We start from the raw sequence: 57,487 nt of genomic DNA on the forward strand, positions 1-57,487 counted from the left end.
AGCTACCTGTCGCGCTGGCATTTCCATCACCATCGGTATCTCCCCAATAATTATAGGGTTCAGCAATTAAATTATTCAGTTCAATTCGAGGATAATGACTATTACCCACTAATGGCACTAATGTTTGAATATCAGCAAAGGTTTTGGCTTCGCTGGGTAATGTTATGGGAGTGTTAAAGCTTGAATTATCTATCTTTGCATTAGGATATAAATCAGTATTTGCACCCGGAGCAATATACAAGCTGCCATCTGGGAATTTTATACCGAGCAAACCTTCGTCACTCATTGCCTTGGTTACACCACCATCCATACTTAAATAAGGTGCACTCCCCTGTATAATGTTAGTGGTCGTTGCCGATAGCGCAATAGCTTTTGTTGAGACCATTAAGCCCAATAATGCTGTTGATGTTCGTTTTGTTAATTGTTCAAAAGATGTGACTTTTCGTTCCATCATTACTATTACCCATTTCCATATATAAGCCTTATTCAGCTTAATTTATTTTTATGTAATCAAATTAATTTGCCAGATAAATTTTGATAGTTTACCCACCTTTTTTATGAATAGTCCTGTAAAAATCATGCTATAAACACCTGAAATATACAAAGGGCACTACATCACGAAAGGAGCAAAGTAAATTATAAACAAAAATTAACATTGCTTGAAAGCAAAAAAACACGTTTTGTTAAGATTTATTAAGATGAAAGTTAAATGTGATAACTATCGCATAAGCCAAAATTTACGAAACCTATTTTTGCTTAAATAAACAGGATTGCAGAAAATATGAAACGCACTTTAATGGCGGTATAGCATAATCAGCAAATATCCGAATTTTAAAAAATTAAATAAAACAAAAAGTTAAGCAATTTAAGTAAAAACATCTTATGAGTTTTAAGTGGATTATTTAATGATAAAGTGTAAACAACATAGTGCTTTCCTAAAGATAAAAATATAATTATTATGCAGATTAAATTCTTAACCAACCTCAAAAATAGTTAAATTTCTATGAAAAAATCGACTTTATTTATGTTTCGTTGGTCTTTACTTTAATAACTTTAATGCCTTTTTGGGTCAGTGCATCATAATATTTATTATCTAAATTATCATCAGTAATGATCGTATCGACAGCACTTAAATCACAAACAACATTGGGGCTACGGCGACCAAATTTTGAGGAGTCAACTAATAAAATTAACTTAGCAGCAGCTTTGCTCATAGCTACACTGCCATGATAACTTTCGTTAAAAGTTGTCACGCCACCGATCAAATCCACCCCATCAGCGCCCATAAATAGCTTATCGAAAGTATAAGATTCAAATGCCGCGATGGCTAAAGCGTTATTACTATGGAAGGAGGCCGATTTTCGACGAAACGTTCCTCCCGTTAAAATAATCGTTTGATCATTATCATTAGCAACCAGCTCATTGACCATATGCAAACTATTGGTCATAATCGTTAAATTATTAAACCTTGCTAACATGGGGATCATTTGCGCAACCGTGCTTCCTGCATCAAAAATAATTGAGTCGCCCTCATGAATTAGTTTAGCGGCTTCTTCTGCTATGGCTTTTTTTTGTGCCGTGTTAATATAAGTTTTATGATCTATGGCTCTATCGCCAACCTCTCGATTTAGCATTGCTCCGCCGTATGTACGCAAAACTAAACCACTTTCATGCAGTTGGGTGAGATCTTTACGAATGGTTGTCCCTGTTGTTTTAAAATGCTCGGCCAACTCTTCTACGCTGATTTGCCCATTTTTTTGTAGATATTCCAGAATCGCTGTTTGTCGTTGCTTCACTTTCACAATTAAATCCCATTACCATTATCGGCGCGCATCATACGTAAAATCACTTTAAAATATATTATTTCACAATAAAAGGGAATATTTTTCAAAATAAAAGTTAATTATTTTTTATTTGTGGTTAACGCTACAGTCAATGCACTTTGACTAACAGGATCATTTGGGAAAATATTTGCAGGAATAATATCAGCGATAGATAAACCATGTAATTGAGCAATGGGTTTTGGTAAAGCAAACACAGTGATGCCTTTCATTAATACTGAATCGATAACAATTTGGTGTTCATCTAATGAAATAGCAATTAATACTCTTGGTCTAAATCGCTTTGTTTGGCTACGGCCAACCCCTAAATAAGCCCCTTTTTTCATCGCTAAAAAAGCTTGATTAAAACGACGAATCTGATGCCAACTAAATATGATTTGAATACACCAAGCAATAAGTGCGATAACAATTAAAGAGGTGGTCATATTCATATAGGCACTCCATGTTAAGTTTAATAAGATTAAAAGTGCGAAAATTTTTTACAAAATTTTCGCATCCTATGTGTTATCTAGAACATCACTTGTCCACCAGTAATGTTGATTGATTGCCCAGTACAATAAGAAGCTTTATCACTTGCATAAAATAGCAATACATTAAGTACATCTTGGTAATCGCAACCACGCTTGAGTGGTACTTTATCAATATAGACTTGTTCAACTTGACTTTCTGGGATACCCAGTTTCTTTGCATATTGAGGTAATAATGATTGGAACATGGGTGATTTAAGCAAATTACCCAGCATCAATGAGTTAACGGTAATACCATGATCGGCAAGATCTAAAGCTAAAGATTGTGTTAACCCGACCCCACCAAATTTGGCGGCACTGTATCCTGAATTATGTTTACTGCCCACTTTCCCTGATTTTGAATTAATTTGAATAATTCGACCTTGCGTATTGTATTTGATCATTAATTTGGCAAATTCACGTGCACATAAAAAATAACCAGTGAGGTTAACATTAACAGATAACTGAAAATCATTCAATGCAAAATGGGTAATAGGTGCTGCTTTTGCAACGCCTGCGCTATACACCATTAAATCAACACGTTTAAACACATTATCAACATCTTGCGCTAATTGCAGCACACTTTCTTCATTTGTAGCATCAACACCAAATCCTTTTGCCGTCCCCTCACCATGCTTTTGATTAATTGCGTCGGCGACTTTATTGGCATTGTCCATATTCAAATCAGCAACAACAACATGATAGCCCGCATCAGCAATACCATTACATAAGAATTCTCCTAGGGTTTGTCCCCCACCAATAATGACTGCAACTTGTTTCATTTTTATATTCCTCATCGATTTAAAATTTTAATTTCATCACCAACTGAAAGCTGAGTTGGGCATTGCCCCTCTAGGTGAACAGTTCCAGGTAGCTCTGCCTCACAGTTACCATCAAACTTTAATGTGATGTGCCCTAATTCACGAAAATTAGCATTAGCAACTTCACCAACCGAAGTGATGAGATAACTTTGATTACCTAATTGAAGTGCTTGTCCTACTTGTAGTTCTAGCTGAAAATCATCATGGCTATGAACAAAACAGTAATCTGCTAAGTCTGATGGCGCACCATCCTTAAATAGGATTAACATGCCATCGGCTAAAGCTTCTTGGGCAAACTCTCCAATAGAATTAATTTGTGATTGATAGATAGTCTTTGACATCATTTACCCCTCTTAACAATTTGAAATGGTTACTGATATATAAATAGTGAAACAGCCCAAGCAATTAATACCGTTGGCGCACCAGTTAAAAAGCGACCAACAAGCACGGAGGGAACACCGACACGTACTGTGTCTTGTTTCGCTTCAGCAAGCGATAAACCAACAGGAATAAAGTCACATGCGGCTTGCGCATTAATTGCAAACAATGCTGGCAATGCTAAATGGGGAGGAATATTACCAAGACCAATTTGCACCCCAACTAGCGTTCCAATTACTTGCGCAATAACCGCACCTGGCCCTAAAAATGGTGAAAGTAATGGGAAAGAGCAGATTAAGGCTAAAATGATAAGTCCAATTGGGTTATTTGCTAGCGGAACTAAACCATGAGCAATAAAGTTACCCAAGCCTGATGCAATAATAATTCCAATAATTGCAGATACAAACGCCATAAAAGGAAGTATTGTTTTAAGTACCGTATCAATAGTGTCACGGCCAGCTTGGAAAAAAACGGCAACCCCAGATCCCATACCAATACCAATTTTTGCTAGTAATCCGTCACTTTGTTCAGTAATTTTTTTACTGCTGTCATAATCTTTAAATTCAGACGATTTATTATTGGTTTGCAGTTCTTTGACTACTGATGGATTTTCGCTTACTAAATCACCTTCTTTTTCTATCAACTTAATATTGTGGGGTTTTACCGCTGAAACATAGATATCCTCAACGATATATTGAGCAAGTGGACCTGATTTACCCGTTGCGTGAATATTGATAGTTGGAACACGATTTTTAGGATAGATACCACAACGTAACGTGCCACCACAGTCAATCACAGCCACACCAATTTCATCTTTAGGTGGTTCACCTTCTTTAAAGCCATCAATTGCCTCCCACCCTGTTAACTCGACTAATATGTCAACGATAGCAGGTTTTGTTCCTGCAGCGATATAAACAATCTTTTTACCTTCAATCACAGGAAGCTCTAATGGACCGCCCCAACCTGCTTCACCTTTTTCAATTCGAATAAATTTAATCATTTTGATATTCCTTATGATTATTTATAAATGAACTTTTCTTTCTAATTTAATCCCCATTTTTCTTTCAAAAATGGCGGTACAAAAGTCAGTAATCCAACCTCTAAAAAAGTTTGTCACTAAACCAACAAGAAAATAGCTCACAGCAAGAGGGCCGAGTGGCAGACCTAATTTAGTTAAACCAGCTGCAATCCCTAAATAAACAAATAGTTCACCTGGATTAACATGTGGGAATAATCCATTCATTGAATGGCAACTATAAGAAGATGCAGCGTAGTAGCTTGGCTTATAAAACTCTGGCATAAAACGACCTAAGCTTAATGTCATTGGATTACAAAAAACAAAAGTGCCTATTAATGGCAATAAAAGATATCGAGAGATAGGATTGCCGGCGCATGCTTGAGCTAAACGCTCGATACGCTCTTGCCCAATAAATTTAATTACCGCATTCATTACAACAAGCAGTGAAATTAATAATGGTAAAATTCCCGTTACCATACCAACAAATACTTTACCTCCTTCTTGGAATAAACCAATAAACCATTCAGCTCCAAATGAAATAGCATCAATCATATTTCCTCCTATTTTCGTTAAATTTCGAGCAGATAATATCAACTAAGAAATGCAAAAACTTTTAACTAGATCACAATCTGAAATATTTTCTTTTATTTTGAAAGAAAATATTTCAAAAAGATTAATAAATAAAAAGAAATGAAAAAAAGAATCATAGGTTACTGAAATAGCAATGATAGTAAAAAATTAACTTTTTTTATTGGACATTAACATTAAGTTGGCGTAATTTTGTCAATACGGGTATTTATTATTCAATTTAAAGGAGAATATATCATGGCTAAAAGTACGACTTCTGCTAAAAAACTACAACAAGCAGCGATTTTGTTTCCAACTGATTTAGGTCAACAGGCATCAAAAGATATTTCTGGAGCAATGAATTCTGTTTTAGCAGATGTATTTGCTTTATATTTAAAAACCAAAAACTTCCACTGGCATGTGAGTGGCCCTCATTTCCGTGATTACCACTTAATGTTAGATGATCATGGTGATGAGTTATTTGCAATGACCGATCCAATTGCTGAACGTGTCCGTAAATTAGGTGGTACAACACTACGTTCAATTGGCCATATCGCTAAATTACAAAGTATTTCTGATAATAATGCTGATTTTGTTGAACCATCAGATATGCTTGCCGAACTTTGCCAAGATAACGTGAGACTAACAGAACGCATGCGTGTAGCCCATGATATCTGTGATAAATATAATGATACTGCTACTGCAAGCTTAATCGAAGAGTGGATAGATCAAACTGAGCAGCGTGCATGGTTCTTATTTGAAGCCGGCCGAAAAGTCGACTCATCAGGACATTAATAAATAATTATTAATGACAATAATAAGAGGCATATTCAATGCCTCTTATTAAAACTACGTGGAGATTTAAGATGAGTAAAAAAATTGCTGTATTAGTAGGGAGTTTACGTAAAGACTCTTATAACTTAAAAGTGGCAAAAGTTTTTCAGAAAATTGCACCACCATCACTTTCGTTACAAATTATCCAAATTGGCGATTTACCTTTATATAATGAAGATATTGATACTGATACCCCGCCTGCCTCTTATACTCGTTTCCGTCAAGAAGTAGCAGAATGTCAAGGTGCTATTTTTGTAACGCCTGAATATAATCGTGGCTTGCCAGCGGTTATCAAAAATGCAATAGATGTGGGCTCTCGCCCTTATGGTAAAAGTATTTGGTCAAAAAAACCGGCTGCAATTATTTCGGTTTCGCCTGGTGCGATTGGTGGATTTGGAGCAAATCATCAATTACGACAATCTTTAGTCTTTTTAGATATGCCAACATTACAACAACCAGAAGCTTATTTTGGCGGTGTAAGTACTGCCTTTGATGAACAAGGCAATATTACCGAAAAAAGCAAAGAATTTTTATCATTATTTATTAATACTTATGCTACTTGGGTTGAAAAATTCAGTTAATTGATATAAATTTTGCTATTCGCAGCCAAGCTTTTTTGGCTGTTTGATTTATTGATAAGTCTATTTAAATTCCTCAGTAATGATATTATCTATTCCGAAAAGTGAGCAAGAGCTATTAAATCGTGCACAGTTAGTTGCTGGATACTCTTTTGGTGAAATAGCACAATACTTAAACATCACTATACCCGCTAACTTAAACAAACAAAAAGGTTGGGTAGGTAACCTTATTGAAATGTTTTTAGGTGCAAATGCAGGTAGTAAAGCTGAGCAAGATTTTGCTAATCTTGGTATAGAGCTAAAAACGATTCCGGTTGATAAGCACGGTAAACCATTAGAAACCACCTTTGTCAGTGTCACGCCATTAATGGCTAATCATGGTGTTATTTGGGAAACAAGCCATGTTAAATACAAGCTTGCCAAAGTACTTTGGATCCCAATAGAGGGAGAAAGAACAATTCCACTTTCACATCGAAAAGTGGGGAAACCTATTTTATGGACACCAACCCAAGAACAAGAACAACAGCTAAAACAGGACTGGGAAGAGTTAATGGATATGATAGCGCTAGGGCATGTTGAAAAAATTACGGCTCGATATGGCACTTATTTACAAATTAGACCTAAAGCAGCCAATGGGCAATCTTTAACCGAAGCAATTGGTGAAAATGGGCAAATTATTTTAACCCGCCCTAGAGGATTTTATTTAAAAAAAACGTTTACGATGCAAATTTTGCAAGCTTCAATGTGCGGTACTGACCAAGGCAGATAAACTATGGGCAGATTAACTTTAAATAATTTAATCTGTTAATATTGCATCAGTGAGGTTATTGTTGGCTTAAGTTGTTGTATTAGCTATTATCAAGCTGGATTATTCGGATGATTGTTGCAACACTGAGCACAATAACTGACATGCCTTTATGCTGTGATCTTCAGAAAGCTCGCTTCAATAGCATGACACTAATGAAATATAAGGCACTAAAACGCGTAGCGTCATTTTCTTTGTCGTGTTTTATACTCATGGTGGGAATAAAGATAATAAATATCTTGGCGTCATTCAGTTTTGCTATCAAGCAACTATTGCTTATCACTTAGACATCATTTTGATCCTTTATTAAAAAAGGAACAATGATTTGTTCCTTTTGTTAAAAAGTTTCAGGAAAGTATACGTTTGAGTATAAAATTATAATGTAAAATCACTTAAATCATCTTCATTTATTTCAGAATCAATTTGCCCAACTAAATAAGAGCTCATTTCGGCTTCTTGCGGGGCAACTTGAACATTATCTGACACTAACCAGTTATTGATCCAAGGAATTGGATTGGACTTGACTTCAAAGGGTAATTTTAGCCCGACTGCTTGCATACGAATATTAGTAATATACTCGACATATTGGCATAATATATCTTTATTTAAACCAATCATTGAACCGCCTTCAAACAGATATTCAGCCCACTCTTTTTCTTGATTGGCGGCTTGTAAAAATAGATCATAACAATCTTGTTCACACTCTTTGGCAATATCGGCCATTTCAGGATCGTCTTCACCACTACGAAGTGTGTTTATCATAAACTGTGTACCGGTTAAATGTAGTGCTTCATCGCGCGCAATTAGTTTAATAATTTTTGCGTTACCTTCCATTAGTTCTCGTTCAGCAAAGGCAAATGAGCAGGCAAAACTGACATAAAAGCGAATGGCCTCAAGCGCATTGACACTCATTAAGCATAGATAAAGTTTCTTTTTGAGTTCACGTAAATTAATGGAAACAGTGCGATTATTGATGTCGTGCTTACCTTCGCCAAATAAATTATAGTAACTTGCATAGCTAATAAGGTCATCGTAGTAACCTGCAATGTCGCCAGCACGTTTTTGAATTTCTTTATTGGTTACAATATCATCAAAAACGACTGATGGGTCATTAACAATATTACGAATGATATGAGTATAAGAACGTGAGTGAATGGTTTCGGAAAACGACCAAGTTTCTACCCAGGTTTCGAGTTCCGGAATTGATATCAAGGGTAGTAATGCAACATTGGGACTACGTCCTTGAATTGAATCGAGTAATGTTTGATATTTTAAATTACTAATAAAAATATGTTTTTCGTGTTCAGGAAGGTGTGAGTAATCAATACGATCTTGTGATATATCGACTTCTTCTGGTCGCCAGAAAAAGGACAGCTGTTTTTCAATTAATTTTTCAAACATCTCATATTTTTGCTGATCATAACGAGCAACATTTACCGATTGTCCAAGAAACATCGGCTCTTTGAGTTGATCATTATGCACATGCGAGAAAGTACTGTAATTCATACTCATAAAAGAACTCCTACTAATTTATCGTTGTTTTTACCGCTACCTTCCGACAGTGTAAAAGTTAAATTAAATGGGGGAAATGGTTTGTTGCCCCCATATAAACTGAGTTTTAGCGTGTAGCTATTATTTCGTTTTCACAATGGCTAAATCTTACAAGCGCCACCTTCGCAACCATCATCGTTTTTAGTCAGTGCTATATCACCCTGAATATCTTCAGCACCATCGCGGGTATTGTGATAATAAAGTGTTTTTACGCCAAACTTATAAGCAGTTAATAAATCAGCCAATAATTGTTTCATTGGAACTTTATCATTTGGGAATTTAGTCGGATCATAATTGGTATTAGCCGAAATTGATTGGTCAATAAATTTTTGCATAATTCCCACTAAGTGCAAATACCCCGTATTATTAGGAATTTGCCAAAGTAGCTCATAGAAATTTTTTAGCCGATTATAATCTGGCACAACTTGCTTTAAGATACCATCTTTCGAAGCTTTAACACTAATAAACCCTCGTGGTGGTTCTATGCCGTTTGTTGCATTGGATATTTGTGAAGATGTTTCTGATGGCATTAATGCCGATAAAGTTGAATTACGCAGCCCATACGCTTTGATAGATTCTCGTAATGATTCCCAATCATAATGTAAAGGCTCTTTTGTAATAGTATCTAAATCTTTTTTGTAAGTATCGATTGGTAAAATGCCTTGAGCATAAGTTGTTTCGTTAAATAGTGGGCATGCACCCTTTTCTTTAGCAAGATTATTAGAGGCTTTTAACAAGTAATATTGCATGGCTTCAAAAGTACGATGCGTTAAATTGTTAGCACTACCATCAGAATATTTAACGCCATTTTTTGCTAAATAATAAGCATAGTTAATGACGCCAACGCCTAATGTGCGACGATTGATTGAAGAGTTTCGAGCTGCAGGAACTGGATAATTTTGGTAATTGAGTAGTGAATCAAGTGCACGTACAGTTAAGTCAGCAAGCTCTTCAAAATCATCTAATGATTCGATTTTGCCAAGGTTAAAGGCCGACAACGTACAAAGTGCAATTTCCCCGTTTTCATCATTGACATTATTAAGTGGCTTGGTAGGTAGCGCAATTTCCATGCATAAATTAGATTGATGAACAGGCGCCAATTGAGCATTAAATGGACTGTGGGTGTTACAGTGATCGACATTTTGGATATAAATACGCCCCGTTGATGCGCGTTCTTGCATTAATAATGCAAAAAGTTCAACCGCTTTAACCACGCGTTTGCGAATATTAACATCTTGCTCATATTGCTGATAAAGCGTTTCAAATTTATCTTGATCAGCAAAAAAAGCCTCATAAAGTCCGGGTACATCTGATGGGCTAAATAGGGTAATATTTTCGTTTTTGATTAACCGTTGATACATTAATTTGTTGATTTGTACCCCATAATCGAGATGACGAACACGGTTTTCTTCAACCCCACGGTTGTTGCGTAAAACTAATAAACTTTCGACTTCTAAATGCCAAAGAGGATAAAAAACGGTTGCAGCGCCACCTCGAACACCACCTTGCGAACAAGATTTAACAGCTGTTTGGAAGTATTTATAAAATGGAATACAGCCAGTATGGAAAGCTTCACCATCACGAATTGAGCTGCCTAAAGCACGAATTTTCCCCGCATTGATGCCAATTCCGGCGCGTTGCGATACATATTTTACAATCGCACTTGCTGTTGCATTGATTGAATCTAAGCTATCATCACACTCAATTAATACACAAGAACTAAATTGGCGAGTAGGCGTACGAACACCGGCCATAATAGGAGTTGGCAATGAAATTTTAAAGGTAGAAACAGCATCATAAAAACGTTTAATATAGTTAAGGCGTGTTTCTTTAGGATAGTTAGCAAATAAACAAGCTGCGACTAAAACATATAAAAACTGTGCGCTTTCATAAATCTCGCCAGTAACACGATTTTGTACTAAATACTTCCCTTCAAGTTGTTTGACCGCAGCATATGAAAACGACATATCTCGCCAATGGTCGATCATTTTGTCCATTTGATCAAACTCTTCTTGGGTATAATCTTCAAGTAAATGTTTATCGTAACGTTCACTGTCGACCAATTTTTTAACATGTTCGTATAGTGATGGAGGCGTAAATTGGTTATATGCTTTTTTACGTAAATGAAAAATGGCCAAACGCGCTGCTAAATATTGATAATCAGGGGCTTCTTGTGAAATAAGGTCGGCAGCCGCACGGATTATTGTTTCATGAATATCCGATGTGCGAATACCGTCATAAAATTGAATATGTGAACGCAATTCAACTTGAGAAACGGAAACATTTTCTAAGCCCTCAGCGGCCCACGCAATAACACGGTGAATTTTATCAAGGTTGATTGGCTCTTTTTTTCCATCTCGTTTTGTTACTAATATTGATTTATTCATTCTTCCTATCGACTCAAATTGTAAAATTTATTGTTAGCTATAATAATTGATAATTATCAAAATATACAATATATAGTACCTATTAATTAATTTATTACTATATATAGTGTGTTTATTAATCAGGGATGTTAATTTATTAACTAAAATCAAGGATTATTTGTAGGAAAATATTGAGTTGCTTAACAATACCCCTCTAAAAACTCATAAGGCGTTTTTACCATAATTGTGCAATGCGGTTAACCCTATTATAAAAGAGAATAAATTGCTTAAACTTTTATTTTTATCCTTTGAATCCTAACTAATGCTTATCCAACGTTTTAATAAATAGAGACTGTAATTCTCAATGGATCACGAAACGGTATAGACTCCTGAATATTTTTTACAAAAATATAACCTAAAAAGTGAACAGCTGAGTGAATGGCATACCTGTTTTAGTATTTTATATTCAAGTTTTTTTGACGTTAATCTGCTGGTTTTATAACGTTCCTTGTTGCTGGTTAACGATTTGATTTGTTTGGCTTAGACGATAATAAGCGTTTTACGGTTATTTATTACCGAAGTATCTAAACTTTGTGCAAACAAGGCGGCATTGCTCATGAATCAATAAAAACCAATAAGTAAAAAAATATTAATAGAATTATGAAGATAAATATCTACACATTATTAATGTAGATACTTTGGAGAAGCTTAACTAAAAGTTTTACTTAATAGCAGTACAGACACCGTTTTTTTGTTCATTATCATTTCGACAGTGATATATAGCATTGTAAGTGTGTAAATCACAATATTCTTTTTTTGTGGTATCATATAACCAAAGACGTTTATAAGTATTATTTTGGTTAGTAGCCGCTGCCCAAGAATTTGGATAAGCAGTTTGATTTGGATCGCCCCATTCACCTAATAATGTACCTATTTCCCGAGTGTATCTTGCTGAGTTACCCATTGGCGCATTACTTACTTCATCGGCATAACTTATACGATAATGCCCATCAAGTTTTTTGCAACCTAAAACGATTTCTTCTGCATTACCTCTATTGGCTCTGGGTTGACCAAGTAAGCTTTTATCCCAACCACTAAACCATTTAGTAATGGTGAATGGGTATTGAATAATACTGCCTGTAATTTTATTTTTTCCTTGAATAATAACTGTATATCCATTATTTGAACCCATAACAAGCTGCCAAGCTGTGCCGGCATTCATTGCTTGTGCGGTATTAAACATCACAGTAACGATATCGGCATTGCTAGAAATAGTGACAAGTTCATTACCCTGTACAACTTTCCAAATATAATGTTGAGCAAACCCTTTTTTAGCTAATAAAAGATCAAACCGAGCCCCATAAAAAGCCGTTGTTGGGAAGTTTTCATTGGTATTAACATTAGATTGAGTTAAGAATCCATAGTTTTTGTTCCATTGATCTTTTGCACTTGTTTTTGCTTGTGTCGGCGTAAGCTCAGGTTTTGCATAACAAATGCCTGAGTCTTGTAATACAGTATAAATTTTAGATGGGTGCGTGACGATATTTTCATTGGGATATTCGTTAGAATTGGGAATGCCATATTTTGATAATAATATTAAATCAGCAGATATTTTTATTTTATAAGGCCCTAATTGCCCTTTTTGTGCTAATGAGCAAAAAGTTTCATTATCTGCTGGCATAAATTCGACTAATTGGTTTGATGAATTTGTATAATACCAAATCATTTCTGCTTTTTGTTTTGTGCCAAGCGAATCTAACTCATCACCCTCAAGATCAACGTATTGCTCATCATTAGGTTGTTTTAAAGTGGCTATTTTAATATGGTTTTTAAACGGATAAGCAGTAGAAAATGGAGCACGGCTCACTTCATCGCCATAATAATTTTTTTCATCAATAGCTAAGCCAAAAAGATTTAAGTCATCAATATGTTTTTCAACAGTGATAGATAATTTGGGTTTAGTTCCTTCAATCATATTGGAGGTTTGTGTTGATAAAACGGCATAACTTGTTGTAAAGTGCAATAAGGATATTGTACATGTGATTGTTTTAACATATTTTTTAGCTATATTCATTATTATTCCATTATTTATTATCTTTATTTAAAAACAATCATTGTGACTTTAATCAAGATTTTTGATTTAGAATTTAGATAGAAGTTTGTCTAGCATAGGCGCTTTATTTGATATAAACAAATCATTTAATTTGATCAATTTCCATATGGACAATTAATCATATATATCAATGACACTTAATTTGATCGGTTAAAACTTTTTTTGTTGGGAATTAATATTAAGATAAAAAGTGTTAATTTTTTTAATTAACACTTTTTAATCATTAGGAAATCCAAAAATGATTAAGATGCCTCTTAATTTTAGAAAATTCTTTTTATACTTAGAACAATAAGAATTGTTCATTTTTTGGCGATGTTCTTTTATACTTGAAATCAATATTATACTACTCAGTCACAAAGTAACATAACTTTTTTGCTGAAGTATCCTCTACAAGATGACACTATTTATAACGACGCCGATTAATATCATATGTCGACAAAGCGCTATATACTATCGAGTAAATGTTCTAGAATATTAAATTAATAGTATTTATTTAATAGCAATACAGACAGCATTTTTACCCTCTTTTTCTGTCCGGCAATGATACTTAGCGTTATAAGGATGTAAGTCGCAATAGCTTTGCATAACTGTATCATATACCCAGACTCGTTGATAAGTACGATTTTGCTGCTTTTTACCAGTAATTTTTGCCGCCCAAGAATTCGGGTAAGCCTCTTGAGAAGTATATCCCCATTCACCTAATAATGTGCCTATCTCTCGAGTGAAAATTACAGAATCTTGTTTACCAAGTACTGCATTACTTACTTCATTTGCATAACCTATACGATAATGACCATCTAATGATCTGCATCCTGCAATAATATCTTCTATACTTCCTTTGCTAGCTTGAGGTAAACCAATCATTTTTTTATCCCAATCAGTAAACCATTTAGTAATGGCGAATGAGTATTGAATAATATTGCCTGTGTTTTTATTTTTTCCTTGAATGATAACAGTATATCCATTTTCAGACTTGATAACATTTCGCCAAGCAATACCTGTGTCCATTGCTTGACGAGTATTAAATTTGACAGTGACTACATCGGAATTATTAGAAATAGTGACAAGTTCACTCCCTTTCACGAGAGTCCAATCATAATTCTTAGCAAGCCCAGGTCTAGCTAATAAAAGGTCAAATTTAGCACCATAAAAAGCCGTTGTTGGAAAATTTTTACTTGGGTCAACTGTAGATTGAACTAAAAACCCTTTGTTTTCAACCCATTGATTTGCTTTACTTGCCGTTGCCTCTACAGGCTCTAGCTCTGGTCTTGCGTAACAGATTCCTGAATCAGAAATTATTGTATAAGTCATCGATGGTTGTTTGGTAACTCTCTCATTTGGGTATTGATTAGTAAACGGAATACCATACTTAGAAGTTAAAATTAAATCACTTGATATTTTTATCTTATATGGACCAAATTTTCCTTCTTTTGCTAAAGAACAAAAGGTATCGAAGTTTTTCGGTATAAATTCCACCAATTGATTTTTATCATTTGTATAATACCAAACCATTTTCGGTGATGTTTGTGTAACAAGATACCCTAATTCATCACCGTCAATATCTAAATATTGTTCTGTATTAGGTTGTTGAATTGGCGCTATTTTAATTTGATTTTTAAACGGATAAGCCGGTGATATGGGAATTTGAGCGATCTCGTTGCCATAATAATTTTTGCCACCAACGTTAAGTCCAAATAACGATAATTCTTCTATATGTTGCTCAATAATCGGTGATAATAATGGCGCTGTTCCTTGAATTTCTTTAGTGGTTTTGGCTGTTAGGTTTGCGTAACTCATTGTACTAAAAATGAATGGGCTTAGCCCAGTTACAATTCTATTTAAATTTTTTTGGGTTATAATTTTACTCATACTACTCTTTTCTACTTAATATTATTTTGTTTCTACTTAAAATTATTCATTACATATCACCTTAAATTTTTATTTAAAATTTGCGTTTGATAAAATGAAAAAATTAACCTAAACAGTATATATGAATTGATTATTGCAAAAATAATAGTTATTTTCTATTAAATAATTAGTTAAGATCTTTTGAAAATTTTTACAAATATTTATCAATACATGTATTAGAGATATTAAATATTCAAGAAAAGGTGGTGCAATAGATGAAAGGAGATAAACCCAAACACACCACAAAATTAGCTATTTTTTTTAGATTTGTAACGCTGAACTGAGCTAATGCTGTTTTGTTCATCTATCCATGCTAACTTATCAGCATAATTCTTTTCAGCACCACGTGTTGTAGGGTGGTAGTATTTTGTATTGGCCATTTCTGGTGGAAAGTAATTTTCTCCAGCAGCAAAAGCATTAGGCTCATTATGAGCATAACGATATTCCGCTCCATACCCTAAATTTTTCATTAAGTTAGTTGGTGCATTACGTAAATGTTCGGGTACATCGTAATCTGATTTAGATTGGGCATCACTCATTGCTTGCTTAAACGCAAGATAAACGGCATTACTTTTTGGTGCACAGGCCAAATAGACAATCGCTTGTGCAATTGCGCGTTCACCTTCGGCAGGACCTACGCGCGTAAAGCAGTCCCATGCAGCAAGCGCTACTTGCATGGCTCTTGGGTCAGCATTGCCAACATCTTCTGAGGCTATCGCTAATAATCGACGTGCAACATAGAGCGGATCACCACCAGCTGAAATAATCCTTGCATACCAATAAAGTGCGGCATCGGGTGCTGAACCCCGAATCGATTTGTGGACTGCTGAAATTAAATCGTAAAAACGGTCTCCTTGATTATCAAACCTAGCGCTGCGTTCCCCCATTACCTCTTTGAGTAATTCTGGTGTAAGCGCATGACCATCAGACATATCAACCAATAATTCAAGTGTATTAAGTGCGCGCCTTGCATCCCCTCCTACAAATTCAGCAATCTGTTTTTTGGTTTCTTCGGGCAAAAGAATATCTCGGTTACCGTAACCACGGTCGGGATCATCCATTGCCTGTTGTAAAATTTGTTCAATCTCGTAGTTGGTTAATGATTTTAGCAGATAAACTCGTGCGCGCGATAGTAAGGCGGAATTGAGTTCAAATGATGGGTTTTCGGTCGTAGCGCCAATAAATGTTACGGTACCGTTTTCAACATAGGGTAAAAAAGCATCTTGTTGGCTTTTGTTAAAGCGATGAACTTCGTCAACAAATAAAATAGTGCGAATGCCGGCTTGTTGATTAATTTTAGCGCGCTCAATTGCTTCACGAATGTCTTTTATACCAGATGTAACGGCAGACACTCGTTCAACTTTTGCATTGGCATGATGAGCAATAATTTCAGCTAATGTTGTTTTGCCGGTGCCAGGTGGTCCCCAAAGAATCATTGAGTGCAAATTACCGGCTTCAATGGCTCTAGGCAATGGTTTTCCTTTCCCTAATAAATGGGTTTGCCCTATATATTCTGACAAGGTGCGAGGACGCATTCTTGCCGCTAAAGGCTTAAACTCATCAGTGGTAAATTCAAAAGACATACTCGGCATGGTACACTATATTTAGTTTTTGCAATATGAAATGTATTATATACTCGTTAATCAATAAGTGAAAAAGAAAATAGTTTTCCCCATCAAACGAAACACGGTAATATTTTTCACCAACATTTAGCTTATTAGAATACAGTTATTAGCTAAGAAATAGGCAGACATAAGGATTTATCATGAAGAAATTTTTATTATTGGTAGGATTATTGTTTAGTGCATGGACAGCTTGGGCAGGCGATAAAGAAGTTTTACAACAGCGTCTAGATAAAATTGATGGGTTTTATGCACAGTTTTCGCAAGATGTAAAAACAATCGATAATCAACCCGTTCAACAGGGTAAAGGTGATTTATGGGTGAGTAGGCCTTATTATTTCAATTGGACCATGAACGAGCCAGATGTAACATCAATTATTTCCGATGGAAAAAATATGTGGGTTTATACGCCCGCTGTTGAACAAGTAACTGTAATGGATTTAAAAAAAGCAGTTGATAATCGTTTAATGTTACTTATTACTGATAGTCATAATTCAATATGGAATGCTTATAACGTTACACGTAAGCAAAATTCGTTTACACTAAAAGCCACCGATGGTTCTAATCAAGACTTTATTATTTCGGTTTTACCAACTGGGATGATCTCAAATTTTACGATAATTGAAGAAGATGGACAACGCAGTTTTTATGATTTGTCTCGACAAAAATTAGGTAAAGTATCATTAGACAAGTTCAAGTTTACACCACCAGCTGGTGTGACTATTGACGATCAACGTTAGTTTGTTGTGTTATCGTGAAATGAATCAAAATATAATATATTGGCGTTATTTAGTGTACAAAATAACGCCAATTAGATTGTAAAATTATTTTCCTATCGGTTATATTAAAGCTTAGCCAATTTCAATATTTTGTTTCTTTCTATAAATTTTTCAAACTTTTCTATAGTAACTTATCAATTTAAGAGCTATGTATTATACACAATAGCTTTCCTTATCTATGTTAATTAAATAATTTTGATATTGATCACATTTATCCAATAAACCTTTTAAAGCTAAATTTTTAGCTCTGCATACTCAATTGCAGTGCTTCACTCTTTATAGGATAAATTATGACAAGTGCATTTTATAACAAACCTACTTATTGGTTCGCTTCCTGTTACAGTTTTATGTATTACGCTGCAGGTAGTTTTGTTTTTTCGTTTTATGCCATATGGCTAAGTAAGGAGATTGGCTTAACAGCAAAACAGACTGGTATTATTTATTCATTTAATTACTTTGTCTCGCTCATTATTATGATTGTGTATGGTGTTTATCAAGATAAATTAGTGTTGAAAAAACATCTTATCTGGTTTCAAAGTATTATTATCACATTAGCCGCGCCTGCATTAATTTATATTTATGAACCGCTACTAAAGTATAGTTTTTACATTGGTGTCATCTTTGGTAGTTTCTTTTTAGGCTTTGGTTGGGTTGCAGGGATGGGGTTAATTGACTCTTACTGTGAAAAAATCAGCCGCGCTTTTGGTTTCGAGTTCGGCCAATGCCGCACGTGGGGTTGCATCGCTTATGCAGTAGGAACCTTTATTGCCGGTATTTTAATTAGTCTTAATCCACATCTAAATTTTTGGGCTGCATCGGGTGTAGGTATCTGCTTTATGCTGCTTAATCTCAATTTTAAACCCGATTTAAGTCAATCATCAGAAGCTGTCTTCCAAAAAAAAGACAAGCTAAGTTTTAATGAAATTATATCAGTCTTTACACTGAAAAAATTCTGGATATTTGTTATTTATGTGCTTGGAACTTATAGTCTTTATAATATTTATGATCAACAGTTATTCCCTGTTTATTTTACTCAGCAGTTTGACTATATCAATGATGGTTATCGCTTATATGGCATATTAAATTCTTTTCAAGTTTTTTTAGAAGCGGCGGTCATGTTTTGTGTTCCATTTGTTGTAAATCGTGTGGGAGCAAAAAACGCGTTAATTTTTGCTGCGTTTATTTCAGCTTCTCGTATATTCCTTACTGGACATGTTAATAGTATTGCGATTATTTCTGTCATTAAGCTTATGCACTGCTTAGAAATTTCTACCATTTTAGTCTCGGTATTTAAATATATTGATATTAATTTTAATGCCCGTCTTTCCGCAACTGTCTTTTTAATCGGTTATCAGGTGGCTGGCTCTGTCGGTGTTATTTTGTTTTCCACCCTGGTTGGTGATTTTTACGATACCGCTGGTGCGGCAACCACATTTAATCATCTTGGATTAGTTGTTTTAGGATTTATGATTTTTGCTATTTTCTTCTTAAACGGTGATAAAAAACAGAATATACAACTAAAAAATAGTTAAAGAAAATTACATTTAATAAACGTTAGTAAGGATTCACAATGAACATATATAATTCAGTCACACAATTTCACTTTGAACAAACCAGAACCATTTCACCTGAAAATATGACGGGTGAAAAAGGTCAATCTTGCATGAAAGCGAGCGCTTTAGGGCCAAGTCGTAAAGGGCAAGGTTGCATATCAATACCAGCAGGTCAAACAATCACTATCGCTGAAATTACAGGACCTGCCGAAATTCGTCATATGTGGTTTACCTTAACAGATAGAACACATCGCGGTAGTTTTGTGTTACGTGATGTTGTTATCCGCATTTATTGGGATGATGAACTAGTACCATCAGTCGAAAGCCCTATCGGTGATTTTTTCTGTAATGGTTTTGGCGCAAGATGTGATATTAACTCCATGCCCATTGTGGTCAATCCAACCGGTGGATTTAATAGCTATTTTAGAATGCCATTTAATAGAAAAGCTAGGATTGAAATTCAAAATGAACATGAAGCAGATTTACAGCATTTCTTTTTCACCATTAATTATGCCTTAATGCCAAAACCATTTGAAGCACCGCTTTATTTTCATGCTCAATGGCGCAGACAAAGAGTAACCAATTATGCCGAAGATTATGTATTATTAGATAATATCGAAGGTCATGGCTACTATGTTGGTACTTACTTAGCATTAACAGCATTGGAACGTTACTGGTGGGGAGAAGGAGAATTTAAGTTCTATCTGGATGATGATAGTCAATATCCAACTCAACACTCCACAGGCTCTGAAGACTATTTTGGTGGGGCATGGGCGTTTCACAATCGTGATAGCCAAGGACGTCCGTCAGCTAAATGTTTTCAAACGCTATTTATGGGCTACCCTTATCAGACTAAGCGTGATGCAACGCGCGATTTTTTTCAAACTGGAGATGCGAATCCAGTACACGGTTTTGGTGACGATGCATTGCCTATGCATGGTTTATATCGTTGGCATTTACCTGATCCGATTGCATTTCACAAAAATATCAAGCTTACCTTTCAACAAATTGGTAATGATGATATAAGATTATATGAGCGTTGTGATGATATTGCCAGTGTTGCATATTGGTACCAAAATCCATCGGTTAACTGTAATCCAATATTTCCTAACAAACAGCTGCGCACTCCTCGTTGATATAAAAGGAAATAGTGATATCTATGGCGAGTAATAAATTAAAAATCAATGATATTGCTCGTTTAGCTGGCGTGTCGGCAACGACCGTCAGCCATATTTTTAATAAACGAGATAAAAAATATCGTATTTCACCACAAACACGGCAACGTGTATTATCCATTGCTGAGCGATACAGTGAACAGGCTCATATTCGTCAATATTTGGTTAAAGCAAATAGTACTGATACCATCGGTGTAATAGTGCCAGATATGTCCAATTCTTTTTTTTCCATATTTTTGCACTATTTAGAAGCTTGTTTTAGGCAAAAAAACATACAATTATTAATCACTTGTAGTCATTATAATAAAGACATAGAAATTAAAGTGGCACAAAACTTAGTTGAACGAAAAGTCGATGCAATGATTGTTGTTACTTCATTAGATAGCGATGAGTTTTATATTGGTATTAATCAAAATATCCCTGTGCTATTTTTCGATCGCTACCTTAAAGATACGCCATTGCCATTTATTACTAGTGAATCATTAAACTCGGTCGCTGAGCTAATTCAGCCGTATGCAAGGCAATTCGATGAATTTTATTTTATTGGATGCGACACACAGTTAACGTCCATTGAAGCTAGGCTTAAGGGATTTAAACAGGGTCTTAAAAATGTGGGTTTAACCATTAATCCGCAATGGTTAGTCAGTGATAACTATTGCCCCAATAAAGGATATGAATTACTCAAAAATCTTCATAAAAAATTGGGAAGACTGCCAAAAGCTATTTTTACACCTTCATGTAATTTACTACAAGAAGTACTGAGTTATTTAGTGGAAGTGGGCGCCAAACCACAACAGATCTGTTTGTGTTCTTATGATTATAATATTTATCTTAATTATTCTTACTATCCGATTGATGCTATAGCTCAAGATTTTCAAAGTATGGCTCATACTTGTGTTAATGTAATAAATGATTTACTTAACTTTAAAGAATTAAAAAACAATGCATTTTTTATCAAGCCACAAATTATACGCCACCGCTAAAACGATACTCTGCAAGTAACCATGTATTATCGGTTGGCGTTTTTCATAATGCGCGCTTTATCGACTTGCCATTGACGCTCTTTAATATCAGTACGTTTATCGTATTCTTTCTTACCCTTAGCAACACCAATTTTCACTTTTGCCCAAGCGTTCTTCCAATAAAGTGAAAGCGCAACAACAGTATAACCTTGGCGATTAATTTGACCGAATAATGAGTTTAGTTCTCGTTCATTTAACAATAATTTACGTGTGCGCATTGGTTCGCACACAACATGTGTTGACGCGACATTAAGTGGTGTGATAGTTGCACCAAAGAGCCATGCTTCACCATCTTTAAGTAAAACATAACTGTCACTAATGTTGGCTTTTCCTGCGCGTAGAGATTTCACTTCCCAACCTTGTAGGGATAATCCCGCCTCAATTTCCTCTTCAATAAAGTACTCATGGCGTGCGCGTTTATTTAATGCAATGGTTGCCGAACCTGGCTTATGTGATTTTTTCTTAGTCATAATGTGCGTTATTATAAAGTTACATGATATGATATGCCACTAATTTTAACTTTTTATTTTATTATTATGGCACACGTTTTTCACGAAGTTATCGAGCCTTATTCTGTAGAGCAAATGTTTTGCTTAGTGAATGATATTGCTCGATACCCTGAATTTGTTCCTGATTGTATCGCAACTGGTATTATTAGCAAACAAGATAATACGTACACAGCGTTTATTGAAGTTGAAAAGTTAGGCTTTAAAAAATCTTTCACTACAGTAAATCAGATTAATCAACCACATTCTATTGAGATAAAATTGTTTGAAGGACCATTTAAACACCTATCGGGAAGATGGCAATTTAGTTCACTCGGTGAAAACAAAAGTAAAATTAGTTTTAGCTTAGACTTTGAGTTTAAAAATAAGTTATTAGATATTGCTTTTTCTCCAGTGTTTAAAGAAGTGATGACAAGTATGGTCAATGCGTTTTCAAAACGAGCAAGGCAGATTTATAAATGATAAATATTCAAGTTGTTTATGCGTTACCAAATAACCCAACGATAATTAATTGCGATGTCGATGATCAAACGAATGTCTTGCAAGCAATTACAAAATCCAATATCTTATCGTTGTGTCAGATTAAACTAGATGAACATTTAATTGGCATCTATGGCAAACGTTGTGATCTCAATGAATTGGTTAAAAATGGTGACCGCATTGAAATATATCGACCTTTAATCAATGACCCTAAAGAAATAAGACGAAGAAAAGCAGCACAAAAAAATAATGACGAAAGGCAAAGGAAACCGAATGCATAATCTGCTCCTTGAAAAGATTGAAACTTTATGCAAAAAGCGGGGTATTAAACTGACAACGCAACGTCGAACAGTTTTAGATATTATGTTAACGGCAAATAAAGCGATGAGTGCCTATGATCTTTTAGATCTACTCAAAGTCAGTGAACCTCAGGCTAAACCACCCACAATTTATCGTGCGCTTGAATTTTTACTAGAGCAAGGTTTCATTCATAAAGTTGAATCTTCTAATAGCTATATTATTTGCCCACACTTTCAAGATCCACAGCATATTTCAATTTTATTTATTTGTGATAAATGTCAACAGATCATTGAAAAACATTCACAAGATATTGAACATCAACTTAAACAATTAGCACAGCAAAGTGATTTTTTAATCAAACATAGCGTGCTTGAAATACATGGATTTTGTCAGCAGTGTCAATCTTAATTGCTATACTTTGGTTAATAAATATTGTCTGCGATACAATTGGACAAATTGCATTTAAGTATGCAGCAATCACCTCAAAAAATCAGCAAGGTTTGCATTATTGGCAAAAATTATTTGGTAATTTTTGGCTTTGGCTAGGTTTTGCCGCATACTTTATTGGTTTTATTTTTTGGCTAGCTTTTTTAAGTGAAGTCCCTTTGTCACAGGGTATTTTATTAGGATCATTTAATATTATTACGGTTATGTTGGCTGGGCGCATTTTATTTCAAGAACATCTTACATTATTCCGTATCATTGGAATATTTTTTATTACCACTGGTGTCGTTTTAGTCGGGCTTACATAATGAAAAAATTTTATATTATTGGATTTATTTTGCTACTATTTTTTGATACGTTTGGTCAAACAAGCTTTAAATTAACGGCATTATCGGCAATGCCACTTGAAGTGAGTGTCGATTGGTTAATTCGTGTTTTCTCTCATGGCTGGGCCTATTTAGTCATGCTTGGTTATACAGGCGCATTTGTCACTTGGATGGTATTATTAAAAAACGCACCAGTAGGCCCCGCTTTTGCCGCGTCTCATCTACAGGTGGTCACCGTGATGTTGGTTTCGGTTATTGCTTTTGATGAGCAAATTACCTTGACGCGTATGCTTGGCGGGTTATCTATCATTATTGGTATTGTTTTTTTGGCTCTAGCAGAACAAAAATTACAGCGTAAATCTTAACGCGTCCTTTTGCTTTTTTATAAAAATATGGTAGTTACTTGAAATTGCCTGTTGTTAAATAATATTGCTTTATTTAAAAAAGATTGATTGAGTTTATCTGATTTAGTGGGAATACAATACAATGAATAGATATATTGATTCCCAATTTTAACAATCGCTAATGTATTTCACTTTTTATCAGGCACGTATGAGTAAAAATGCCATTACCTTAAAAAAGACGAAATTATTAATCTAAAATATTCATGCTTTGAATGAATTCATTAAAAAAATAGGTAATGATATTCAGACTTTTATTTAACTACGTTCCCGTTCCATTACAATTAAATAGGCTTCTCTTTTCCAAAACAAGAACAAGCGGCGCATATCTTTTTCCATCGTTACTACGCGCCAACCATCTTGAGCATTTTTGTTTAAAAATTCTGAAAATTTAACTTCATTAGCATTAGCTGAGCCTAAAAGTAATGAAGACAATGCTCCTTCTTGAAAAACAACTACCTTATATTCTTTCATTATAATTAACACCTTAATTTTATTTAATTTAACACTATTTTTAATGGTAATTAACATCAAAAATTCGCGGCATTATATATTTTTTAACGCTTATTATCTAGCGAATAAAAAATTTATTTTACTTAAAAAGTTGCTATATTTAACCTGTTTTTTCCTTGTTTATTGTATATCACTTTAGATTATGTGCGGAAAATTCGGCCTGATAACAATGGAAATTAGCAAAGCGCTCTTAGTTGTGTAGCGCATTGATTTATAAAGGCGATGTTAGAACTGTCTCAAGTTAAAAACAGAAGAAATAGAAATGACAAAATAAACTAATCTTAATAAACAAAGCTGACAAAAATAAATACTAATAAATAGACTAGATTTGTTTATCCAAATTTTTTAGCATTTCGATAATCGGCCGATTGGCGTCAGGAAATTCGTCGGCATTCAAATCTTCTTGATCAATCCAACGGCTTGGTTGACCTTCTTTAGCGAAAGGAACACCATCCCATTCTTCAACTAAATAAGCATGAATTATGATATCACGATCATCATAACTGTGTTCAAAAACATCTAAGAATTGGGCTTGATGGATATAGATATCTACTTCTTCAGCAATTTCGCGTTGTAGGGTTTGATATGGGGTTTCTCCTGCCTCGATTTTTCCACCTGGGAACTCCCAAAAACCAGCAAGGTGAGAGTCTTCACCGCGTTGGGTGATAAAGATTTGACAATTTTGTGAACGAATAATACCTACAGCAATTTCAATATGTTTATTCATAATTCTATTTGCCTATGAGTAAAATTAGGGAAAGCAGCAACTCCCCCTATTTCAATTTATTGCCGATCCTAATCGACGTTTTAATCATCAACTTTGTGTGATGATACTAAATTTTCACCTTACTGAACAGCACCATGACAATGTTTATATTTTTTACCTGAACCACAAGGGCACGGATCATTACGTCCAACTTTAGCTTGAGTTCGCACCATTGGTTGTGTTGTGGCCCCGACTGTCTGATCTTCACCCTCGCCATTCATGGTGGTCACAGATTCATGACTAGCTTGTTGTTTAGCCATTAGTTTTTCCATTTCAGCAAGACGTTGACGTTCTGCTTCATCAACTTCTTCTTGTGAGCGAATTTGCACACGACTTAAAAGACCAATAACATCATATTTTAACGATTCTAACATGCCAGCAAACATATTAAAGGACTCGCGTTTATATTCTTGTTTTGGATCTTTTTGTGCGTAACCACGTAAATGAATACCTTGACGTAAATAATCCATAGCAGCTAAGTGTTCTTTCCAAAGCGTATCAAGTGTTTGTAGCATGACACTTTTTTCAAAGTGCCTAAATGCTTCAGCACCAGCAGTATTTTCCTTTTCTAAATATCTTTCTTGTGCCATTTGTAAGATACGTTCGCGCAATGTTTCTTCATGTAGGTTCTGCTCTTCATCTAACCATTTGGCGATGGGTAAATCCAAATCAAAGTCTGTTTTTAGCGCGGCTTCAAGTCCAGGGATATTCCACATTTCTTCAATTGATTGTGGTGGTATGTATTGGTCAATGAGTGTATTAAATACATCACCTCGGATCGAATCAATGGTATCTTTTATGTCGGCATTATCAAGTAAACTGTTTCGTTCACGATAAATTACTTTACGTTGTTCGTTAGCAACATCATCATATTCAAGAAGTTGTTTACGAATATCAAAGTTGCGACTTTCAACTTTCTTTTGTGCATTGGCAATGGCTTTAGTTACCCATGGGTGTTCAATGGCTTCGCCTTCTTTCATGCCCAGTTTACGCATCATGTTACCGACACGTTCAGAGGCAAAGATTCGCATCAATGGATCTTCAAGTGATAGGTAAAAACGTGAAGCACCAGGGTCACCTTGACGACCAGCACGACCACGTAACTGGTTGTCGATACGACGCGATTCATGACGCTCTGTACCTAAAATATAAAGCCCACCTAATGCAATCACTTCTTCGTGTTTTGTTTGCCAAACTTGTTTCGCTTTTTCGATATCTTCTTGCGTTGGATTTTCAATTTTAGCTATATCACTTTGCCAATTTCCACCAAGCATAATATCGGTACCACGCCCCGCCATGTTAGTTGCAATAGTAACGGCACCTTTACTCCCAGCATTAGCAATGATTTCAGCTTCTTGAGCATGGAATTTAGCATTTAACACATTGTGTTTAATGCCGGCTTTTTTAAATGCTTGTGAAACTAATTCTGATTTTTCGATTGATGCTGTCCCAACTAAAACGGGTTGGCCGCGTTTTACACATTCTTGTACATCAGTAACAATCGCGTTAATCTTTTCCTTTTCAGTCATATAGACAAGGTCAGATTGATCTTTTCGTTGCATTGGACGATTTGTTGGAATAACAATCGTATCCAACCCATAAATTTGATTAAATTCAAATGCTTCAGTGTCCGCAGTACCTGTCATCCCCGCTAATTTTTCGTATAAACGGAAATAGTTTTGGAACGTAATTGAAGCTAGTGTCTGATTCTCATTTTGGATTTTAACATGCTCTTTTGCTTCAACCGCTTGGTGTAAACCATCAGACCAACGACGACCATCCATGGTTCGACCAGTATGTTCATCCACGATAACTATTTCGTTATCTTTAACAATATAGTCAACGTCGCGATGAAATAAGTGATGAGCACGTAGGGCTGCATTAACGTGATGCATTAGAACAATATTACTTGGCGCATAAAGCGATTCATCACCTTTCATGATGCCTTGTTTAATCAATAGTTCTTCAACTTTAACTAATCCACGCTCGGTTAAATTAACTTGGCGTGATTTTTCATCAATGGAAAAATCTCCATCTCCTTGAAACTGTTCAGAGTCTTCTTTTTCCTGACGAGTCAAATAAGGAATGATTTTATCAATACTAATATATCTTTCAGAACTATCTTCGGCCTGACCTGAAATAATCAGTGGGGTTCTTGCTTCATCAATTAAAATTGAGTCGACTTCATCGACTAAGGCGTAATGTAATGGACGTTGTACTCGAGCATCTTTGCTAAATACCATATTATCGCGTAGATAATCAAAACCATATTCATTGTTAGTACCATAAGTGATATCAGCATTGTAGGCTTCACGTTTTATTTGTGGTGGCATATTAGGTAAATTAATACCAACAGTTAATCCTAAAAATTCGAATAATGGACGATTATTTTCTGCATCACGCTGTGCTAAGTAATCATTAACCGTAACAACGTGCACACCTTTACCTGTTAGTGCATTTAAATAAGCAGGTAATGTTGCCGTTAAGGTTTTTCCTTCACCTGTGCGCATTTCGGCAATGCAACGTTCATTTAATACCATACCACCGATTAACTGCACATCAAAATGACGCATACCAAATACACGCTTACTTGCTTCGCGCACCACCGCGAAAGCCTCTTCCAAAATATCATCTAATTGGATACCTGCAGCAACCTTTTGTTTAAATTCTGTGGTTTTAGCTTTTAATTCTTCATCTGACAATGCTTCCATGGCTGGTTCAAGTGCATTAATTTTTTCAACTCGGTTACGCATGGTTTTTAAAACGCGATCATTGCGACTACCAAATACTTTTGTTAATAATTTTAATAACATAACTTTTCTCTTATTTTTTCAATGCGGATTTAAGGAATTAACCTTATATAAAAATTAGTTTTATTTGAGTGATAAGCTCATTAAACGGTAGCTTTAGGTCCAGCTCGTATGCCGTTATAAGGAGATAGTCGAATAACTTTACTTGGTGAAAGTTCAATACTATTAGGTATAACAAAAAGCGCTGCGATACATCGTTTTTGTAAATGTGATAGCGTTTGTGATTTTTTTCGCTCTACTTCTTGGTGATCTTGTACAATAGATGCAATTGCAATGATCCCAATTTGCGAAACAGGAGCTTCCGAAGGAAGCGCTTCATGTTGATATAAACCGAACCCAGCAGCCATTACACCTAACAATAAGTGAGATAACGCGGTTTTAATAATCAAGCATTTGCTGAGTTTTTGCCAATAATATATCATTGTCATAATGATGATATATTAGCATTTTTAGCAAAAATGAAAAACAATTATTACAAATGGTCATTTTTTATTATTTTTAATTTACATATGTATAAAATAAGCTTTTTACGGGGATTATTAAGTAATATGGATATAAAGCTAGTACGGTTATGATTATTTGATAAACGCCACTTATTTAAAAAAATAAGTGGCGTTTATCATATCAGTCAGGCGTTATTCTAAACTGGCATGGCGATGAGCCATATCATCATTACTATCTTTTTGTTGATTGCTCATGGTAAGAATGACTGTGTCAAAGATGACAAGTAACATTTGTTCAAAAAGGCTCCCCAGAGGTTGTTGGCTTATTTGTGATGTGGAATATTTATTACCAGATTGCAAAATAATATCAGGAGTTTGAATTTTTGCTAGTGTAGAATTAGGCGATGCACAGATAATAGCAAGATCAATAGATTGCTTTAGTGCAGATTCTGCTATCATATTGACACTGTTTGTTTCTCCCGATGCCGATGCTACAATTAATAAATCGCCCTGTTTTGTTGATGGTGTTGTCGTTTCGCCTACGACAAAGGCATTTAGCCCAAGTTGCATAAGCCTCATTGCCAAAGCTTTTAGCATAAGACCTGATCGTCCTGTACCATAAACAAAAATACGATCATGTTGTTGTATTTTTTGTATCAAGTTCGTAATATTTTGTTCCGTTAATGTTTTAACCGAACGATTTAATTCTTCAATGATTAATTGTGATTGCATTTTTTTTTCCTTATAAGGGCAATAGCCTGAACTATTGCCGAGATAAAAATATGCTATTATTTAACTTAAACTTTTATTTTTATTAGTAAATTGTTGTTAGTCATTTTCCAATAAAACTTTACCAAGATTGAAATTCATTTCGTATTTAATTGCTGAGCAATCAATTCTTCTGCTTGTAGACAACTTAAATGCTGGCACTGGGTAATAAAAATTTCGTTCTGAAATAAAGTAAATAGTTTTCTAAGTATCGATAAATGTTGATTACTAGTTGATAACGCCAAATTAAAGATTAAATGGCAAGTTACCATTAAGTCAGCATTTTCCATTTGCCTAAATACAATGCCTTTAGTCGAACGTACCAAACTAATAGCGTCAGATTTAACAAGTTGATAATTGGCATGGGGGATTGCAATGCCAATACCATTACTCATCATTAATCCCGTTGGATACTCTTTTTCACGATCTATGCATGCATTAATATAATCAGCATGAATATAATTTTTGGTTAATAAAAAAGAGCCCGATGAGCTTATTGCATCTTGATAGTTGTGAATACTTTCTTCTAAATCATGAACTAAAATAAACATAGTCGGCCTCTTATTTTGTTAGTTCTTGTTTAACCGCTTCGAATATAGTCTCTTCTCCTAGGCCAGTAAGTAAACCTGCACCGACAATAACTTTTGTTTTTATCTCAGGATTATCGATTTTGGTTGATGAGACGACCAAATCGTAGCTATTAAACGTATCTGCATTACATGCCATTAGTGATGATTTATCCACTTGTGCAGTTAAATTTTGTTCTTTTAAATAGTCTTGTAAAATTGAAACCATGATTGATGATGAAGCAATTCCATTTCCACATACCACTAATACTTTTTTCATTTTGAAACCTCGCTATTGATATTTGAATTTGTTTCTTTTTTCTTTAATAAATAACCAATTGATAACAAAATTAAACCAATCAACATATAACCTAATATGCCTACATGACTGATTGCGGCAAAAAGCCCTGTAAATGGATTTGCTGATGGGTTTAATGAGGTGTACATCACTGTTGCGTCTGGATTAGTACCAAATTTTTGGAATACTTCATTTGTTGAAGGTGTCATCCATGAAGCAATATATAAACCTCCACCAAACAAAAAAATGGATGTTATCCATGTTCGGAGAATGTTTCCTTTAAATACAGGTACCATACAAGCAATAAAGAATACAAATTGTGATAAATCTCCTAATGGCATCACCTTATTACCAGGTAAAATAACTGCTAAGATGACAATAACAGGGATAAGTAATAAAGCGGGAGCGATAACCGAAGGGTTACCAACGATTAATGCAGTATCCATGCCGACAGTAATGTCACGATTGGGAAACCGTTTAACTAATTTTTTTCGAGCTACATTTGATAATGGTACTAACCCTTCCATCATTATAGAAGTCATTCTTGGTAATAACAGCATTACTGCGGCTAAATACATACCTAATTGGAGACTTTCAATGATAGTTTTATATGGGGTTTGCCATGAATAACCACAGAATCCAAGCAATACTCCAATAATAAATCCAACCACAGTTGGATCACCGAGTACTCCAAAACGTTTTTGAATGGTTTCAGCTGTAATGCTAAGATTTTTGAAACCAGGTATACGGTCATAAATCCAATTAAACGGATAAGCAAAAATAAGATAGGTATTTGCTACAGGATGAGAAATCGAAACACCTTCTGGTAAATTATAAAATTTTTCATTATTTTTAGCACCAAGATCGGCGGCAATTAATGCCCATACGTGGAAAAGAGCTGCTGTTAATACACCATATAAAAAACTTCCTGAATAAACGCCAACAATAGCTCCCATTGATGCATTTTGGTGCAAGTTAAATACATCCACATTTACACAGTCAGTAATTTTCATAATAAGAAGTAATATATTAACAGCAACACATAATGGAATAATAATCGGCCCCATACTCGAACCGAATCCCATTACCGCTGTAGCCGCTCCACCAACATCAATTGCGCTAAGCGAAGATCCCGTACTTTCAGCAAGTCCTGTTACAGCTGGTGCCATTTTGTCAAGCATAAACTTAATGGTCATACTTAATGCAATAAAACCAATACCGACTTTCATTGCAGAAGATATACATTCAGAGATAGGCCGACCGAGTGCGGCCATAAATATTAGAAATATGATAGGAATAAAAATAAAATTGCCTAAATCATTAATAAATTGTGTGATCAGTTCCATAGGTGACTCCTTTGTTGATTACTCATCTGCTCTAAATCCCATATTCCATGCAACATGCATAGGTTTGACTAATAAAGCATTATCATTGCGTTCAGCTTCAAGTAGGTTTTTTTTAGAATTTTCTCGTGCTGTTTCAAAATTGAAAGGTTCATCAAGCCAAGCATCAATAATCATTTTGGTATATTCTAGTCCATTAGCTCGACAACCAAGTCCAATAATTTGTGCATTGTTACTTAGTCTGGCTCTTTTGGCTGAATAAGGGTTAGTTACAGCTGTTGCGCGAATTCCCCAATGTTTATTAGCTTGACAAGTAAAACCAATACCCGTTCCACAAATGTAAATTCCTAAACGGCAAACATCTTTTTGAATTAAAATTGACATTTCATCAGCTAACTTGGCAAAAGAGTTAATTCCATCTTCTTTAACCTTCACTGGGTCATAAACAATAACAGCATTTTTTTCTTGGATTAGGTATTGTTTTATTACTTGTTTGTATTCAAATCCAATATCGTCACAGGCTATAGCAATTTTGGTTTTCATTGGTTCTCCTTATTTATATTGATAACCAACTTTATAATTGGTTTTTGTTTGCAAGTCAATGTGATCAAAATCACAAAACAAATAAGATATTGTTTTTAATTAAAATAAAAACCAATAAATATCAAATTTAAGTTGTTTTTTTACGGCAATTTTGAGTAGGGAATAGAAAGATTTAAGATAAATAAGGAATAAAATAAACTTTGCTGTAAAATGTCGATAATAATTACGTATGATAAACGTTGAAGAACTTATATCCATATTAAGATACTTGAGGTTGTTAACAATGCAACTAATGAATGAGAGAAGAGAATTGATTTTAGAAGAGTTAATCACGGCAGGAACTGTGTATGTAAGTGAATTGGCTCGTAAATATCAAGTAACGTATGAAACAATTCGTAAAGATCTATTAGCATTAGAAAAAAAAGGCTTTTTAGTCAAAAGCCATGGAGGAGCAACTCTTAAACAGGGCGCAATTGAGCACCCTTTTAAAATTCGAGAAAAAGAAAATGCAAGTCTAAAAAAAAGTATTGCACAAAAAGCATTAACTTTAATTCCTGATAATTGCTCAATGATTATTGGAACAGGTAGTACAGTGCTAGAATTAGCTAAATTGTTATCATTTCGTTCTGGTTTTAAAGTTTTTACTGATTCTTTACCTGTAGCTAATGTATTGATCTCATCACAAAACCAAGTTTTCTTATTTGGTGGCGAATTACGTGATAAAAGTTCATCTGTTTTTGGTGGCTGGACAGTTTCAATGATTAATGAAATTCAGGTAGATGTTTGTTTCTTGGGCACGGATGGCTTTAGTAATCTTAATGGACCATCTAGCCCATCATCTTCTGATGCATATATAGACAAGACAATTATTTCTCATTCCGATAAAAGGTATATTCTCGGAGATTATACTAAGTTTAATCGCAAAAGTTTATATAAAATTTGTGGATGGAGTGAAATTACTGCACTCATTACTAATGATTTGGTCGATAAAAAACAAGTTTCTGAATTAGAAAAAACAACTAAAGTAATTTTATGTTAATTTATTTTCCCTTAATCCAACCATACTAAAAAGTTGAATTAAGGGAAGAATAGGAAGGAATATTATTCCACCATTAATTGCCCCATCATACCGAGTGTTTCATGTTCAACAATATGGCAATGATACATACGTAATCCGGCCATATTTTGTTGAATTTTTATGGTGATCTTTTCATGTGGACGTAAATTAATAGTGTCTTTTAAGGCGACATATTCAGGTGGATTTTTTTCACCATTCAATTCGTGTGAAACAACAATAAACTGTGCGCCATGTATATGAAAATTGTGATCCATATGAGAGTTATTGAAAATTGTCCACTCTTCAACCTCATGAATTTTGCTTTTCAAATCGATCCTTTGCATATCATGGCGTTTACCATTAATTAAGAATAGCATGCCACCACGCGGTTCCTTCATGTCCATCACTTCGGTATATTCAATAGATTTATAGGTCGTTGCCTGCCCCAGTTTTGGCAATGCTCGTAAGGTTGACGGGATAGTCATTGATTTTGACTGTGTCAATACCAATTCTCCAAGTATGATATCTTGTTCTGGTGGTACATTGCCCATTTTTCCGCGATCGTAACCGATAGATTGTAAATACACCGTACCAGATTGTTTTGGCAAAATGACAAGTTCTGCACGTTCAGCTGGCGACAATAGCAGCGGTTTATTGAGTAAAACAGGAGCTGGCATTAATCCACCATCCGTACCAACCAAATAAACATCACATCCAGGAATAGATAAATTAAGATAACGACCAGAACACGCATTCCAAACTCGTATCCTTGTTGCCGTATTTATGGTGATTTTGGGACGATAGGCACCATTTATTAATACAAATTGTCCTTCTCGACCATTCATCCAATCAACCATTGAATTATCAGCAATTTCGCCTTTATCAGTCAATTTTAAATCTGAAAAAAACCAGTTTTGTTCAGGCAAGAATGCGAGCGGATCGTTTTTGCTGCGTACAATAAATATGCCAGCTAATCCTCGCGCAACTTGTTCTGCTACTGTTTCATGGCTGTGTGGATGATACCAATAGGTACCAGCATTCCCTTCTGGTATAGTAAACTCATAAGTTCGGCTACTTCCAGCAGGAATTTGATCTTGTGGATTACCATCTTGATTAGATGGGATCAGCAAACCATGCCAATGTACGGTTGTCGCTTGAGGTAAGTTATTTTTAACAGTAATTTTAACGTTATCCCCCTCAAAAGCTTCAATCATTGGACCGGGGATATGACCATTATATGCCCAAAATTCTGTTGTAATATCTTGTGTTAACTTTAACTTAACGGGTTTAGCCTCTAAGATTGCTTCAAAAATACCTTGTTTATTACTGGTATTTTCTAAATGAGTTAATTCTGGTAAATTTAGACCTTGTGGCAAAGCTGAGGTCGGTAATAATTTTTGTGAAACTTTGTTACCCATATTCATCTTCATATTCATGTCTCCCATTTCACCTGTTTTACACTGATCAGAGTTGGCTTCACAAGCCATACCTGACATAGTTGAATTATCCATTTTGGCAAAGGCTTTTGTAACTGCTACCCCACTTAAAGCCGCTGTAATATTGAACAAAAAATTTCGACGTTTCATAATATTCCTATAACCATTTTTCTATAATAATCAATCACTATCTAGTGATTAGTGATAAAAACGAATAACAAAAAATTTTTACTGCAAAGATAAATATTTCGACTAATTTTTTATTGAAAATACAAATTAATTAAACAATTCTTAGTAGTTTTAATTCAGGAATAAACTTTTTATATTTTTGAGCAAAGTTAAATGTAAGGTATAGTTCACAATGTGGTAAAAACTGAAGATTAAAAGTGGTACAAGCTGAATCATGAGATGATTTTTGTAATAAAGAATGGCAATCATTATGCTCATTCATGCCTAACTTAGCGATTATGTGGTGTGAAATATCATTAACAGTAACTAATGAGCCAATTGTGATTGTCAAATATCTTGCAGAATCAGCAAATAAAAAGAAAATAATTGCTAATGCAACAATAAGGTAATTTTGTTTATTGATGATTCTTAATGACATATGCAAATCTCACTATTCATCTAACAATTACTTAGGCTATTGTACTGAAAAAAGAAGCAAAGTTATACAAAATTTATACACTTTAAGTGAGACTATTTTATAGTAACTAGATGAAGCACTGTTGCTTCATTTAGACTAATGAGTAATAACGTTAACCAATGTTGAATTATGACAACTAATCATGAATATCATGTTGCATTTAATCATACAAAATAATTTACATAATAATAAGCTGTTCTGCTATTATATTTGTATAACTTAAATTGACGAATCATAAAGATATGAAAATTCTCTTTGGTGTTCAAGGAACAGGAAATGGCCATGTCAGTCGCTGTAGAACATTAGCTAACGCACTGAAAAAGGTTGGTGCGAATGTTGATTATATTTTCAGTGGCCGCGATCCTAAAGACTATTTCGACATGCAAGCTTTTGGCGATTATAAAACCTATCGTGGTGTCACGTTTGCCACCCTTAATGGTAAAATTAATTTTCGCAAAACTGTGCAACGTATTCGAGCTTTCAGGCTCATTAAAGATGTCCGTGAGCTTGATTTATCAAAATATGATTGCATAATTAGCGATTTTGAGCCAGTAAGTGCTTGGGCTGCACATCATCAACATCGTGAATGTTTAGGTATAAGCAATCAAGCAGTTTGCCAATATCTTAAACCTAAAGAATATGGATTAGTCGCAAATGTGATTATGAAATATTACGCTCCCGTCACTAAACCAATTGGCCTACATTGGTTTCATTTTGGGCATAAGCTAATCCCCCCTATGATTGACACATTTGAAACTGCGCCAACCGAGGATGGAAACATCATCGTCTATTTGCCATTTGAAGCATTAGATGAAATTACGGTATTGTTAAAGCAGTTTAAAGAGCACCAATTTATCTGTTTTCATCCAGATATAAAACAAACATCACAACAAAGTAATATTAATTTTCAACCGCTTGGGCGTGATAATTTTACTCAAGCTTTAGTTCGTTGCTCTGGAATTATTTCAAATACAGGATTTGCATTGATTTCTGAAGCATTGACCCTTGGTAAAAAGATTCTAACTAAACCTGTATCAGGTCAATTTGAACAAATTTATAATGCTCAATGTTTGCGTTCTCTTGATATGGCAACAGTTATGGAAAATTTAAACTGTATCAAACTCAAATACTGGCTTAATTTACCTTCGCCAAAACCAATAATCTACCCTGATGTGGCTACAGCACTGGCTAATTGGATTGTTTCAGGGCAAAAAGAGTCATTACTTTCTTTAAGTGAACGGCTTTGGAGCCAAACTATCTTTCCTGAAAATGTGAATCAGCGAATAAAATCTTTAGGGTATGTGTAAAGGAGCGAATATGATATTAAGTATTATTGTAGCCATGGCGGATAATCATGTAATTGGCTTAAATAATCAAATGCCTTGGCATTTACCCGCAGATTTGGCATGGTTTAAAAAAAATACACTTAATAAACCTGTTATTATGGGGCGAAAGACATTTGAGTCTATTGGTCGTCCGTTACCAGGGCGTCATAATATTATTATTTCAAGGCAAGCAATCATAGAATCTAACATGGTTCCAAATGTAAGTTGGGTACCATCAATTGATGCCGCGATATTGTTAGCTCAAACACAGCATGTTGATGAAGCGTTTATTATTGGTGGTGGTAATATTTATAAGCAGACGTTACCTTTAGTGAATCGACTTTATTTAACACATATAAAGGCAAAACTACAGGGCGATACTTATTTTCCTGATTATTCGCCTGAGCAATGGCAAGTTATTTATCAAGAACCGCATCAAGCCGATGATAAAAATGGCTATCCATATCAGTTTGAAATTTTAGAAAGAAAATAATAAGTCTTAACCTATTGCCACTAAATAAAAAGTGGCAATTTAACATGTCAATTAGCCTTGAAAACGTTTGGCTTCAATAACATCAGGTAGTTGTTTTATTTTATTGAGTACTCGATTTAACGAATCCTGATCAAAAATTTCCATATCAACATCGATAGTCGCTAATTGCTGCTTCATATCCGAGCGACTAATTAGACCAAGAACATTAACCTTTTCATTAGCCAAAATTGTAGTAATATCTCGCAATAAACCACTGCGATCGTTAGCAACAATTTGTACCACCATGGTATAGCTTGAGTAGGTATTGTTGTTCCAAACAGCATGAGTAATACGTTCGGGAGCATGATTTTTTAGTTCTTGCAATTGTTCACAATCAGCTCGATGAATCGAGATACCCCGCCCTTGAGTAACAAATCCCGCAATGGGATCGCCAGGAATTGGGCGACAGCAATTTGCAATGGTGTACATTAAATTACCCACACCTTCAATAATAATTTCACTGCCTTTTTTATTACCGGTCTTATTGGTATTTTTGGTTTGAGCGTTCGATTTTTGGGCAATCTGTTTTAAGGCGGCTTCATCTTCTTCTTCAGCCGTTGGTTTGTTAAATTGAGCATTGATAAAGTTGACTAATTGATTAATTCTTACATCACCACTACCAATACCAGCAAGTACCTCGTCAAAAGAATGAGCGTTATATTTATTGATTAAGAGTTTTTCAACACTTTTTAAACTAATATTTAAAGGTTCAAGCTCGTGCTCTAAAATTTGCTGACCTGCTACAATATTTTTATGTCGATCTTGTTTTTTAAACCAAGCTTGAATTTTAGCTCTTGCACGGCTACTATTAACAAATCCAGTATTCGGATTTAGCCAGTCACGGCTTGGATTAGGTTGTTTTTGGGTAATGACTTCAACTTGATCACCCATTTTTAAATGGTAGGTAAATGGTACAATTCTTCCGCCGACTTTAGCACCAATACAACGATGCCCAACATCACTGTGTATATGATAAGCAAAATCAAGTGGAGTTGAACCCGCAGGCAAGTCAACAACATCGCCTTTAGGGGTAAAAACATAAACGCGGTCATCAAAAATTTGACTACGCACAGCTTCTTGAATCTCACCGCTTTCAGACATCTCTTGTTGCCATGTTAATAATTTACGCAACCAAGAAATTCGCTGATCATAAGCAGTCATTTTGTCAGTACTGCCTTCTTTATACTTCCAATGAGCGGCAACGCCTAGTTCAGCATCATTGTGCATTTGTTCAGTACGGATTTGAATTTCGATTATTTTATCTTGTGGTCCATAAACGACAGTATGGATTGATTGATAACCATTTGGTTTTGGATTAGCGACATAATCATCAAATTCTTTAGCGATATGTTTGTAATGGCTATGGACGATGCCTAATGCATTATAACAATCCTCAATACGATCGCAGATAATCCGTACGGCACGGATGTCATATAGATCCTCGAATTCGAGATGCTTACGCTCCATTTTGCGCCATATACTATAAATATGCTTAGGGCGACCATAAACCTCAGCGCGGATATGATCTTGATTCATCAGTGCTTGTAAATGATGAACCAATTGCTTGATATACAACTCACGATCTAATCGCTTTTCTTGCAATTTTTTAGCAATCAAACGATATTCATCTGGATATAAATAGCGGAAACAAAAATCCTCTAACTCCCATTTTAATTGACCTATGCCTAAACGGTTAGCTAAAGGGGCATAAATGTTAAAACACTCTTTAGCGGCAAGCACTTGTTCTTCTTGGGGGGCATTAATTAAATTGCGTAAATAGGTAATACGTTCTGCTAATTTAATTACTACACTTCGAAAGTCATTGACCATCGCAAGTAGCATACGACGGATACTATCAATTTGTTCGGTAGTGGCGCTGCCGTTACGAATGGCTCGTAGTTGGCGAATTTCCTTCATTCTGACAATGTTAGAAATAATATGAGAAATTTCACGATCAAAATCTTCAGGAATATCTTCTCGACGAATGATTTTGTTATCAACAAAAGGAAGCAATAAAGCGGCACATAAACTATTAATGTCCATATTAAGTGTCGATAAAATCTCGACCATTTCTATTGCGTTTTCGAAACAAAAAGTTTGCTCCGGCGCACCTGCGCTGTTTTCAAAACAAAAATCCCAAACTTCTCTAAACTTTTTATAAAATGTTGGACTGGTTAATAACAATTCTTGTTTTATCCATCGTTCAACATCAAATTGAGTCAGCGAGTAATGTTCTTCACTATGTTGGTGTGCGCCTCGAATAGATACCATAATTTATGTTCCTGATTTTATTAGCAACAGCATTGATTCAATGTGTTTGGTTTGCGGAAACATATCTAATATAGCAACTTGATCAATTTGATATCCTGCATCTAAAAGTTGTTTGCTATCTCGGGCTAGCGTCGCAGGATTACAGGATATATAAACGATTTTTGACGGAGCTAATTTTGCAATTTCTATTGTCGCATTAAACGCACCAGCTCTTGCTGGATCTAATAATACTTTATTATATTGTGATTGACTCCATATCGAAAATTGTTGGGTATCGTCTAAGTTACTAGTTAAAAAATTGGTTTCCGCACAAATCTCAGTGCTATTTAATATAGTGTTAAATTTTGCTTTTTCAACTAGGGCATCAACACCTTCAATGCCCGTTAATGTTTTACTTAATGTAGCTATAGGTAATGAAAAATTACCCATACCACAGAACAGATCTAAGACTTGGTCAGTAGGTTGTAACGTTAGCCAATCAAGTGCTTGCTCGATCATTTTTTGATTAATTTTACTATTTACTTGAATAAAATCGAGTGGGCTGAAGGTTAATTTTAAATGATTAATCAAATAAAAATGTTCGGTATTACCAGTAATATGTACTAAATCTTTGCCGTGAAAATAAAGCGAAATATGGTTATTTTCGGCGAATTGTTTTAATAGGTTAACATCCTGATCGACCAGAGGCATGGTATGCCTTAATACAAAAATAATACCACTATCGACCGACATTAATTCAATATGGCCAAGTGCTTTTTTCTGTTTTATGCAATTGAGCATGCTGTGTAATGGTGCTAACAACGCATCTAATTCGTCAACTAATACCGGACAATGTTTGATATTAATTATTTGATTTGATTCAGCTTGGCGAAATCCAATGACCAATTTACCTTTAACAACATTAATCGAAAGTCTTGCTCGTCGACGATAATGGTAAGGCTGATCGGCAATAATTTGGGGGGAGCTTTCAATAATATTTGTCAAAGGTTGCCCTGTTTCTTTTTGTAACAGATTGATTAACGCATCATACTTTGCTTTTTGTTGCAAATTTGGGGAAATATGTTGTAATTCACAACCGCCACATTGTTGATAATATTCACATTGTGGTTTAACGCGATCTTTGCTCTGATTATGGTATCGAATGACTTTAGCTTTAGCATAATTTTTTTTATTTTCAGTCAGTTCAATATCAACAGTTTCATCTGGCAAGGCTGATTTAACAAAAATTGTTTTACCCTTATGATTGGCAATGCCTTGCCCAAAAGCATCTAAGGATAAGACTGTGACTGTCAATTTTTGTGGTGTGAGTTTTTTCTTCTGTGGAGTGTAAAAATTAACCATATACGTTTATTTATGCTAAGCGCGTTAATAATGCTGTTTTGACATGCAGTGGCACTAAATTTGTAATATCACCGCCATGGAAGGCGACATCTTTTACAATTGTTGATGAAATAAATCCCATTGCAATAGATGGCATCAAAAAGATAGTGTCTAAATCAGATTTTAACGCACGATTCATTTCAGCAAGTTGCCTTTCGTATTCAAAATCGTGTGTTGTACGAACACCACGTACGATCACTGTTGCATTATGGGTTTGAGCAAAATTAGCCATTAAATTATCAAAGCCAATCACTTCCACATTAAGTAGGTGTTCAACAGCGGTTGAAGCTAAATTAACGCGTTCTTCTAATGAAAAGAGCGTATTTTTACTTGGATTTTCTGCAATAGCAATAATTAAGCGAGGAAAGAGTAATGACGCTCGTGTAATAAGATCGATATGACCATTAGTTATGGGATCGAAAGTGCCAGGGAAAATAGCCGTTAAGGTTTTGCTTTTCATATTTCATATTATCCATTAGCGATGATGGTTATATGATACCTAATTTTGTTATGGATTGTTAGCTTAAGCTGACAAAATCCTATTAATTGCATTAATACAATTAATGGCGGAATATTACTTGGTAGTGCCTTTAGTAATAAAGAATTTAATAGAATTATTCAGATAGAATAATTAATTTTATTTGGCTTTTTATTGTGTTTTTTACAGTTATTGAATCATTTATAAAATGATCAATTGATAAGTTGTTTGATAATGATAAGTTTGATCTGGCTGTAATAAGCAGCTTGGTTGTGACCAGTTAGCATGGTGAGGGCTGTCAGGTAAAAATTGCGCTTCTAATGCCACGCCAGCAAAGTTGCCATATTCCCCATTGTGTCGATTTGGTGTATGCTGCAAAAAATTGCCAGTATAAACTTGTAACGAAGGTTTGGTTGTAATCACATTCATCATTACTTTATTATCCGACGAAATAAGCTCGGCAGCGATAGCTTTTGTTTTATCTAATAAATAAGCATGATCATAACCACCAGTTATTTGTCGTTCTTGACGTTTCTCAGATACAAGCTTTGGCTACCGCAAATCATATTGAATATAGTGACACTAACTAGATTATTATTGGTGATACTATTGGCATAGGTGGGTAAATGATAGTGATTTTCTGCTGTGACGGAACGGAATGTAATAAAGGAGCAATGGCAAGCCAGCGTTTAGTTCGACATAATCAACTAATAAACTGTTCTGATATTTTTCAAAATAATTTCATATAGTTAGATCGTTGCGCGCAATCTCATTGGGTAAAAAGCAATTAGCCCTAATAGCGGACAAAACAAATTCAGATAATGTTTTACTGTGATCAGGTGAAAAACAGATCATTCGACTAGTGCCTTTTGCGATTTGTAGCTGGAATAATGGATCGCGATTTTTAGGCGTAGTTTTTTCATTAATGCTAAAAAATTATTAGTAAAAACAAATAATACATTATAATGAGGGGATGATATTTCTTGTTGTCCTTGCATAGGCGTTTTGCCATACGTGGAAAAACAAGCACCCATTGATTGATCAATGGGCTGTGACAACGATGAGGATGAACAACAGGATTAAAAATATCCTTTTTTGCATCTTCTTTTAATTTTGCACGTTTTACTTATTTGTTAATCAGGGTAACCTTGAGGGTTATTAGATTGCCAATTCCATGAGTCTTTTACCATGTCATCAAGTGTAAGTTTGGTTTTCCAATCCAGGATTTTTTCAGCTTTATTAGCATCTGCCCAAAATGCGGGTAAATCACCAGTTCGCCTTGGTGCAAAATGCCAATTAAGTGGTTTCCCTGACGCTTTTTCAAACGCTTTGATAACTTGTAATACGCTGTAACCCACACCTGAACCTAAATTATAAATATGTACACCTGTTTTGTTATGATCAGCTTTGAGTGCAGCAATATGCCCATCAGCCAAATCAACGACATGAATAAAATCACGAACACAAGTGCCATCTGTTGTTGGATAATCATTGCCAAAAACTGCTAATGATTCCCGCTTACCTACAGCAACTTGGGTAATATAAGGCATAAGATTATTAGGAATGCCGAGTGGATCTTCGCCCATTAATCCGCTTGGATGTGCACCAACAGGGTTAAAATAGCGTAGTAAAGTCAGTGACCAATCTGGTTCAGCAACGGCTAAATCCATGATACATTGCTCTACCATTAATTTACTTTTGCCATATGGGCTAGTTGGTAAACCTTGTGGTAAGGTTTCAACATAAGGTACAGGAGCGAGTTCGCCATAAACAGTAGCCGATGAGCTAAACACTAACTGTTTAACACCAGCAGCACGCATTGCTTTCATAAGTACTATACTGCCATAAACGTTGTTTTCATAATATTCAAGCGGTTTATGTACCGATTCACCGACTGCTTTTAATCCTGCAAAATGAATCACAGCTTTAATATCATGTTCTGCAAAAATTTTAGTTAATAGTTTTTCATCGCACACATCGCCTTGATAAAAATTGACAGATTGACCCGTGATTTTTTGTATTCTATCTAATACTGATACTTTACTGTTGAACAAGTTATCAATAATAATGGGAGTGTAGCCCGATTGAATGAGTTGGACACAGGTATGACTTCCTATATATCCGCAGCCGCCAGTGACTAATATTTTCATAATAAAACCTTTATCTAATGTAATAATTATAGTGATTTTCCGTTAATCTTCAGATTCTTCACTGTTCTTATGCCTCCATAGATCCGATGGCTCACGCTATGATAATGCAAAGAAGAAATCAGAGTAAAACTAAATGCGATCAAGCCTAGGAATAGATATGCTCCTGCGAAGCAGATTTTAACATACATTAGTCTTGTAAAGGTGAACATAAATATAATAGATAATAGTTTTGCAAAAATAAAAGGCAATATCAATAATAAGATTCAGCTTGATTTATTGGTATAGATTTAAACAAGTAAAATATACTCTTTCTTAAAATTAATGACATTGACATATAAATATTATTTAGTGTCTTGTATTTTTGTTCTATACCAGTGGGCAACACACTGATATTTATACACTTACCCGAAACTTTTGACAATGTACTTTTGTATATGATGAGATTATCTAATTCCCACCATGATAGGCGTAATCAGGTAATCTAATGGTTAATTATTTAGTCTTGATAGATTCCATTCGTTTTTCAAAATCTGACCAATCATAATAACCATCACTATTAACAGAAGCATTTTCCAGTTGAAGCTGATAGTGTTGTGCCGGATTATTGGCATCGAGTGCTTGCCAGTTATGGAGTTGTTCAAAGCTTTGATAAATATATTCGGCTTTAAAGAAATATTCACCCGTAGGTAAGTGACGAAAACGCTGTAAAGCCACTTTCCCACCGATGGGAGTTGTTTCAAATTGATTGGGTAACTGATAGTCTTTAAAGTTTAATATGCCAAGTAACGCTGCAATGGTACTATCGTGCCCAACCAGTAGATTCACTTTATTATCTTTGTGCATAAGATCACTTATCATATTAATAAGGAGCGTTGCAGAATGTTTGGCAAGTGTTTTAGAATGGAAAACTAAATTAATATATTGATTACGAATTTCGATAAGTTGTTGCCACTGTTCTTGGCTAGTTAGCCTGCCCCATGCGATTTGTTCTTTAGGGAAGGCTGAATAGTATTGTAATAAAAATGCATCAACGACCGAAGCGCCTATTGCAAGAGGCCCTAGCAGTGCTGGTTCTTCGTGTTTTTTAAAATAGAGTTCTGATGGAATATCGGCTAAATTACATTGATATTTTGCATATAACTTCGAATTTTTATAATCTAAAATATCAGAAAGAATTTCATAAGCAGGAGCTAGATTGCTAAAAATGTTAGCCGCTTTGTCAGCTTCATCGATATCATGCAATACGGCATGTTTAAATTCGGGTGAATCGTCTTGCAAACTAGGATCGAAGATCGGATCCATTTTTTCAATCGGGTATTTATGGTGAATAGGAATATCATATCCAGCAAAGGCACCTGTTATCAAAAATTGAGCCGTCGCGACGGTTCTTTGCAAGCTGTTAGCATATACAAATAATTCAGTATTATGTGTTGATAATTTTATATTGTTTTTTTCAAGCCAAGTTGCTAAATAGCGGCCAAAATAGGCTTCTAATACTCCACCACGCGTGGTTAAATAACCATAAGGGTGATCCCACTTTGGCCATTTAAAGCGAGTGACTTTCTCTAAAAATTGTAACGTGTTTTGTAATGGTGTGCGAATACCATGACGGCTAAGTATAACGACTTTATCTAATTGGTAATGGTTATTGTTCATTTCGTGATCCATCCTTGTTTATGCAAATAATTGAGAATAAAATCGCGTTGCTCATTATTTATTGTATTAGCAATTTTATCACTCCAACCACCGACTTTCTGATTGGTACTACGGGTTTCATAGTAATCATCCATTTGAGCATCATACTTTTTCAAAATAGCATGATCAATTGGTCGATAGTGGTTTTCAAAAAACACTAACTCTTTTGGTAATCTTGGTTTTAGTTCTGGATGATGATCGGGGTAGCCAAGGCAAAGCCCAAAAAGTGGCAGGACGTATTTCGGTATATCAAGTAATTGCGTTACTTTATCAAGATGATTACGCAATCCGCCAATATATACAGCACCTAATCCTAATGATTCGGCTGCGGTTACGGCATTTTGTGCCATAATTGCTGTATCAACACAGCCCAATAATAGCTGCTCTGCTTTGCCAAGATTAAGTTTTGGATCAATTTGATAATGGCGATTAAAATCGGCACAAAACACCCAAAATTCAGGTGCTTGGATAACATACTTTTGATCGCCTGCATAATGAGCTAGTTTTTCGCGTTTGCTGGGGTCTGTAATACGAATAATTGTTGAACATTGAATCAAATTAGAACTAGAAGCCGACTGTGCTGCGCTAACAATTAAAGCTATTTGCTCTTGAGTTAAGCTAGTCGCTTTATAAGCACGAATAGAGCGATGCCGACAAAGTAGATCGATCGTTTTATTTTGCATAGTGGCTCCTTAGCATCATTATTTATTTACAAATTGGAGATCCCAAACGCCATGACCTAAATTTTGACCTCGTTTTTCAAATTTGGTAATTGGTCTATCAGCAGGTCTTGGAATGTAATTGCCACTTGGTGATAAGTTTTCAAAACCTTCTGCTTGGGTTAAAACCTCTAACATATGTTCAGCATAATGTTGCCAATCCGTTGCTAGGTGTAAAATACCACCTAATTTTAATTTTTGCCGAATTAGCTGTACAAATTGGGGTTGAATAATACGGCGTTTGTTATGTCTGGCTTTATGCCAAGGATCAGGAAAAAAGATTTGCACTTTGTCTAGCGAATGATCTGGGATCATATTTTCTAATACTTCAACAGCATCATGACACATCACGTTTAAGTTTGATAATTGTTTTTCTTCAATCGCCATTAAGCAAGCGCCCACCCCTGGCTTGTGCACTTCGATTCCTAAAAAGTGTTTATTAGGTGCATTTTTGGCCATTTCAATTAAAGAAGCCCCCATACCAAACCCAATTTCAAGGACTAGCGGTTTGTTAGCATCAAAACAAATAGGTGCATTTGCATCATATTCAATACCAAATATAGGCCATAAGTTTATTAAAGCTTGTTCTTGACCTTTTGTTAAACGACCTTGTCGCAAAACAAAACTACGAATGGCTCTTTTTGATTTAATATTTTCATTATCTGAGTTTAATTGTTCGTTCATTACGTTATCTACTTTGGTTACGGAATTTATTAAAACTAATTAATGTTTTTTTGCTAGTTTACTCGATTTTGCGTTCACCGCAAAAGCATCTTACAGTCAAATTTTTTTAATTAATGATTTATAAAAATATATCAAATATTTTTGCTATCAGATTACTGACAAATCTCAACATCATTCGGAAATTATTTTTTACACAAATGGTTTTTTTAATTTAGATTTTATAAATTAGGCTAACAAACAAGCTAAACCATGATAATAAAGCTCATTATTTGCACTAAGTCGGATAAGAATGGCGATAACTCAATACGAGATATATCGCTCAAATAGTAGCAAATAACAAACAAGTGCGGTATAACGACCAATATCAACTACAGTAGCATTAAAGCCAAATCGTCTTTTTATTGGATTTTAGATTAAAATTCTAAAAAGTTGTCAAAAACTTTCAGATAACTATGCGTTTTAGTATAAAAACAATAGAGAAATTCTAAATAATGTTCCTGACAGCATATTATTTATACAAAAGATAAAGGGTATTATAGATGCTATTGTCCATTACAATATTTATTGCTGGTACATGTTTGTTGCTTTTACTGTAGCTTCTTTGATTTAGTTAATGACAATATTTTTTAATTAACAACTAGTTATTATTAAAAATAATATGTAGCAAAACGCGAGTTATTTACACGGTTAAAATAATCCATCAAAAACTCATAAGCCAGTTTACTCGAAATCGCTGCATGTGGTTTAACAGTGCTATCGTCGTTAATAAAATAACTCAAGTTTAAGCAAGTTCTTCATTGACTACTTCTAACTCATCTCCATTTTTATCAATTAATAAAATATATAGCCAATCAAAACCATCATGCTGTAAGTTTTGCCACGTTATTCTACGATCATCAATCAGTATTACATGACCATTTTCATCAAAGTCAAAATATTCTTTTTCTTCTTCATAATCAATACTGTATCCAATCGCTAGTTTTATTCTTGACGCAGGAACATCAAGTTTGGTAAGTGGTCTATTCTTTTTCTCTTCTTTAGAGTGACCATCACAGAGCATCCCATTATATCCGTATTCTGTGGCATCAAACAGCAATATTTCTTCTTTGCTTTCAATGGATTTTGCAATAACTTTCATGTTGCAAAATGTTGGTTCTGTTCCAGTAATATAGCCATTGTATAATTCACCATAATAGTAAATCTCGAACCATTGTTCTTTATTTGATGATTGGATATACAAAGATGTTAGCCCATTATAATCAGGGTCATTTTCTTTAATATCTACTGCGTATTTTTGTAAATAAGTAGGTATTTTCATTTCATTTCTCCCAATAGTTGTTTATCTTGATAATTTTTTAATTATATATCAGCATCTATGCTGATTCACTAATTGCAGGAATTACGCGCGTTGTTTACCGTAATTTGCAAAATGGCTGTAATGCATAGACATAACGCCGTATCTCAAACAAGCAATATAGTGCGCTTATATCATAAAGAAAAATCACCATGACCGATTTGGCTAACCACTTTACGGTCAGTTGCCCAACCATTTATCGCACCGAAAGACCTAATGAGACATTAAATAGCACGATTCCCATTGAATATAAAACACGAGAACAGATAGCGTCATTTTATAGATAAGCTGTATGCTCACTATCGGGCATTGACACAACCATTCACTTTTTAAGCTAAATTTTTGTAAAAAATATTCAGGATTCTATACCGTTTGGTAATGAATAGCAATTTCACTGTATCCCATTTTTTAAAACGTGTGATAATCATCGTATCAATTAAAAATTCACCAAACACACCAGCCCTCAAATAAATGAGTAAGCGGAAATGTGCTACGCACTTTAATAAAGACGAAGCATAATCAGCAAATGGTTAGCTATTTAAAAAATAGAAAGCTAAAAATTCAAACGATTTTCGACAAAACGCCTTATAAGTTTTTATAAAAGTATTTTCATCATGAAGTATAAACTACCTGAAGCTTTCCTCATGAAAATGATAATATGGCTTCAAATATACGAAGCTGCTATCACACAACCACTTGAAATACCAAAGAAAGTGTTCATTATCTATGTAGGCGATAAGGTTCATCCATTACAATAAACTGTTTTTCTTGCATTGCGCCATTTATCCATTCTTTAACGCTATTAGTTTGACAAATAGTGTCAATGTAGTTGGCTAACGTTGCCGATGTTTTAATACCAAAATTTTTGAGTCTTAAGCACATTGGCGCATAGAAAGCATCAGCAAGAGTAAACTCACCAAATAAGTAGTCAGATTGAGATGAATTAAGGCTTAAGAAAGAAGATAACAATTCATCAAGATGAGAAATTTCGTTTTTAACATCAGCATGATCGCGTAAAATAATTTGCCCTATTTCGAAAAACTCCGCTTCAATATTCATCGGTAAATGGTTTCGTATTGCAGGAAACCCTGAATGCATTTTAGCCACTAAACTTCGAGCGATAGCTCTTTTTTTAGTATCTGTCGGCCATAAAGCTAAGTTGGTATGTTTTTCAGCCAAGTATTCACAAATAGCCAAAGAATCAGATATAACCACATCATTATCAACTAAAATGGGGACTGTTCCATATTTCGATATTGCAGATACGGTTGCTTTAAAAATAGAATTATCGTCAAAGTTATCAAATCGAATAAGCTGTTCATCAAAAGGGATGCCAAAATGCTTCATTGCAACCCAAGGTCGCATAGACCATGTTGAGTAGTTTTTATTGCCTATATAAAGTTTGTAACTCACGTCCAATCTCCATTTAATTTAATAACATAATGGATAATTCATATTTATCTGTTTTCGTCGTTTTGTTTTTATTACAAATAAACCACATGCTTGCCTTTTTCTGGCTGGAAAGTCGCTTTACCAAATTCATCTAAGAAATAGGCAATATGATCAGCTTTATCGCCCACTAAACGCCCTTTGACTTTGTTCCATGTCATGAGGACTATCATGGCATCAGGTTCACAGCAAATTAACATGGGTTGTTCAAACTCTTCGTTCCAATAAAATTCACCTCCGTATAATTTATGGGCGGTGAGTAATAAATAACATCCGTATTCTTGCGATATCATGTTGAGTTGTTCTTCTGATATGCTGAAGTTCTTTTCAGCCAGTTCACTGATGATCATTTCAACAACCGTAATGCTTTTTTCTGAGTAATCAAGCTGATTAATGCTCCATGTTGGACTATTTAATATCGCATTTTGTGCCCATGCTTCGATTTCTTGATACAGTTCATTTTTTTGTTCAGTCATTTTTATCCACTTCGCTATTGAGTTTAATCTGTTCTAATTGTTTAACACTTTGCCACGCGTCTTCCATTTGTTCAAGCGTTGCATCAGTCAAAGCCAGATTTTTTTGTTTAAGTATCGATTCTACTTGCTGAAATCGCCGAGTAAATTTTTTATTAGCTTGCTGTAAGCAGAGTTCAGATTTAACCTTTAAATGCCTAGCTAAATTGACGGTCGCAAACAGTAAATCACCTAACTCTTCTTCAATTTTTTGTGGATCTTGCTTGTTTCGTTCAAGCTCTTGCTCAACTTCACCAATTTCCTCTTTAACTTTATCAAGCACAGGTTTTATATCATGCCAATCAAAACCAACCGAAGCACAACGCTTTTGAATTTTTTCAGCTTGCATTAAGGCGGGTATTGCTTGGGGAATATCATCGAGCAATGAGTATTGTGCTTTTTGATCACGTTCTTTTTGTTTAAGTTGTTCCCAGTTAGGTTTTTCTACCTTATTTTCGGTAAAAATATGGGGATGACGATAAACTAACTTATCAGCAACCGCTAAACAGACCTCATCAAAATCAAAGCTTCCTTGTTCTTCGGCTAAATCAGCATAAAAAACAATATGAAATAGTAAATCACCAAGTTCTTTTTTTAATTCATCCATGTCTTGCTTATCAATTGCATCCAAAACTTCATAAGTTTCTTCTAAAGTATACGATTTTAGTGATGCAAAAGTTTGAACTCGATCCCATTCACAACCATTAACAGGATCACGAAGTTGTTTGATAATAGCTTGTAAGCGCTGTAATGCGTTCAAAATATCCCCCACAAATAAGTAATTAATCAGCATCATTGTAAAGGTTTCATAATAAAACGGTTATTTTTTTAAAGGCTAATGCCAATATATTTTGATATTTTTGCTAATTATTTCACCCAAAATAATGATAAAAGCCACTAAACTAGAGCTATTTACGGAACTTCTAGGCGATAAAAGCGAATTAAGTATATAATACTCCCCTATTAAATTAACTTTATTGATATATGAATAATTTACGTGAACTTACTTTAAGGGGCACCATTCTTGGCGCTCTTATTACTGTCATTTTTACTGCATCAAATGTTTATCTTGGTTTGAAAGTTGGATTAACATTTTCATCCGCAATTCCTGCAGCAGTGATTTCAATGGCAATATTGAAACTGTTTTCGGGTTCAACTATTTTAGAAAATAACATGGTGCAAACTCAGGCATCAGCAGCAGGTACATTATCTTCAATTATTTTTGTGCTTCCGGGTTTGTTAATGATTGGTTACTGGCAAGACTTTCCCTTTTGGCTAACCTTTGCAATATGCGCCGCAGGCGGAATGCTTGGGGTTTTATTTTCAATCCCATTGCGTCATGTCATGGTCGTTAAAAGTAATTTGCCATATCCTGAGGGGGTGGCTGCTGCTGAAATTTTAAAGGCAGGATCTAAATCCGATAATAAAGAAGCTAATGATGGTTTAAAGGATATTTTATTTGGCGGCATCATTGCCTCTATTGTTAGCCTTTTTACTAATGGTTTTCGCCTGTTATCTGAAAGTACTGCTTATTGGTTTACCGCTGGCAAATCCATTTTTCAACTGCCTATGGGATTCTCGTTAGCGTTACTGAGTGCGGGTTATTTGATCGGAATTATGTCAGGCATTGCTATTTTAATTGGAACTATTATTGGTTGGGTATTTGGTGTTCCAATTTTAAGTGCAATCACCGATTATGATACCAGTCAGCCTTTATCTAAAGTTGCAATGGGATTTTGGGCAAAAGATATACGTTTTATTGGTGCGGGAGTCATTGCTATTGCAGCGGTTTGGACATTACTAACATTAATCAAACCGATGATTGAAGGTTTAAAAATATCATTTAAAAGTATGCGTTCAGATGTGTCTGGCAACGATATTGCATCAACCGAGCGGGATTTATCACCTAAAGCTATTTTATTAATTATGGGTGGTATGTTAGTTATTTTGTTAGTGACTTTTTATAGCTTTATTGCCGATAGTGGATTATCAGCAGGCATGGCTTGGACATTAGTTTTTTGCGCTGTATTATTTGCTTTTATTATGGGCTTTTTAGTGGCTGCCGCGTGTGGTTATATGGCTGGACTTGTTGGCTCATCAGCAAGCCCAATATCAGGAATAGCAATTGTTGCAGTGGTTGTCATTTCATTAATTTTATTAGGCTTAGGTGAAGCGAATGGTATGCTAGCTTCTATTGAAGGCTCCAACTTTGCCACAGCCCTTGCACTCTTTACTACTAGTGCTGTTTTGGCAATAGCGTGTATCTCAAATGATAATTTACAAGACCTAAAAACAGGTCATTTGGTTAATGCTACTCCATGGAAACAACAAGTGGCATTATTAATTGGCTGTGTTGTTGGTGCAATTGTTATTGCGCCTATTTTAGAGATTTTATATAACGCTTACGGCTTTACTGGCGCTTTACCTCGTTCTGATATGGATGCAACTCAAGTTTTGGCAGCACCACAAGCAACACTGATGACAACAATTGCTAAAGGTATTTTTGCCCATCAACTTGACTGGACAATGATTTTAATAGGGCTTGCTTTAGGCGCTGTCATTATTATTATTGATTTAATTCTTGCCCAAAATAAATCTAACTTTCGCATACCTGCACTTGCTGTTGGTTTAGGTATTTATCTACCACCAAGCATCACAACACCAATTTTTATTGGCACTTTATTATCATGGGTAATTAAACGTAATGCTTACAAAAAAGCCAAAGCACAAAATTTAGATCCAGAAGAGCAATTCAAAAAAGCTGATCGTAAAGCGGCATTAATTGCATCAGGCTTGATTGTTGGTGAAAGCTTAGTAGGTGTTTTATTAGCCATTGTGATTGTGATTAGCATCACCAATGGTGGAAATGATGCTCCACTTGCACTACCGCTCGATTTAGGTATGTTACCTCAACTTTTAGGTCTTTTTGTTTTTGTTGGTATATGTACGTTCTTTATTCGTCGTGCTTTATCAGCAATAAAAAAATAGTCCTGTGAATAATTAAATTTAAGCCCTTTTTGTTTTAACAAAGGGCTTTTTTGTTTAAATTGATTGTTTTATAACGTCCCTGATTTTGGATGATTAAAACAATTTTTATTAACCTATTTTATTTTGAATAATAGACAAAAATATCATGATAGTTTTTGATTCAATCCAAGTGCGCCGAGGCGTTAACTTGCTTTTAGATAATGCTTCAGCAACCATTAATCCTCAACAAAAAGTTGGGTTAGTGGGTAAAAATGGTTGTGGAAAATCGACGCTGTTTTCACTAATTAAAGGTGAAATTCAAGCTGATGCTGGCACGTTAAATATACCATCGCAATGGCAACTCGCTTGGGTCAATCAAGAAACTCCGGCATTAGATATCTCTGCGATTGAATATGCCATTGATGGCGATCGTGAGTATCGACAATTAGAAAAACAGTTAGATACCGCTAATGAACAAAATAATGGTCAGCAAATTGCGATTATTCATGAAAAGCTTGATACCATTGATGCATGGACAATTCGCGCTCGAGCCGCAACGCTACTACATGGACTAGGATTTTCTAATGAACAATTAATGTTACCAGTTAAATCCTATTCTGGTGGTTGGCGAATGCGATTAAATTTGGCTCAGGCATTAATGTGTCGTTCTGATTTATTATTGCTTGATGAACCAACCAATCACCTTGATTTAGATGCCGTCATTTGGCTTGAAAAATGGTTAAGTAACTACCCAGGAACATTGATTTTAATCTCTCACGATCGTGATTTTTTGGATCCTTTAGTCAATAAAATTATTCATATTGAACAAAAAAGTTTATTTGAATATACGGGCAATTATTCCTCCTTTGAGATCCAACGTTCAACTAAACTTGCTCAACAACAGTCTCTTTATGAAAGCCAACAACTCAAAGTTGCACACTTACAAAATTATATCGATCGCTTTAGAGCCAAAGCAACAAAAGCTAAACAGGCACAAAGCCGTATAAAAATGTTAGAAAGAATGGAACTGATTGCACCTGCGCATGTTGATAATCCATTTCATTTTAATTTTAAACCATCTGAATTCTTACCAAGCCCTTTGTTAATGATGGACAAAGTCGTAGCGGGTTACGATGATAAAATTATACTAGAAAAAATTAAGCTTAATTTAGTTCCGGGCTCGCGCATTGGCTTATTAGGGCGCAATGGTGCAGGGAAATCAACGCTTATTAAATTACTCGCCGAAGAACTTGCACCTAAAGAAGGACATATTAATCTCGCTAAAGGTGTTAAATTAGGCTATTTTGCTCAACATCAATTAGAATATCTACGCCCCGATGAGTCACCACTTTGGCATTTAACGCAACTTGCCGAACCGAAAAATACAGAGCAAGAACTGCGTAATTATTTAGGTGGATTTGATTTTCAAGGCGATAAAGTCACCGAGCCAGTTAAAACTTTCTCGGGTGGTGAAAAGGCGCGACTTGTTTTAGCCTTAATTGTCTGGCAAAAACCGAATCTTCTTTTATTAGACGAACCAACTAACCATCTAGATTTAGATATGCGACAAGCGTTGACTGAAGCACTAATTGATTTTGACGGTGCATTAGTTGTGGTGTCACATGATCGCCATTTACTACGTTCGACCACCGATGAATTCTATTTAGTCCATGATCATAAAGTTGAACCATTTGACGGCGATCTTGATGATTATCAAAAATGGTTAGCCGAAGCACAAAAAAATGATAACCAATCAAATGACGAAATAAATTCACCAAAAAAAGAAAATGCAAGTAATATATCAGCTCAAGATCGTAAAGAGCAAAAACGTAAACAAGCTGAATTACGTGCACAAATGCAGCCAATAAAAAAACAGTTACAAAAAGAAGAACAGATGCTTGATAAATTAACCCATCAATTAAAGCAAATTGAAGAACAACTGTCTGATCCTGCAATCTATGATGCGAGCAAAAAAAACGAACTTACAACTTTGTTACTAGAGCAAAGCCAACTTAAAAATCGATTAGAAGAAACAGAACTACAATGGTTAGAATTACAACAACAGCTGGAATCGTTTAATTTAGATTAAATTGATCATTTCGATTAAGAGGCTTTAGGTAATGGCTATCCATTGTCTTTAAGCCAGCTATTTAAATTCATAGGTTATCCTCGCCAATGTTATCGACGATATCATAGATATACATTTTTGCCTGTTCAAAATCATATCCCTCAATACCAAAAACGGATGTGCAAGATATCATACCTTCAAGTATCAACATAATCAGACAAGATGCTTGTTCACATGACTTTGTGCCTCCTAGACATTCAAAAATCCTATCTTGAATCCATTTTTTATGTTCACTAACAATAGCGCATATTTCTTCGCTTTTATTGTTATATTCAGACTTAGCTCGTACAAACATGCAACCGTGGTAATTATCATTCTTAAACCATTTTATATGCCATGAAATAATTGCATTGATTTTGTCTTTTTTCTCAGAAAAAACAGCGATAACATCTGTAAGTGATTTTTTAAAAAAATCACTCCTCCTAAGTAACACTTTACTTACAAGCCCATTTTTATCACCAAAATATTTATATAATGTTCTTTTTGATACAACTGCATTTTCTGCAACAAGCTCTAAACTAACAGGATGATAACCATATTCATTAAACAGCGATTCAGCCGCAACAAGTATCGTATCAACAATTTCAGGCTTCAATTTCATTTTTTATTATTTGTAATTGTTAGAATATTTTTGATTCTATCACAACAACTCTAATATAGTTAATTATAAATAATATTTGACCCTTATAGTTAATAAATATAAACTAAGTAAACGATATCGTTTACTTAGTGCGATTACTAGTTTTATTAAAATCCCACATTAACCAAACAGGAGAGATTTATGCTAGAAAAATTAAAAGGAGGAGAGGTGATGCCGCCTAAACCTCACGCAATAGCTATATTGAGAGGATTTATTGGGGGTGCTTTAGGGATTTTGACTTTGCTCGTAATCACTCAGTGGGCAGGTACATTAGCAATTATGGCTCCATTTGGCGCAACATGCGTCTTGTTATTTGCTGTACCTAAATCTCCATTAGCACAACCAAGAAGTGTAATCGGAGGGCATTTTATTTCGTCTTTTATAGGTGTGTTGTTCATTAATTTATTTAGTAATGGAATTATACCGATAGCATTAGCAGTTGGGACATCTATCGCATTGATGCAGTTACTACGTGTAGTTCACGCTCCAGCTGGTGCAAACCCTATTCTAATCATGATGTCTGGAATTACTGACTATTCATTCTTGATAACACCAGTACTTATAGGTTCGGTTTTATTAGTTATGGTTGCTTTAATAGTTAATAATATAGGAATCGAAGCACGCTGGCCTAACTATTGGTTGGGATATCACTTTGATATGGGTAAAAGAATAAAAAAATCTAAAAAAGAATAGATTGCCTGTATTATATTAATAATAAGTTAAATTATGATCCGATAGTGTTTTTATCTACCTTGGCGACTCACTTTGATTAAATATATTAGAAACAGAACTATTATTCTCAAATTCTCGAAAGGCATTATATTTATTTTATAAAAGAAAAACCACAAGATAGGCTCTTGTGGTTTTGTAAAAGATACTGCTAATTCAGTGAAAAAACTATATCAAAAGATTAGCTTTTCTCCACTTGACTAAAATCAAGCTCTACAGGCGTTGAACGTCCAAAAATAGAAACGGATACTTTTAAGCGGCTTTTTTCGTAGTCAACTTCTTCAACAACGCCGTTAAAGTCAGCAAATGGACCTTCGTTAACACGAACAAGTTCACCTGGCTCAAACAAGGTTTTAGGACGCGGTTTATCACCAACTTGTTGCAAACGGTTCATGATAGCATCAACTTCGCGTTGGCTAATAGGTGCTGGTCTATCAGAAGTACCACCAATAAAGCCCATTGTTCTTGGCACACTTTTCACTAAATGCCAAGTTGCATCATTCATCATCATTTCAACTAATACATAACCAGGGAAAAATTTTCGTTCACTTTTACGACGTTGACCACTTTTCATTTCAACGACTTCTTCCGTTGGCACTAATACTTCACCAAATGCATCTTCCATATTATGCAATTTGATATATTCACGTAATGATTGTGCAACACGCGCTTCGTAACCAGAATAAGCTTGAATAACATACCATCGTTTTTGTTGTTGTGTTTCACTCATATTAACGCCCTATTGAAGTTAAATAAAAGACTATTGAACGAAATAAAGAATCCATTCCCCAAAGCGACAAGCCAACAATAATAGTAATTGCAGCAATTAATAAAGTTGTTTGACCTGTTTCTTTACGCGTAGGCCATACCACTTTTCTTAACTCTTTTCGGGATTCTTGTAAAAATACAAAGAACGCTTTGCCTTTATTTGTTGTGAACGCAATGAACAAAGTTAATAGGGAAACGACTACAACCGCAATAGTCCGAACGATTGTATTAGGTTGATAAATATCATTAGGTTTAGCAAAATAAAAATTTCCCCAAACAACAAACGCAATCAATACTAGAACTAAAATCCATTTTGTTTTGTCTAGAATAATATTTGTATCTTGACTCTCGTTACTTACTAGCATATAAAACCTATGATTATGTTGTGTATAATAATATCTATTTTCCAAAATGCTCTTTCAAAAAAGCATTTTGCTAAACAGACTAGATAAGAAAGGGCATCAATTGATACCCTCTCTATGGTCGCTAATGCTTGAATTACTTAATAACTTTAGCAACAACACCAGCACCAACAGTACGACCACCTTCACGAATCGCAAAACGTAAACCTTCAGCCATCGCGATTGGGTGAATTAATGATACTGTCATTTTAATGTTATCAC

At 34.9% G+C, this 57,487-nt stretch carries 60 protein-coding genes and 1 pseudogene; 19 read left to right on the plus strand and 42 right to left on the minus strand.

Annotation, left to right across the window (positions count from 1 at the left end; all coding sequences use genetic code 11):
* The 7 genes from ACYIAM_RS00860 to srlA form a co-directional block, all read right to left on the minus strand.
* A partial coding sequence (locus ACYIAM_RS00860) for a hypothetical protein (protein WP_483746917.1) occupies positions 1-454 on the minus strand: 454 nt, incomplete at its 3' end.
* Between the two features lie 568 nt (positions 455-1,022).
* Positions 1,023-1,802, minus strand: coding sequence for a glucitol operon DNA-binding transcriptional repressor SrlR (gene srlR / locus ACYIAM_RS00865; RefSeq protein ID WP_065638531.1), 780 nt, complete (start codon positions 1,800-1,802; stop codon positions 1,023-1,025).
* Between the two features lie 101 nt (positions 1,803-1,903).
* Complete coding sequence (locus ACYIAM_RS00870) at positions 1,904-2,272, minus strand: transcriptional regulator GutM (protein ID WP_483746918.1); 369 nt, start codon at positions 2,270-2,272, stop codon at positions 1,904-1,906.
* 77 nt (positions 2,273-2,349) lie between these two features.
* Positions 2,350-3,129, minus strand: coding sequence for a sorbitol-6-phosphate dehydrogenase (gene srlD / locus ACYIAM_RS00875; protein ID WP_160430238.1), 780 nt, complete (start codon positions 3,127-3,129; stop codon positions 2,350-2,352).
* An 11-nt stretch (positions 3,130-3,140) separates the two neighbouring features.
* Entirely contained in the window at positions 3,141-3,509 is a 369-nt protein-coding gene (locus tag ACYIAM_RS00880) for a PTS glucitol/sorbitol transporter subunit IIA (protein WP_160430239.1), read from the minus strand.
* Positions 3,510-3,538: 29 nt separating this feature from the next.
* Positions 3,539-4,546, minus strand: coding sequence for a PTS glucitol/sorbitol transporter subunit IIB (gene srlE, locus ACYIAM_RS00885; RefSeq protein WP_160430240.1), 1,008 nt, complete (start codon positions 4,544-4,546; stop codon positions 3,539-3,541).
* A gap of 21 nt (positions 4,547-4,567) precedes the next feature.
* The gene (gene srlA, locus ACYIAM_RS00890; RefSeq protein ID WP_085247674.1) at positions 4,568-5,116 is read right to left on the minus strand and encodes a PTS glucitol/sorbitol transporter subunit IIC; all 549 of its coding nucleotides are present in this window, start codon (positions 5,114-5,116) and stop codon (positions 4,568-4,570) included.
* A gap of 273 nt (positions 5,117-5,389) precedes the next feature.
* On the opposite strand from srlA, the gene ACYIAM_RS00895 reads away from it, so the two are divergent.
* The 3 genes from ACYIAM_RS00895 (at position 5,390) to mutH (ending at position 7,312) form a co-directional block, all read left to right on the plus strand.
* Positions 5,390-5,926 (plus strand): Dps family protein, encoded by a 537-nt coding sequence (locus tag ACYIAM_RS00895; protein WP_160430242.1) that lies wholly within the window; start codon positions 5,390-5,392, stop codon positions 5,924-5,926.
* A 71-nt stretch (positions 5,927-5,997) separates the two neighbouring features.
* A complete protein-coding gene (locus ACYIAM_RS00900) occupies positions 5,998-6,546 on the plus strand; it encodes an NADPH-dependent FMN reductase (RefSeq protein WP_483746919.1) in 549 nt (182 codons plus the stop codon).
* 79 nt (positions 6,547-6,625) lie between these two features.
* A complete protein-coding gene (mutH, locus tag ACYIAM_RS00905) occupies positions 6,626-7,312 on the plus strand; it encodes a DNA mismatch repair endonuclease MutH (protein ID WP_483746920.1) in 687 nt (228 codons plus the stop codon).
* Between the two features lie 411 nt (positions 7,313-7,723).
* Here the strand turns inward: mutH and nrdB are convergent, their stop codons facing one another.
* From nrdB to ACYIAM_RS00930, 5 genes are all read right to left on the minus strand, one after another.
* Complete coding sequence (nrdB, locus tag ACYIAM_RS00910; protein ID WP_160430392.1) at positions 7,724-8,854, minus strand: class Ia ribonucleoside-diphosphate reductase subunit beta; 1,131 nt, start codon at positions 8,852-8,854, stop codon at positions 7,724-7,726.
* A gap of 146 nt (positions 8,855-9,000) precedes the next feature.
* A complete protein-coding gene (nrdA, locus tag ACYIAM_RS00915) occupies positions 9,001-11,286 on the minus strand; it encodes a class 1a ribonucleoside-diphosphate reductase subunit alpha (protein WP_483746921.1) in 2,286 nt (761 codons plus the stop codon).
* A 700-nt stretch (positions 11,287-11,986) separates the two neighbouring features.
* Positions 11,987-13,339 (minus strand): hypothetical protein, encoded by a 1,353-nt coding sequence (locus ACYIAM_RS00920; protein ID WP_483746922.1) that lies wholly within the window; start codon positions 13,337-13,339, stop codon positions 11,987-11,989.
* Between the two features lie 528 nt (positions 13,340-13,867).
* Complete coding sequence (locus tag ACYIAM_RS00925; RefSeq protein WP_483746923.1) at positions 13,868-15,247, minus strand: hypothetical protein; 1,380 nt, start codon at positions 15,245-15,247, stop codon at positions 13,868-13,870.
* A 287-nt stretch (positions 15,248-15,534) separates the two neighbouring features.
* A complete protein-coding gene (locus ACYIAM_RS00930) occupies positions 15,535-16,878 on the minus strand; it encodes a replication-associated recombination protein A (protein WP_160430248.1) in 1,344 nt (447 codons plus the stop codon).
* A gap of 173 nt (positions 16,879-17,051) precedes the next feature.
* On the opposite strand from ACYIAM_RS00930, the gene lolA reads away from it, so the two are divergent.
* From lolA to ACYIAM_RS00950, 4 genes are all read left to right on the plus strand, one after another.
* Positions 17,052-17,648, plus strand: coding sequence for an outer membrane lipoprotein periplasmic chaperone LolA (gene lolA / locus ACYIAM_RS00935; RefSeq protein WP_483746924.1), 597 nt, complete (start codon positions 17,052-17,054; stop codon positions 17,646-17,648).
* Positions 17,649-17,977: 329 nt separating this feature from the next.
* The gene (locus ACYIAM_RS00940; RefSeq protein ID WP_483746925.1) at positions 17,978-19,219 is read left to right on the plus strand and encodes an oligosaccharide MFS transporter; all 1,242 of its coding nucleotides are present in this window, start codon (positions 17,978-17,980) and stop codon (positions 19,217-19,219) included.
* Between the two features lie 38 nt (positions 19,220-19,257).
* Positions 19,258-20,376: a glycoside hydrolase family 172 protein gene (locus tag ACYIAM_RS00945; protein WP_483746926.1), complete on the plus strand. Its 1,119-nt coding sequence runs from the start codon at positions 19,258-19,260 to the stop codon at positions 20,374-20,376.
* Between the two features lie 23 nt (positions 20,377-20,399).
* On the plus strand, positions 20,400-21,398 hold the full coding sequence (locus ACYIAM_RS00950) for a LacI family DNA-binding transcriptional regulator (RefSeq protein WP_174797044.1): 999 nt from the start codon (positions 20,400-20,402) through the stop codon (positions 21,396-21,398).
* A 26-nt stretch (positions 21,399-21,424) separates the two neighbouring features.
* On the opposite strand, the gene smpB is transcribed toward ACYIAM_RS00950, so the two are convergent.
* Positions 21,425-21,907 carry an SsrA-binding protein SmpB gene (smpB, locus tag ACYIAM_RS00955; protein ID WP_065581660.1) on the minus strand — a complete coding sequence of 161 codons (483 nt, stop codon included), beginning with the start codon at positions 21,905-21,907 and terminating at the stop codon, positions 21,425-21,427.
* Between the two features lie 33 nt (positions 21,908-21,940).
* On the opposite strand from smpB, the gene ACYIAM_RS00960 reads away from it, so the two are divergent.
* From ACYIAM_RS00960 to ACYIAM_RS00980, 5 genes are read left to right on the plus strand one after another with little or no spacing between them, the layout of a single operon-like run.
* Positions 21,941-22,405: a type II toxin-antitoxin system RatA family toxin gene (locus tag ACYIAM_RS00960; RefSeq protein WP_483746927.1), complete on the plus strand. Its 465-nt coding sequence runs from the start codon at positions 21,941-21,943 to the stop codon at positions 22,403-22,405.
* Positions 22,402-22,704, plus strand: a complete 303-nt coding sequence (locus ACYIAM_RS00965) for an RnfH family protein (RefSeq protein ID WP_160430257.1) — start codon at positions 22,402-22,404, stop codon at positions 22,702-22,704. Before ACYIAM_RS00960 ends, ACYIAM_RS00965 begins: the two co-directional genes overlap by 4 nt.
* Positions 22,697-23,131, plus strand: coding sequence for a zinc uptake transcriptional repressor Zur (gene zur, locus ACYIAM_RS00970; protein ID WP_160430258.1), 435 nt, complete (start codon positions 22,697-22,699; stop codon positions 23,129-23,131). The genes ACYIAM_RS00965 and zur overlap by 8 nt, the downstream gene beginning before the upstream one ends.
* Entirely contained in the window at positions 23,119-23,475 is a 357-nt protein-coding gene (locus tag ACYIAM_RS00975; protein ID WP_160430259.1) for an EamA family transporter, read from the plus strand. Before zur ends, ACYIAM_RS00975 begins: the two co-directional genes overlap by 13 nt.
* A complete protein-coding gene (locus tag ACYIAM_RS00980; protein WP_174797041.1) occupies positions 23,475-23,858 on the plus strand; it encodes a DMT family transporter in 384 nt (127 codons plus the stop codon). The genes ACYIAM_RS00975 and ACYIAM_RS00980 overlap by 1 nt, the downstream gene beginning before the upstream one ends.
* 294 nt (positions 23,859-24,152) lie before the next feature.
* Here ACYIAM_RS00980 and ACYIAM_RS00985 read toward each other — a convergent pair whose 3' ends face one another.
* From ACYIAM_RS00985 to ACYIAM_RS01025, 9 genes are all read right to left on the minus strand, one after another.
* Positions 24,153-24,368: a DUF4177 domain-containing protein gene (locus tag ACYIAM_RS00985; protein WP_174797040.1), complete on the minus strand. Its 216-nt coding sequence runs from the start codon at positions 24,366-24,368 to the stop codon at positions 24,153-24,155.
* Positions 24,369-24,729: 361 nt separating this feature from the next.
* Positions 24,730-25,134 carry an 8-oxo-dGTP diphosphatase MutT gene (gene mutT, locus ACYIAM_RS00990; RefSeq protein ID WP_065638513.1) on the minus strand — a complete coding sequence of 135 codons (405 nt, stop codon included), beginning with the start codon at positions 25,132-25,134 and terminating at the stop codon, positions 24,730-24,732.
* Positions 25,135-25,253: 119 nt separating this feature from the next.
* Positions 25,254-27,986 carry a preprotein translocase subunit SecA gene (gene secA / locus ACYIAM_RS00995; RefSeq protein WP_483746928.1) on the minus strand — a complete coding sequence of 911 codons (2,733 nt, stop codon included), beginning with the start codon at positions 27,984-27,986 and terminating at the stop codon, positions 25,254-25,256.
* Between the two features lie 80 nt (positions 27,987-28,066).
* The gene (locus tag ACYIAM_RS01000) at positions 28,067-28,330 is read right to left on the minus strand and encodes a hypothetical protein (protein ID WP_483746929.1); all 264 of its coding nucleotides are present in this window, start codon (positions 28,328-28,330) and stop codon (positions 28,067-28,069) included.
* Positions 28,331-28,618: 288 nt separating this feature from the next.
* The gene (hxlB, locus tag ACYIAM_RS01005; RefSeq protein ID WP_483746930.1) at positions 28,619-29,158 is read right to left on the minus strand and encodes a 6-phospho-3-hexuloisomerase; all 540 of its coding nucleotides are present in this window, start codon (positions 29,156-29,158) and stop codon (positions 28,619-28,621) included.
* Between the two features lie 134 nt (positions 29,159-29,292).
* Entirely contained in the window at positions 29,293-29,745 is a 453-nt protein-coding gene (locus ACYIAM_RS01010; protein ID WP_483746931.1) for a PTS sugar transporter subunit IIA, read from the minus strand.
* Positions 29,746-29,755: 10 nt separating this feature from the next.
* Positions 29,756-30,040 (minus strand): PTS sugar transporter subunit IIB, encoded by a 285-nt coding sequence (locus tag ACYIAM_RS01015; protein WP_483746932.1) that lies wholly within the window; start codon positions 30,038-30,040, stop codon positions 29,756-29,758.
* Positions 30,037-31,404: a PTS galactitol transporter subunit IIC gene (locus ACYIAM_RS01020; RefSeq protein ID WP_483746933.1), complete on the minus strand. Its 1,368-nt coding sequence runs from the start codon at positions 31,402-31,404 to the stop codon at positions 30,037-30,039. The genes ACYIAM_RS01015 and ACYIAM_RS01020 overlap by 4 nt, the downstream gene beginning before the upstream one ends.
* Before the next feature lie 18 nt (positions 31,405-31,422).
* Positions 31,423-31,944 carry an RpiB/LacA/LacB family sugar-phosphate isomerase gene (locus ACYIAM_RS01025; protein WP_483746934.1) on the minus strand — a complete coding sequence of 174 codons (522 nt, stop codon included), beginning with the start codon at positions 31,942-31,944 and terminating at the stop codon, positions 31,423-31,425.
* 283 nt (positions 31,945-32,227) lie between these two features.
* Here ACYIAM_RS01025 and ACYIAM_RS01030 point away from each other — a divergent pair, with 283 nt between their 5' ends.
* Positions 32,228-32,983 (plus strand): DeoR/GlpR family DNA-binding transcription regulator, encoded by a 756-nt coding sequence (locus ACYIAM_RS01030; protein WP_483746935.1) that lies wholly within the window; start codon positions 32,228-32,230, stop codon positions 32,981-32,983.
* 62 nt (positions 32,984-33,045) lie between these two features.
* On the opposite strand, the gene ACYIAM_RS01035 is transcribed toward ACYIAM_RS01030, so the two are convergent.
* Both ACYIAM_RS01035 and ACYIAM_RS01040 read right to left on the minus strand, forming a co-directional pair.
* Complete coding sequence (locus ACYIAM_RS01035; RefSeq protein WP_483746936.1) at positions 33,046-34,587, minus strand: multicopper oxidase family protein; 1,542 nt, start codon at positions 34,585-34,587, stop codon at positions 33,046-33,048.
* Positions 34,588-34,717: 130 nt separating this feature from the next.
* A complete protein-coding gene (locus ACYIAM_RS01040; RefSeq protein ID WP_174797037.1) occupies positions 34,718-35,044 on the minus strand; it encodes a hypothetical protein in 327 nt (108 codons plus the stop codon).
* Positions 35,045-35,325: 281 nt separating this feature from the next.
* Between ACYIAM_RS01040 and ACYIAM_RS01045 the strand changes: the two genes are divergently transcribed.
* Positions 35,326-36,390: an MJ1255/VC2487 family glycosyltransferase gene (locus ACYIAM_RS01045; RefSeq protein WP_483746937.1), complete on the plus strand. Its 1,065-nt coding sequence runs from the start codon at positions 35,326-35,328 to the stop codon at positions 36,388-36,390.
* 10 nt (positions 36,391-36,400) lie between these two features.
* Positions 36,401-36,901 carry a type 3 dihydrofolate reductase gene (gene folA, locus ACYIAM_RS01050; protein WP_483746938.1) on the plus strand — a complete coding sequence of 167 codons (501 nt, stop codon included), beginning with the start codon at positions 36,401-36,403 and terminating at the stop codon, positions 36,899-36,901.
* A gap of 51 nt (positions 36,902-36,952) precedes the next feature.
* Here folA and relA read toward each other — a convergent pair whose 3' ends face one another.
* The 11 genes and pseudogenes from relA to ACYIAM_RS01105 form a co-directional block, all read right to left on the minus strand.
* Positions 36,953-39,211, minus strand: coding sequence for a GTP diphosphokinase (relA, locus tag ACYIAM_RS01055; protein ID WP_483746939.1), 2,259 nt, complete (start codon positions 39,209-39,211; stop codon positions 36,953-36,955).
* A gap of 3 nt (positions 39,212-39,214) precedes the next feature.
* A complete protein-coding gene (gene rlmD, locus ACYIAM_RS01060) occupies positions 39,215-40,552 on the minus strand; it encodes a 23S rRNA (uracil(1939)-C(5))-methyltransferase RlmD (RefSeq protein ID WP_483746940.1) in 1,338 nt (445 codons plus the stop codon).
* A 10-nt stretch (positions 40,553-40,562) separates the two neighbouring features.
* Positions 40,563-41,051 (minus strand): pantetheine-phosphate adenylyltransferase, encoded by a 489-nt coding sequence (gene coaD, locus ACYIAM_RS01065; protein ID WP_483746941.1) that lies wholly within the window; start codon positions 41,049-41,051, stop codon positions 40,563-40,565.
* A 219-nt stretch (positions 41,052-41,270) separates the two neighbouring features.
* Positions 41,271-41,585 (minus strand): aldose epimerase family protein, encoded by a 315-nt coding sequence (locus ACYIAM_RS01070; RefSeq protein WP_483746957.1) that lies wholly within the window; start codon positions 41,583-41,585, stop codon positions 41,271-41,273.
* 306 nt (positions 41,586-41,891) lie between these two features.
* Positions 41,892-42,156: pseudogene (locus ACYIAM_RS01075) on the minus strand (galactose-1-phosphate uridylyltransferase); the annotation flags it as partial.
* Between the two features lie 46 nt (positions 42,157-42,202).
* The gene (galE, locus tag ACYIAM_RS01080; protein WP_483746942.1) at positions 42,203-43,219 is read right to left on the minus strand and encodes a UDP-glucose 4-epimerase GalE; all 1,017 of its coding nucleotides are present in this window, start codon (positions 43,217-43,219) and stop codon (positions 42,203-42,205) included.
* A gap of 26 nt (positions 43,220-43,245) precedes the next feature.
* Entirely contained in the window at positions 43,246-43,473 is a 228-nt protein-coding gene (locus tag ACYIAM_RS01085; protein ID WP_483746943.1) for an MFS transporter, read from the minus strand.
* A 238-nt stretch (positions 43,474-43,711) separates the two neighbouring features.
* Positions 43,712-44,875 carry a histidine-type phosphatase gene (locus ACYIAM_RS01090; protein WP_483746944.1) on the minus strand — a complete coding sequence of 388 codons (1,164 nt, stop codon included), beginning with the start codon at positions 44,873-44,875 and terminating at the stop codon, positions 43,712-43,714.
* Positions 44,872-45,597, minus strand: coding sequence for an oxygen-insensitive NADPH nitroreductase (nfsA, locus tag ACYIAM_RS01095; protein WP_483746945.1), 726 nt, complete (start codon positions 45,595-45,597; stop codon positions 44,872-44,874). The genes ACYIAM_RS01090 and nfsA overlap by 4 nt, the downstream gene beginning before the upstream one ends.
* Before the next feature lie 18 nt (positions 45,598-45,615).
* Complete coding sequence (gene trmB, locus ACYIAM_RS01100; protein ID WP_483746946.1) at positions 45,616-46,317, minus strand: tRNA (guanosine(46)-N7)-methyltransferase TrmB; 702 nt, start codon at positions 46,315-46,317, stop codon at positions 45,616-45,618.
* Positions 46,318-47,098: 781 nt separating this feature from the next.
* Complete coding sequence (locus ACYIAM_RS01105) at positions 47,099-47,635, minus strand: hypothetical protein (RefSeq protein ID WP_483746947.1); 537 nt, start codon at positions 47,633-47,635, stop codon at positions 47,099-47,101.
* Positions 47,636-47,823: 188 nt separating this feature from the next.
* Here ACYIAM_RS01105 and ACYIAM_RS01110 point away from each other — a divergent pair, with 188 nt between their 5' ends.
* Positions 47,824-47,958, plus strand: a complete 135-nt coding sequence (locus ACYIAM_RS01110) for a hypothetical protein (RefSeq protein WP_483746948.1) — start codon at positions 47,824-47,826, stop codon at positions 47,956-47,958.
* Positions 47,959-48,391: 433 nt separating this feature from the next.
* Here ACYIAM_RS01110 and ACYIAM_RS01115 read toward each other — a convergent pair whose 3' ends face one another.
* The 3 genes from ACYIAM_RS01115 to mazG form a co-directional block, all read right to left on the minus strand.
* A complete protein-coding gene (locus ACYIAM_RS01115; protein WP_483746949.1) occupies positions 48,392-49,084 on the minus strand; it encodes a glutathione S-transferase family protein in 693 nt (230 codons plus the stop codon).
* A gap of 71 nt (positions 49,085-49,155) precedes the next feature.
* A complete protein-coding gene (locus tag ACYIAM_RS01120) occupies positions 49,156-49,596 on the minus strand; it encodes a phage holin family protein (protein WP_065638500.1) in 441 nt (146 codons plus the stop codon).
* The gene (mazG, locus tag ACYIAM_RS01125; protein WP_202984966.1) at positions 49,589-50,392 is read right to left on the minus strand and encodes a nucleoside triphosphate pyrophosphohydrolase; all 804 of its coding nucleotides are present in this window, start codon (positions 50,390-50,392) and stop codon (positions 49,589-49,591) included. Before mazG ends, ACYIAM_RS01120 begins: the two co-directional genes overlap by 8 nt.
* Before the next feature lie 224 nt (positions 50,393-50,616).
* Between mazG and ACYIAM_RS01130 the strand changes: the two genes are divergently transcribed.
* Together ACYIAM_RS01130 and ACYIAM_RS01135 are read left to right on the plus strand one after the other, a co-directional pair.
* A complete protein-coding gene (locus tag ACYIAM_RS01130) occupies positions 50,617-52,620 on the plus strand; it encodes an OPT family oligopeptide transporter (RefSeq protein WP_174797025.1) in 2,004 nt (667 codons plus the stop codon).
* Positions 52,621-52,765: 145 nt separating this feature from the next.
* Positions 52,766-54,688: an ABC transporter ATP-binding protein gene (locus tag ACYIAM_RS01135; protein WP_483746950.1), complete on the plus strand. Its 1,923-nt coding sequence runs from the start codon at positions 52,766-52,768 to the stop codon at positions 54,686-54,688.
* Between the two features lie 67 nt (positions 54,689-54,755).
* Here ACYIAM_RS01135 and ACYIAM_RS01140 read toward each other — a convergent pair whose 3' ends face one another.
* The gene (locus ACYIAM_RS01140; protein ID WP_483746951.1) at positions 54,756-55,328 is read right to left on the minus strand and encodes a TetR/AcrR family transcriptional regulator; all 573 of its coding nucleotides are present in this window, start codon (positions 55,326-55,328) and stop codon (positions 54,756-54,758) included.
* Between the two features lie 180 nt (positions 55,329-55,508).
* Between ACYIAM_RS01140 and ACYIAM_RS01145 the strand changes: the two genes are divergently transcribed.
* Entirely contained in the window at positions 55,509-56,060 is a 552-nt protein-coding gene (locus ACYIAM_RS01145; RefSeq protein ID WP_483746952.1) for an HPP family protein, read from the plus strand.
* Positions 56,061-56,277: 217 nt separating this feature from the next.
* Here ACYIAM_RS01145 and nusG read toward each other — a convergent pair whose 3' ends face one another.
* From nusG to ACYIAM_RS01160, 3 genes are all read right to left on the minus strand, one after another.
* A complete protein-coding gene (nusG, locus tag ACYIAM_RS01150) occupies positions 56,278-56,826 on the minus strand; it encodes a transcription termination/antitermination protein NusG (RefSeq protein WP_085248546.1) in 549 nt (182 codons plus the stop codon).
* 1 nt (position 56,827) lies between these two features.
* On the minus strand, positions 56,828-57,229 hold the full coding sequence (gene secE, locus ACYIAM_RS01155; RefSeq protein WP_065638494.1) for a preprotein translocase subunit SecE: 402 nt from the start codon (positions 57,227-57,229) through the stop codon (positions 56,828-56,830).
* A gap of 133 nt (positions 57,230-57,362) precedes the next feature.
* A partial coding sequence (locus ACYIAM_RS01160; RefSeq protein ID WP_483746958.1) for an EF-Tu C-terminal domain-related protein occupies positions 57,363-57,487 on the minus strand: 125 nt, incomplete at its 5' end.

Source organism: Gilliamella sp. X-60 (genome assembly GCF_057063585.1).

Coding starts and splice junctions, on each gene's coding strand:
- ACYIAM_RS01135 (WP_483746950.1), top strand. CDS start 52,766: ATGATAGTTTTTGATTCAATCCAAGTGCGCCGAGGCGTTAACTTGCTT.
- ACYIAM_RS00925 (WP_483746923.1), bottom strand. CDS start 15,247: ATGAGTAAAATTATAACCCAAAAAAATTTAAATAGAATTGTAACTGGG.
- ACYIAM_RS01040 (WP_174797037.1), bottom strand. CDS start 35,044: ATGTCATTAAGAATCATCAATAAACAAAATTACCTTATTGTTGCATTA.
- ACYIAM_RS01020 (WP_483746933.1), bottom strand. CDS start 31,404: ATGGAACTGATCACACAATTTATTAATGATTTAGGCAATTTTATTTTT.
- srlA (WP_085247674.1), bottom strand. CDS start 5,116: ATGATTGATGCTATTTCATTTGGAGCTGAATGGTTTATTGGTTTATTC.
- ACYIAM_RS01090 (WP_483746944.1), bottom strand. CDS start 44,875: ATGAACAATAACCATTACCAATTAGATAAAGTCGTTATACTTAGCCGT.
- ACYIAM_RS00900 (WP_483746919.1), top strand. CDS start 5,998: ATGAGTAAAAAAATTGCTGTATTAGTAGGGAGTTTACGTAAAGACTCT.
- ACYIAM_RS00980 (WP_174797041.1), top strand. CDS start 23,475: ATGAAAAAATTTTATATTATTGGATTTATTTTGCTACTATTTTTTGAT.
- srlD (WP_160430238.1), bottom strand. CDS start 3,129: ATGAAACAAGTTGCAGTCATTATTGGTGGGGGACAAACCCTAGGAGAA.
- hxlB (WP_483746930.1), bottom strand. CDS start 29,158: ATGCAATCACAATTAATCATTGAAGAATTAAATCGTTCGGTTAAAACA.
- srlE (WP_160430240.1), bottom strand. CDS start 4,546: ATGATTAAATTTATTCGAATTGAAAAAGGTGAAGCAGGTTGGGGCGGT.
- mutH (WP_483746920.1), top strand. CDS start 6,626: ATGATATTATCTATTCCGAAAAGTGAGCAAGAGCTATTAAATCGTGCA.
- ACYIAM_RS00985 (WP_174797040.1), bottom strand. CDS start 24,368: ATGAAAGAATATAAGGTAGTTGTTTTTCAAGAAGGAGCATTGTCTTCA.
- ACYIAM_RS00950 (WP_174797044.1), top strand. CDS start 20,400: ATGGCGAGTAATAAATTAAAAATCAATGATATTGCTCGTTTAGCTGGC.
- ACYIAM_RS00965 (WP_160430257.1), top strand. CDS start 22,402: ATGATAAATATTCAAGTTGTTTATGCGTTACCAAATAACCCAACGATA.
- ACYIAM_RS01035 (WP_483746936.1), bottom strand. CDS start 34,587: ATGAAACGTCGAAATTTTTTGTTCAATATTACAGCGGCTTTAAGTGGG.
- ACYIAM_RS01120 (WP_065638500.1), bottom strand. CDS start 49,596: ATGACTGAACAAAAAAATGAACTGTATCAAGAAATCGAAGCATGGGCA.
- rlmD (WP_483746940.1), bottom strand. CDS start 40,552: ATGGTTAATTTTTACACTCCACAGAAGAAAAAACTCACACCACAAAAA.
- ACYIAM_RS01015 (WP_483746932.1), bottom strand. CDS start 30,040: ATGAAAAAAGTATTAGTGGTATGTGGAAATGGAATTGCTTCATCATCA.
- nusG (WP_085248546.1), bottom strand. CDS start 56,826: ATGAGTGAAACACAACAACAAAAACGATGGTATGTTATTCAAGCTTAT.
- ACYIAM_RS01010 (WP_483746931.1), bottom strand. CDS start 29,745: ATGTTTATTTTAGTTCATGATTTAGAAGAAAGTATTCACAACTATCAA.
- ACYIAM_RS01110 (WP_483746948.1), top strand. CDS start 47,824: ATGACCGATTTGGCTAACCACTTTACGGTCAGTTGCCCAACCATTTAT.
- ACYIAM_RS01000 (WP_483746929.1), bottom strand. CDS start 28,330: ATGGCTGCTGGGTTCGGTTTATATCAACATGAAGCGCTTCCTTCGGAA.
- ACYIAM_RS01025 (WP_483746934.1), bottom strand. CDS start 31,944: ATGAAAACCAAAATTGCTATAGCCTGTGACGATATTGGATTTGAATAC.
- ACYIAM_RS00960 (WP_483746927.1), top strand. CDS start 21,941: ATGCCACTAATTTTAACTTTTTATTTTATTATTATGGCACACGTTTTT.
- lolA (WP_483746924.1), top strand. CDS start 17,052: ATGAAGAAATTTTTATTATTGGTAGGATTATTGTTTAGTGCATGGACA.
- ACYIAM_RS01045 (WP_483746937.1), top strand. CDS start 35,326: ATGAAAATTCTCTTTGGTGTTCAAGGAACAGGAAATGGCCATGTCAGT.
- nfsA (WP_483746945.1), bottom strand. CDS start 45,597: ATGCAAAATAAAACGATCGATCTACTTTGTCGGCATCGCTCTATTCGT.
- ACYIAM_RS00880 (WP_160430239.1), bottom strand. CDS start 3,509: ATGTCAAAGACTATCTATCAATCACAAATTAATTCTATTGGAGAGTTT.
- ACYIAM_RS00930 (WP_160430248.1), bottom strand. CDS start 16,878: ATGCCGAGTATGTCTTTTGAATTTACCACTGATGAGTTTAAGCCTTTA.
- ACYIAM_RS00920 (WP_483746922.1), bottom strand. CDS start 13,339: ATGAATATAGCTAAAAAATATGTTAAAACAATCACATGTACAATATCC.
- nrdB (WP_160430392.1), bottom strand. CDS start 8,854: ATGAATTACAGTACTTTCTCGCATGTGCATAATGATCAACTCAAAGAG.
- folA (WP_483746938.1), top strand. CDS start 36,401: ATGATATTAAGTATTATTGTAGCCATGGCGGATAATCATGTAATTGGC.
- relA (WP_483746939.1), bottom strand. CDS start 39,211: ATGGTATCTATTCGAGGCGCACACCAACATAGTGAAGAACATTACTCG.
- ACYIAM_RS00895 (WP_160430242.1), top strand. CDS start 5,390: ATGGCTAAAAGTACGACTTCTGCTAAAAAACTACAACAAGCAGCGATT.
- coaD (WP_483746941.1), bottom strand. CDS start 41,051: ATGAAAAGCAAAACCTTAACGGCTATTTTCCCTGGCACTTTCGATCCC.
- galE (WP_483746942.1), bottom strand. CDS start 43,219: ATGAAAATATTAGTCACTGGCGGCTGCGGATATATAGGAAGTCATACC.
- ACYIAM_RS00940 (WP_483746925.1), top strand. CDS start 17,978: ATGACAAGTGCATTTTATAACAAACCTACTTATTGGTTCGCTTCCTGT.
- secA (WP_483746928.1), bottom strand. CDS start 27,986: ATGTTATTAAAATTATTAACAAAAGTATTTGGTAGTCGCAATGATCGC.
- ACYIAM_RS01030 (WP_483746935.1), top strand. CDS start 32,228: ATGCAACTAATGAATGAGAGAAGAGAATTGATTTTAGAAGAGTTAATC.
- ACYIAM_RS01105 (WP_483746947.1), bottom strand. CDS start 47,635: ATGAAAATACCTACTTATTTACAAAAATACGCAGTAGATATTAAAGAA.
- ACYIAM_RS01140 (WP_483746951.1), bottom strand. CDS start 55,328: ATGAAATTGAAGCCTGAAATTGTTGATACGATACTTGTTGCGGCTGAA.
- mutT (WP_065638513.1), bottom strand. CDS start 25,134: ATGAATAAACATATTGAAATTGCTGTAGGTATTATTCGTTCACAAAAT.
- nrdA (WP_483746921.1), bottom strand. CDS start 11,286: ATGAATAAATCAATATTAGTAACAAAACGAGATGGAAAAAAAGAGCCA.
- ACYIAM_RS01145 (WP_483746952.1), top strand. CDS start 55,509: ATGCTAGAAAAATTAAAAGGAGGAGAGGTGATGCCGCCTAAACCTCAC.
- ACYIAM_RS00945 (WP_483746926.1), top strand. CDS start 19,258: ATGAACATATATAATTCAGTCACACAATTTCACTTTGAACAAACCAGA.
- ACYIAM_RS01130 (WP_174797025.1), top strand. CDS start 50,617: ATGAATAATTTACGTGAACTTACTTTAAGGGGCACCATTCTTGGCGCT.
- smpB (WP_065581660.1), bottom strand. CDS start 21,907: ATGACTAAGAAAAAATCACATAAGCCAGGTTCGGCAACCATTGCATTA.
- secE (WP_065638494.1), bottom strand. CDS start 57,229: ATGCTAGTAAGTAACGAGAGTCAAGATACAAATATTATTCTAGACAAA.
- ACYIAM_RS00870 (WP_483746918.1), bottom strand. CDS start 2,272: ATGAATATGACCACCTCTTTAATTGTTATCGCACTTATTGCTTGGTGT.
- zur (WP_160430258.1), top strand. CDS start 22,697: ATGCATAATCTGCTCCTTGAAAAGATTGAAACTTTATGCAAAAAGCGG.
- trmB (WP_483746946.1), bottom strand. CDS start 46,317: ATGAACGAACAATTAAACTCAGATAATGAAAATATTAAATCAAAAAGA.